Below are 57,671 nucleotides of genomic sequence, written 5' to 3' on the forward strand. Positions count from 1 at the left end.
GCCTTACGCCATGCCAGCCTTTGAACTGCTACTGCCAATGGGCATCTCCTTCTATACTTTCCAGACGATGAGTTATAGTATAGATGTCTACAATGGCCGCATTAAGCCGGAACGGCACCTAGGGGTTTTCGCGCTTTTCGTTTCCTTTTTTCCGCAACTGGTGGCTGGCCCCATAGAGCGCGCCGGCAACTTGCTCGGGCAACTGCACCAAAGCCATGAGTTCAAGTATGAGCGCGTGGTGGCAGGTTTACGACGAATGGCTTGGGGTTTCTTTAAGAAGATAGTGATTGCCGATAACCTGGCCATGATGGTCAACTCCGTTTACAACAACCCTACGGAATATGAAGGCATCTCCCATATCATTGCCACAGTCTTCTTCGCCTTCCAGATCTACTGCGATTTTTCAGGCTATTCTGACATTGCCATTGGTGCTGCACAGGTTATGGGCTTTAACTTAATGGAGAACTTTCGGAGTCCATACTTCTCTAAAAGCATTTCTGAGTTCTGGAACCGCTGGCACATTTCTCTGTCAACCTGGTTCCGCGATTACCTTTACATTCCGCTAGGCGGGAACCGGGTGGTTAAGTGGCGATGGTATTATAATCTGTTTATTACCTTTTTAGTAAGTGGCCTATGGCATGGTGCCAACTGGACTTTTATTGTTTGGGGTGCCCTACACGGGTTTTACTTGGTGTTTGCCATACTTACGGCTGAGCAGCGCAACGCGCTTGCACAACGCGCCGGACTAGCACAACGCCCGCTCCTTTATAAGTGGGTTCAAGTTTTAACAGTGTTTTTCCTGGTATGCTTTTCTTGGATATTCTTTAGGGCTAACAATATCACAGATGCGTTTTATATAATAGCCCAAAGCGCGTCTGTAATCACAAATCCTGGCCAGCTAACGGCCCTCGACTGGAGCCACGCCATATTCATGGATCAAGGTTTTAAAATATTTGCCGTTTCTATTTTAGCCATTGCCATCATGGAAACCGTACATCTAATACAACGCAATGGTAGTGTATCACAACTGATCATGCAACGGCCGGCCTGGGTGCGATGGGGCGTATACTATGCGGCGATTATCGCTGTGCTGCTGTTTGGGCAATTTGGGCACCAGGAGTTTATCTATTTTCAGTTTTAAGAAAGTATGACAAAATCAATACAAAACAAAGGTGTAAAACGGTTGCTTGCAAAGCTCGCCCTTCTGGCGCTGCCGTTTATACTTTGGCCTCTGATTGAGGTGTTTGTACTGCCCATGAACTACTTCACCTTCCGCATTTGGGAGACAATTTCGGTGAACAGCATGCGTATTATGTCGGGCCCGTTTTACCCCAACATACACATGCAGATGGTGGAAGAAGGCGAACTGGCACCCCGAACACCGTATGCCCAGAAGCGCAAGGTAGAATGGTATACCGATGCTTATGGCTATCGCAACCGCGATACAAAGAATGATGTGCTGCTGATAGGGGACTCTAATATAACGGGCGCCAAGCTCTCTCAGGACGAAACGCTGGCCGCTGTGCTGGAGCAACACTTGCACCGCGATGTGTACTCTTTTGCACCCGCAACCGTGAACCGCTTTTTGGCAACAGATCGTTTTGAAGAGACTCCGCCTAAACTTGTAATTGTATCAAGCATTGAGCGCCGCATTCCCGAGCTGCCTGCCATAGGCGAAAACGGGATTAACTCTGAGTTGCGCGACTTCACCGGGAATCTCATCAGTTCCTCTTCTTTTCTTACCTCACTGGCTGTAACTGCCGACCGTATTTCCAAGCTTGGCCTTTACCACCGCACCTTGGCTGACCTGGAACGGAGCCTGGGAAAAAGAGAATACATCAGCTATAACAACGAATTCTTTATGGAGGGTGAGTATGCTAACCGTGAGTTCAGTGATGAAGAGATAACAAGAATCGCCGATGTGCTTGAAGGATACCGCAATGTGCTTCAGGAGCGCGGGATAGAATTCGTTTTCTTACCAATCCCTAACAAAGAGAATATTTATTACCAACTGCTACCCTCGCAAAAACAAGCCACGTTTTTACCTCGTTTGTTAGCGCAACTAGAGCGGCGCGGAGTAGCGTACGTAGACCTGCAGCCCACTTTCAGGGCCTTGTACCAGCAAAAAAGAGTACCACTTTACCCTGTAGATGATGCCCATTGGAACGAGGTGGCCGTAAAAGTTGCGGCTAGTTTGGTAGCCAGGCACACCACCGTGGCACAACTGCAGGCTACACCCGAAAAAAAAGAGGAAAAACTCCTCGTTAATTTTAAAGAAACCAATTAGCAGCTAGAGCTGCCATACACGCTAAATAACCTAAAACCCATCATAATGAAGGCTTACTATACAAAGGGGACAAAAAGGTTGAAGAAGATTTTAGGAAGAATCGTGCCCTATAACACGCAATATAGGCCTGGAGATGTCTGTCGCATAAACCTTGATCTGCCAACTGCCAATAATGAGCGCGAAGTTAAAATTCACCCGATCTATCCGTCCCATATCACAGATTTAAATATCTCAGACGACTTGTATGAGGCTTGCTCTGAGTATTGGAAACCTAAAAAGAAAGTACAGACAGACTACATGGTGGTAGAAGTGCCGAACGGGCGCATATTCACCGACAATGAGAGCAGTGTAGCTGTGGTATCGCAGTATAACCGGCTGGTTGAAAACGTGTCGCTGAGCCTGACTAGAGGCAAGGTGGCCGAACCAAACCTTAATAATATTTTTGAGCAGCGCTACTTTACAACACCTACTAAGTTGAGTGGAACGGTTTTTTCGATGCTTACAGGTGGTGCTGGCATCAATAACATTGGCCACTGGTTTATCGATGTGCTCCCTCGCCTGCATTTGCTGCGCAAAAGTGGCCTTTACGATAAAGTAGATTGGTTTTACGTGCCTAGCCTGCGCTATAGTTTCCAGACCGAAACGTTGGAGTTAATGGGTATTCCGGCGGCGAAAATCATTACGGGCGATACACACGCACACATTGCTGCCGATTGCATAATAGCTTCTACGGCTCCGCGCGGAAATCATACGTTAATCCCTAAATGGCTCTGCGACTTTATCCAGGAGTCGTTCTTGCCTTATGCTGAAGAAGAATCCGAACTGATTACTCCGGAATCGCCATACTTGTACATCAGCCGTTCCGATTCTAAAATCCGCAATGTACTAAACGAAAAAGAGCTGCTCGAGAAACTGAAGCCGTATGGCTTTAAAACTATCGTATCGAGCCATCTAAGTATAAAAGAAAAAATAAAGCTTTTCTCAAAAGCCAAAGTTGTGCTTGGTGCTACTGGTGCAGGCCTGATAAGTATGTTTTTCTGCAAGCCAGGCACAAAAATGGTGGAGATTTTTAATGAAGGTTTCGTAATTGAGCCATTCTATGACATTGCTACCAAAATAGACCTGGACTACGAATATATTATCTGCAAGGGCAACAAGCGTGTACGCGATGCCGGACAAGGACAGCGCGAGCATCTGCTGGTCGAAACCGAAAAGGTGGTGGCTATACTTGAAGATATGAAAAAAAGCACAGCGGCTAAACGTGCAGAAGTAGCCTGATTTAACCGCTGTTGCCACTAACGCATCTTATAAACCTGCTTCTGCAATGCTTTTTGCGGGAGCAGGTTCTTCTTTTATGCGCATCGCTTGTTTATATATTTGAATCAGCTGCTTGTAATTAACCTCCGGCGTATAAAGCTGCTCATAAGAAGCGCGCGCACTTTGCCCCATTTTCCTGATCAAAGCAGGTTGATTTTGCAGCATTTTCACGCATTCTGCCAGCTGCTGGCTGTCACCGGGGGCATAATGCATGCCATTTACCTGGTGCTGCACCAAGTGTGCCCCGCCCCCTATTTTGGCAGCAATTACGGGAGTGCCTGTAGCAAAAGCTTCTACAGCCGTCATGCCAAAGGTTTCCAGCCACTCCGACGGAAAAATGAGCGCGCTTGCGCTTTTTAGCCACTGCATGGCCTCTTCCCTTTTTCTAAAACCAAGAAACTCGACTGCTGCGTTGTGAGCTGCGTATTCCTGTACTTCTTTTTCTAAAGGGCCGGTTCCAATAATTTTGAGCGGAAAAGCATGTTGCGTATGCGCCTTTAACAATGTCCTGATGCCTTTTTCCTCTGTCAGTCTGCCTAGATAGATAAAGTAGCCCTCACGCTCTACAAGCCCTAACCCTGGGTCGGCTGTAAAGTTAGGCTTTATGGCTAATTGCCCCTTTTTTGGGCTAAGCGATGAATTGTAAAACAACTCGGCTGCCCCCGGAGTAAGCACAATAAAGCGGCTGACCTTGTTGCGCCACGTGCCCAGCAACTTGTGGATACCAGTGCTGAGTACTACAGAGGCTGTTTCTATTTTTGATCCACGGTATATCCCCTGCGCAATGGCTTTGATGGGAAACACCTTATGCATATTGTGCAGTTGCACCTTGCCATGGTAGTGCATCACGGCACTTGGGCAAATCAGCCTGTAATTATGCAGAGTCATCATTACAGGTACTTTATACTTGTGGCATACCTCAAATACTGCCGGAGACACTAAGGGGAAAAAGTTATGCACGTGTACAACATCTGGCTGAAAAGACTCAATTTTCCTGCTGATAAGGTTTGCGCTGCGCCAGTTATACACTACACCAAGTGCCGCCTCCAGCTTTTGAGTTATACTTACCACATCGTTGTTCGAGAATGTGAACAGTTCAACAGTATGGCCATGGGCCTGAAGCAGCTTTGCTTCCTGATGGAATACGGTATCCTCGCCGCCGGCCTGTTTGTAGTAGTTATGTATGAGAAGTATGCGCATAGGGGTTTTGAGGTCAGGATAAAATTTTAATAGCTTTCCGAAAGTCTTTAGGAGTCCCAACATCAAGACAGTTGCCGTTAGCAAAGCATACGCTTTGCACCAACAAACCGCTGTTCAGGGCTGCCTGCACCACCTCCCCTATACTTAGCTCTGCACCGGAGGACTGTAGGCGTACCTCTTGTTGTTGCAGGTACGTGTGCATGAAGTCGGTAAAGCGTGGCCCCCAGCAGGCAATGGCCCAGGCATAGGCTAGATCGGAATGCTCGGGTTTATGGTGTATGCTTTTAACGATGCCTCCAGCCTGTAATTTAACCATATCCCATTTGTGAGGAGATGATACTTTAAAGCAGCCTAGCACCACGTCAGCTGCTGTGGTTTTCTGCTTATGCAGCAGCTGCTCGAAAGCATTTCCGGGTTCAAAAAGGATATTCGGGAAGCCAAACAGTACCCGGCTTTGTTTTACAAAAGCATAGGCCTGATCTATAGAGTAGGGGCAACCATGAGGGCGTTGCATAAGCAAGTATGCCAAGTGGAGGTTAAGTTGGCTGCCATCTCCAAAATAGTCGGGGATATCCCATTTACCCTTTCGAAGTATAACGTAAACCTGGCTAGCCCCGCCACGGCGCATGTGCTCCAGTAAGTACTGCGACACTACCTTTGGATGATCCTCGCCATGCTCCGGATGCACCTGAAACCCAATTGGTAGCAACTCTTTGCTGCACGGAATCGGTGAAAGCCGCGAACCAAGCCCTGCCGCAGGTATAAGCCCCACAATATTTTCTGATGCTTTCATTTAAAAAAGCCGCGCATCGCTTTCCGGTGGAATACAATGCGCGGACTAAATGTATTTTATAAGTATGACAACCCTCAACGTTAGAATTGCAACCCTTTCTGATGGCTACTTGCTATTGAATTACAGGCGGCACTACAGGGAGCGGCACTCTAAGCATACTTTAAAGGCTTAATAATCGTTGGTTACAGTGAAGCTTCTGCTTTAGATAGATCTTGTAAAACCCTATCACGCTCAGCGCTTTCGGTGGCAGCAAAGTATGCAGCCTGTTGCTCCAGCAATTTGTCTACCAATCGTCCTTCCGGCAGAACCACATCATCATACGTTAATACTTGGTCTTTAGGGATGTCGCGCTTCAAGACACAACCCTCTGCAATGCCTATTGGCAACAGTCTCTGTGCAGCGGTAATGTCTGCATTTTCGCAAAGGCCGTAGGTCATGTAGTGGCCAATGCCATCCAGTACCTCGCCAGCTTTCAGATCAATTTTAGCAGCAGAAACTACCGATACCTGTGGTGCACCCATTGGCGTGAGTGCAGCATCGTTAAACAATACGGCACGGGCCACGGTGTTTGGCACTTCAAAATGGCACAGGTGGTACGGTGTATAGAATAAGTATAGCGGCCCCTCTCCTAGCTTATAAAGGTTGAGGTAATGCTGCTGCAGCGGGTTATCGTGCGTGCCAAGTACAAAAACGCCTGGCCCTGGCTCTGCGCCTACAACGTAATCCACGATGCCCGGTCCTTCCATCAAGTCCTCGAGTGGGTATAAATCCTGTACGCATTCCTTCAAGGTTGTTCCGCCCAAAACTGTAGGGCCATGCATGCCGCGCTTAGCTACGCGCATGCCTGTGCCGTTGGCAATAATGGCTTGCTCAAAAGATATCTTGCTACCATCGGCAAACGATGTCACCATAGATGGCTGCTGGCCCCATTTCTTTGCAAAGCCCTCTTGCGTGGTCGGGTTACGGTATGGGTCGTGTAAGCCCTTGATGTTTCCGCAAAGCACTGGCTTCACGCCAAGGCCCTTTACAAAACGGAACAGGTTCATGGTCACGCCCGGCTGGTCGCCATCGGCGTTGGTAAACACAACGCCCGCCTTGTCTGCGTATACTTTAAGGATCGGGCCAACGGTGCCATCTACCTCCGCGTTCATCATAATGATGTGCTTGCCATTTTGAATGGCGCGCATAGCCACGTTTGTGCCAAACTCTACTGCTCCGGTCACCTCAATGATGGCATCAATGCCTTCGGCTTCGCAAAGCAACATGGCATCTTCGGTGATGCTATACTTGCCCTGGCGGATATTCTCCTCTAGCTCGGGAAGTGAGCTAACTTCAGCAATGGTATTTATCTCGGCCTCTGTATAGGCTTGTCTGGCTTTATCGAGGGTACGGTTAGCGATGGCTACCAGCTCCATCCCTTGGGTGTATTTACTAATTTGCAGGGCAATGCCTCGGCCCATAAATCCGGCTCCAACCATGGCCACACGAATCGGGTTGCCTTCGGCATGGCGTTTTGCCAGAGCGGTATCTACTATTATCATCTTGAAGTATAAATTTAAGTTTTAACAGGCAAAAGCTGCCGGTACTAGACCAGCAGCTTTCCTTTTGCTTGTTCCTGCGTCTCCTCAAAGTCAGGGTGCGCCTGGTCTTTTTCTGAGATCACAACCGGCTCAATTGGCCATTCAATGTTAAAGGCTGGGTCGTTCCAGCGGATGCCGCGTTCTGCACCCGGAGTGTAAAACTCTGTTACTTGGTAAGTTACATCGGTATTATCCTCCAGCGTGATGAATCCGTGCGCAAACCCTTCCGGCACAAACAGCATGCGGTAGTTATCGGCGGTCAGCTCTACGCCAATCCATTGCTTATACGTCTCGGAATCCGGGCGCATGTCAATGATCACATCGTAGATGGCACCTCGCGTACAGCGCACCAATTTCGACTCCTCGTTTGGGGCCAACTGCATGTGCATGCCGCGCAGGGTACCTTTCTTCTTGTTATATGATACGTTCGTTTGCCTTACATCTTTGCTCAGGCCATGCGCCTCGAACTCGTTCTGGCAAAAAGAGCGGCCAAAAAAGCCTCGCTCATCCTCCAGGCGCTTCACATCAATGATAAAGGCTCCCTTAAGTTTTGTTTCTGTGAATATCATGTGGTAGTTATACTTAAGCGGTTTCTAGTTCTGCTTCGGATACAGCGGATTTATTGCGTTGCCATTGCAGTTGCTCGTTCAGTTTACCGTTTTCTTGCAGGCTGTTTAACACCATTAGGCGCATCAGCAATGAGTTACGGAAGTCACCGTCTTTAAACTCCATGGCAGCCAGGCCGTCGTGCAGCTCTTGTATTGCCTGGAATAAGGTATATTGTGGCACGTGGTTAGGAGCCAACTGCGCAAAAAGATCAAAGTTTACTCTGTAGGAGCGCTTGTCAGGGGCTGCATCCTGGTTTACGGTTACATCTACGCCCGGCATAACTTCTGCCACAGCATTGGCAAGTTGGTATACCTGGTAGTTCCACTCGTTAGATCCCGTATTCACGGCAAGGTACTCGCCCCCATTTAACGGATGACGCGTTACAGCCCACTCAATGGCGCGTGCCATGTCCTTTACGTGGATAAGCGGCCGCCAGGGCGTGCCATCGCTCAGGATGTTGATCTTACCGGTAGCTACGGCACCAGCAACAAAGTCATTCAGTACTAAATCTAGGCGCAGGCGGTCGCTCATGCCACAGGCTGTTGCAAAGCGCAGGCAGGTTACGGTAAATCCATTGCCAGCAAGCGGCTTCAGCTCTTTTTCAGTAGCCACTTTAGAGCGTGCATACGCTGTTAGCGGGTTCAGTTCAGAATCCTCGGTTTTAGCTTGCTCTGAGGCTGCACCATACATGCTACAGCTGGAAGCAAACACAAAGTTCTTTACGCCGGCTGCCTTGGCCATCTCAGCAATGCGGATACTGGACTTATAATTAACCTCCATGGTTACGTCCTCATACTTCTTGCCCATCGGGTCGTTAGAAACGGCTGCTAAATGCACCACGGCATCTACACCCTGCAGCACTTCGGCAGGCATGGTGCGCACGTCGCCGTAAAGTTGCATATCTAACTGGCTTTCTGGAAGAATGGGCGCATTTGTAAGGCACGAAGCAAAGTATGCCATATCGTACCCTACAAGGGTTGCCTCTGGGTATGCTGCACGGAGACGCTCCACAACGCTAGGGCCTACATAACCCATGTTTCCGGTTATCAGTATTTTCATATAATGGTATCTATATATAAAGTAGGGTTTGGGTAATCCAGAATCTAGTGGCGCAGCTATACTTAATTTACCGCGCCTGACAGCATTTTATGCCATACATTCCAAGGGGCTTTGCCGCTTTGCCACATATCCTCCAGCACATGCTTGTCGCGGAGGGTATCCATTGGCTGCCAGAAACCACTATGGCGGTAGGCTGATAGCTCTCCTTCTTCAGCAAGGCTCTCCAGTGGGCCGCGCTCCCAGATAGTTTCATCGCCTTCGATGTAATCAAACACACTTGGCTCCAACACAAAGAACCCGCCGTTGATCCATGGCATATCGCCACCGGTTGGCTTCTCTTTAAATTGCGGAACTTTGGTAGCTTCGGAAGAAAGGGTAAATGCACCAAAACGGCCAGGCTGCTGCACCGCAGTTAAAGTAGCTTTGGTACCCTGCGCTTTGTGATACGCAATGGCTTCGGCTATGTTCACATCGCTCACACCGTCACCGTAAGTTAGGCAGAAAGTCTCATTGCCTATATAATCCTGCACACGTTTCAGGCGGCCGCCCGTAAGCGTGCCTTCTCCGGTATCTACCAGCGTTACTTTCCACGATTCTGTGTGATTTTTGTGCACCTCCATCGAGTTTTTACGCATATCGAAGGTAACGTCAGAATTGTACAGAAAGTAATTGGCAAAATACTCTTTAATGATATGCCCTTTGTAGCCGCAGCAGATCACGAACTCGTTAATGTTGTAATGGGAGTAGATTTTCATGATGTGCCATAGGATCGGCTTCCCACCGATTTCAACCATTGGCTTCGGCCGAACGCCACTTTCTTCACTTATTCTTGTTCCGTATCCGCCGGCAAGTATAACTGCTTTCATCTATCGTAAAGGGTTAAAGGGTTATAACGTTTGGTAAGTATGGTTTTCAGAGATTGTACTCTTCTAAAACCTTGTTTTCTGATAAATACGGAGATTTCTATATTTTGATGTTTGAAACAAGATTTTTTCCGTCAGAAAGTATACAACTGCTTTGAACCGCTATTTATGCGCTGCGCCTTGGTGCGCAGATTTAACATACGCAGATCGCGTAGAGGTGTCTAATTGAGATGGGCTGATAACGCTAAAGGACCGCTTTTGGGCGTACTTAACCTTATTATAGAATTGTAGAACTGCCTGCCGGTAGCGGCTATAAGGCTGCCGCTGGCGATAATAATGCTCTGTAAATGTTCTCCATCTCATATCATCTTCACTCCAGAGCTTTATTTGATATAAATTACTGGGCTGCCAGCTGTGGTCTTCGGTTTCGCCTTGTCAGCATTAACTTAACCACTTCCAGCACAAACATGGTATTGGTAACAAGATAGCGCTTCCATAGGCGGCGCGGCTCCTGCCACAAACGATAGGTCCACTCTAGGCTGAGGTCGCGGGCCCACTTCGGCAAGCGCTTTTCGAGCCCAGCGTACGTCATATAGGCTTGCCCTACACCCAGCATACAGGCTTTAACCTGGCCTTTATGGTCAGCCATCCAGCGTTCTTGCTTTGGGCACCCTAGAGCCACAAAAACTAAGTCAGCGCCAGAATCATTTATCATTTTTGTAATAGCCATGTCTTCGATGTGCGTAAGCTTACGAAATGGAGGCGAATAATGCCCGGCAATGCGTAACGCAGGCAAATCTTCTTTGGCACGGGCTACAACTGCTTCCAGCACATTGTCTGTAGATCCGTAAAAATACACAGACTTTCCTCTGTCGGCGGCTTCCTGAAGCAAACGCGGCATCAGGTCCATGCCTGGCACACGGTCCTGGTGCTCGCCGTAGAGCAGTTTCATAAGCTTGGAAAGCGGCCCCCCGTCCGGAGAAGCAATATCTGCGTTGTTAAGCAGTTGCTGAAACTCCTGATCTTTACGAGCCTCCATCAACATGTGCACGTTAGCAAAACACACATACGACGACTCTTTATGGTCTGTTAGCCAGAAAACATGATTTACAAAATCGTTAAATGAACCAGCCGAGATAAGGGAGCTCAGCAGCTGTCGCTTCTGTTTAATTGGTGGCTCGGTGGTAAGTGTATTCTCTTGCACGGTATTAGTAAGCATTCTTTTCTCCTTTAATCATGTTCCAAACAGTCAGGAAGATAATCTTCATGTCCATCATAAAACTCCATTTAGCCATATACATTACATCGTATTCTACGCGCTTCTCCATAAGGTGAACTTCCTTGGTTTCGCCGCGGTAGCCACTCACCTGCGCATATCCCGTAATACCAGGAGTTACGAAGTGGCGCACTTTATACTTTGAGATGACCTTAGAGTACTGGTCTAACTGGGAAACCAGGTTTGGGCGCGGTCCTACAACCGACATGTCTCCGAGCAGCACGTTAAAGAACTGAGGCAGCTCATCCAGGTTAGTCTTACGCATAAAGGCACCTACTTTGGTAATACGCGGGTCATTTTTAGTAGCCTGCAATTCGGTGTTATTATTTACGCGCATCGTACGGAATTTATAGCATACAAACAGCCTGTTCTTTTTGCCTGGGCGCAGTTGCTTAAAGAATACTGGCCCTTTAGACTCCAGCTTGATGGCAAGTGCTATGATCGGGAACAGGATCGGGAACACCAGCAGGATAACAGTAAGGGAGAAAACCACATCAAAGATGCGTTTAACCACTCTGTTAGAAGCAAGTTCCAACGGCTCGTTGCGTACACTGATCATTGGGATGTTGTGATAGAAGTACATGTTTACATCCTTCTGCACGATGGCACTGAAATCCGGAACGATACGCAGGTACACAAAGTTGTCCTCAGCAAACTGAGTTAGTTCATCAATCTGGCTTTTATCGTTCAGCGGCTTTGTATAATATATCTCGTCTATGCTATGTTGCAGGCAGTATTCTTTTAGGTCTTCGATGTTACCGCGCACCTGGCTGTTGTATGGGCTGTTCACGTCAACGTCATCATCAAAGAAACCCATGAACTTGCTGCCAATCTCATCATTGTTAGTCATGGTTTGGTGCAATGCCCTTGCAGCCGTACCTGTGCCCACAATAACGTAGCGGGTATGAGCCATGCCTGAATTCGTGAAATAGCGGTAAACCATTTGGGTTATCATACGGCTTACTCCTATCAGCAAGGCAGTAGAGAGGTATGTGTAAAGCAGCAACAAGCGCGAAAGCTGCTCCAGGTTAAACACCACAATACAGGTTGCCAAGATCAGGGCATGCAGTATAAAGACATTCAGCAGGTTGGCTACCTTTTTATCAATGGAAAACAAGCCGTCAACCCGGATCACGAAATTAGAGAAGCCCGAAACGATCCACCATACCAAGGCAAACATGACAAAGAACACATTATACTGGTGGTCTAGGTCCAAGCTGCCATAGCGGATGAGGTTTGAAATCTTGAAGGCGAATGCTATAAGTGTGACGTCAAGAATTAACAGAAGAACCCTGTTAAAGCTGTAATAGTGTCTATATTTGTTCATCGTAGTCTAGTACTTATTTAATCATAAATTACTCCTTAATGTCATTTACTTGCTTTCTCACATTACTACTTCACGTGTTGCCACTCCGGCAAACTCAGCGCAATTAGACATTCCCATCAGTTGTTAAGCTTTACAATGATTATTGCTTAAGTCCCTGAATCCGCTGCTCCCTGTAGTGCCAGAAACTCCGTTGTAAAGTACCGGCGAGAAAAACATTTGGATGTTTAGGAAAAAATACGGCTGTGCCCCAGTAAGGTTTATGATTTTAAGAAGTTCCATTGAAAAAAAGTGATAAAATAATATATAAAAAAATCTATGTTATTATATTCAAAAATTACTTTATTTGAATAAAAGGCCTTAAATACGAGTGCAATTCATCAAATCCTGCATAAATATAGGCCAATTACTATTTATATAACTTTACCGATACAAACACTTACCCAACAGGTTTTACGCTTATTAAAATAATAGAACCTATACAACACTATAGCTACATAACGCAGTATAAATACAGTATAAATTTTAAGCAAATTACAAATTTATACAATTTTATAAGGGATAGTTTAAAATTTTAATTCGAAATGAATAAACTTACTATATTGAACTTTAAAAAATTCAATCCTTTTCAGTCCTAAATGTTAACCAACGTTTCAAGTCAATTCTGATTAAGAATTAAAACACAGCTTACATTTGCGAAAATTCCTCAAATAAATCGCGCTAGCCCATACTTTTGCAAATCTTACCAACAGAAGTATTTTTTCTGTACCAAAGGATCCTCGCCAAAACCGTTTTTGCTATACCGATTTCTTACTATTTAAAAAAGTGCAAAATTATTTCTGCCTTTTGAACTTTAGTGCCCCGAATTTCAATTTACACTGTAACCAACTGCAGCCGACAGCTTAAGTCAATCGCGTAAAGCTGTTGCTGTAAGGCATGTATTATAGTTATAAATGAGAAAGCTGGAGGCTGCAATAAAAACTTGCATTATGACCGAAAGCACAGCTACTGGCTGAGCACTGCAACCAGAGTTTATACTTTAAATCTGTACTATAAAGAACATCTACAGCCAAAGGATATGCGCCAACTTTTACCGGGCCTTGTTTGCCTGCTTTTTCTGCAGCTCTGGAGCACCTTCTCAAGCTATGTTTTTGCACAAACTTGCCCCCCAACAGTTTCAATTGCCGGCGCAATTTGCACAACAGGGCAGGTTACTTTAACCGCTAGCCAAGCCGAAACGTACTTGTGGTCTACTGGCCAAACCACCCAATCTATCGAGGTAAAAGAGGCTGGCACATATAGTGTTACCACTACACGAGCAGATGGCTGCAAGGGTACCTCGGAAGTGGTTACCCTGAACGCCGGCCCGGATGCTACGGTAGCAGATCCTATCACATATTTCACTTCCTGTAGCTATTCAGGCAACTCATCCACTTTCGAGCTGACCATCGAAAACGCATCCACTACAAAGGAAACAAACACCCTTTACGAAATAAACTGGGGCGATGGTGCCACCACAAGCCTTGGCAATGATTTTGAAACGGCAACCCACATATATAAGTCGGCAGGATCTTTCAGACTGACAGTAACCGCCTACGATAACGATGGCTGCAGCAGCACACACGAAGAGCGCGTGTTTATAGGCAGTAACCCAAGCCTTGGTTTGGCCAGCCGCGGAAACACCAACGACTGCGCCCCGGCTACCTTTACCTTCGACATCCTCAACACCGAGGGCAACTCTGTGCAAACAGTTTATACTTTCCAGTTTGATGATGGCTCGGCGCCCATAACCTTTACGCATGCCAACCTGCCTAAAACCATCGAGCATACGTTTACGGAGTCGTCCAGGAGCAACCCGGGCAGTTCGTTTACCCTAAGCGCCACGGCTGTAAACCCCTGCGGCACCACGCCGGCTACCGTGGGCGGTATTAAAATATCCAAAGGGCCTATTGCTGATTTTGATATGAGCAAAACCCTGGGTTGCGTGAACGTCCCCATCAAACTGACCGATAAAACGATCAGCGGTTTCAATGCCAACGCAGGTAACACCAACGCTGCCTCTACTTATATGGTAAACTGGGAAATATCGCCGGCTGACGGATGGGAGTATACTTCCGGCACGTTTAAGACCAACAGCCCGATGGTGAAGTTTACCAAGCCAGGCACCTATACTATCCAGATGACCTCTACCCCGACTGGGGTTAACACCAAGTGCAGCTCCAGCGCAACGACTAAGATCATCCAGATAAACGACGACCCAAAGGCCGATTTCAGGCTTAGCAGCAACGGCAACTGCGCCCCTGCGGTGTTTACGGCAGCAAACCTTTCTACCGGCGAGGATCTGAAGTATGTATGGCAGGTGACCCCGGCTGAGGGATGGCAGTATGCCAACGGCACAAAAGCCAGCACAAAGGATGCGGCTTTCCAGTTCACCAAAGCCGGCTCGTACGTTATCTCCCTGTCGGCCATAAATAACTGTAATACCTCCCTGATGGATACCACTATTGTTATCAAGGAGAAACCACAGGTACAGCTGCCTGCTGCCCAGGTATACTGCGGCCCGCAGTCTATTAGGTTTACCCAAGCTAATGCAAGCCACAAACCTGAGTATGATGCCAAATCCGGCACGATTACCAAGTATAAATGGACAGTAAACGGCCCAGGCAGCACGCAATTTACGGAAGGCACAGATGCTACCTCTGCTAACCCTGTCGTTAGTTTTACAGATGCTGGCAAGTATACGATACAAGTGATTGCTACAAACGAGTGCGGCGACTCTGAAGCTGCCATACAGGAAATAACCATCAATGCGCTGCCTCAGCTGCAGGCTTCCTCGCCAAAACCAACAATATGTATCGGCGAAAGCACTACTATAAGTATAACCGGTGCTGATATCTATACTTGGGCTCCGGCTCCGGGGCTAACTGCCGCCACTGGTAGCACAGTTACCGTACAGCCCGAAACAACCACAACGTATACTGTAACAGGCACCAACAGCCAGACAGGATGTAAAAGCACGACCAACTTCACAGTGGTAGTAAACCCGCTGCCAGAGGTTAAAGTAAGTACAAATGCTGCGGCTATCTGCGCCGGTCAGGGTACCGCCATCCTTACAGCTGTAGGCGCCGACACCTACACATGGGCTCCGGCTGAAGGCTTAAGTGCCACAACAGGTAGCGAGGTTTCAGCATCTCCTGCCAAAACTACAACCTATACTGTAACAGGCACTAACACCGAAACTGGTTGTTCCAGCACAGCCACTGTTACAGTGGTTGTAAACCCATTGCCTGCTGTTGATGCCGGTAAAGACCTGACTTTGTGCAACTCGCCGGTTCCGACAAAACTGAATGCAAGCCCTGCCGGAGGAACCTGGAGTGGCGCAAACGTAACCGCTGACGGAACCTTTACACCACCTACGGCAACCGGGGTTTATGAGCTTGTTTATACTTATACTGATGCCTTGGGATGTTCTGCGTCTGATAAACTCAACATCACTGTAACCGAAACACCGGTAGCCGATGCTGGCCAAGACATGGTGGTGTGCCTAAACAGCGGTGCCTTTGCTTTAACAGCAAGCCCAACCGGTGGTATTTGGTCAGGTTCGGCACTTGTAACTGCAGAAGGCACCTTTACCCCATCAGCCACTGGCACGCATACGCTAACCTATACCTATGGCAACGGCAGCTGCGAAAGCACCGACCAGATACAAATTACTGTTAACGCCTTGCCAGAAGCACCAACTGTTTCGGCAGCTACTCTTTGCCCTGGGTTTGGAACAACACTTTCTGTTGAGAACCCGCAGGGAAGTATAGCTTGGTATAATGCTGCCACCGGCGGCACGCTGCTCGGCGAAGGAGCAACTTTTGATACCCCAACTCTACAAGAAACTACGACTTACTATGTGCAAACTACCATTGCTGGTGGCTGCACCAGTCCGCGCCGTGCTGTAACCGTAACGGTGCGCCCTGCAACGCCGGCCCCCATAGTGACTCCGGTTATACTTTGCGGCCCTGGCCAGTCTGCCACATTGGTTGCAGAAGGCAATGCCACCACGTATGTTTGGTACGATACCGAATCCAGGGGAACAGCCTTATTTACAGGCAAAGCCTACAAAACCGAAACGCTTAGCAGCAGCAAAACCTACTATGTGCAGGCTATCACCGAAGGCTGCCTTAGCCCGCGCACCGCTGTTACCGTAACGGTTAACCCACTGATCACCCAAAACACGATACAGGCCGTGGCAGCTATATGCGCCGGTCAGGCTCCAGCCTTGCTTACAGGCTCTTCGCCAGTTGGTGGCGATGGCAAGTATACTTATATGTGGGAAAGCAGCATTATAGGCCCAGATGCAGGCTTCGCACCGATAGCAACTGCCACTGGCAAAGACCTCCAGCCAAGCACCCTGAACAGAACGACCTGGTTCCGCCGCACGGTAAACTCTGCCACTTGTTCCGATGTATCGGCAGCCATTGAGGTTAAGGTTACGCCTGTTATCAGCAACAATACCATTTCCGGCGAGGTTATAATCTGCGAGAACACGGCCCCAGACGAACTCATCGGTTCACAGCCAACAGGCGGCAACGAGAGCTATACTTTTATTTGGGAGATGAGCACGACTGGCGAAAGCAACAGCTTTACTGAAGTCCCTGTGTCTAACAACGGCCAAAACTATCAGCCCGGCAAGCTTAGCCAGACAACCTGGTTCAGAAGGAAGGTAAAGTCTGGCACATGTGCCGAGCATGTTAGTCAGCCTGTCAAGATCACGGTTTATAAGCCAATCAGCGGCAATAGCATTACGAATGCACAAACAGTTTGCGCAGGCACGCTACCTGCCGTGCTGGAAGGCTCGCAGCCGAAGGGCGGAAACGGAGATTATACCTTTACGTGGGAGATGAGCGCTAACGGCACCGATTTCGAGCGTGCCACGGGCCAGAACAATGGCATTAACTATGCGCCTGCGGCCCTCAACACTTCTACCTGGTTCCGCCGTGTAGTAAAAGGCGGCCCGTGCGGCCCGAATACCAGCAATGCCGTTGAGATAAAGGTAAACCCTGTTATCGCAAACAACACCATTTCAGCAGACCAACTGATCTGTAGCGGACAAACGCCTGCGGCCCTGAAAGGCTCTGTGCCAAGCGGAGGCGATGAACGCTATACTTTCCGCTGGCTGGTAAGCACTACCGGTGCCAACGGAAACTATACTTTAGCTGCTGGCAACAACAATTCAGAAGACTATACGCCTGCTGCGCTTACAGCCACCGCCTGGTACAAGCGTGAAGTACTATCAGGCACATGTACCAGTACCTCAAATATCGTTGAAGTAACTGTAGTGCCATTGCCAACGGCCCCAACGGTTGCGCCGCTAACAGTGTGTGAGAACACTGCGGCTACACTTACGGTAACGGATGCTAAAGGAGATTTCGCCTGGTTTACGCAGGCACAGGGTGGCACTGCCGTTGCCACGGGCCGCAGCTTCGAGACACCGGCTTTGGCGCAAACCACGACATACTATGTAGAAAGTATAAACAGCAACGGTTGTGGTAGTCCGGTACGCGCCTCGGTTACGGTAACAGTAGAAAAGAACATCACCGAAAATACACTTGAAGCGGTACAAGGTATACTTTGCGCCGGCCAAACCCCTGCCCTGCTTATGGGCACTACCCCTAAGGGAGGAAGCGGCACCTATACCTATGCCTGGGAAAGAAGCACAGAAAGCGCAACTACCGGTTTTGCTCCGATAGCTGGCGCTACCAAAGCCACCTATCAGCCTGGGGCTTTATCAGAAACAACCTGGTTCAAGCGTGTGGTGCGCTCAGGGTCTTGTGCGCAAAGTATGAGTGAGGCCATCGAAGTATCGGTGGTACCGGTAATCAGCGCCAACACGATCAGCGCGGCACAAACGCTATGCGAAGGCGACACGCCTGAAAACCTGGAGGGCTCTACTCCGGCTGGCGGTGATGGCAAGTATATTTACCTCTGGGAAAGCAGCACCGACGGAAATATGTTTGCAGCAGCAGCCGGGGATAACACGAAGCCGAATTACCAGGCACCTGCACCGCTTTCGCAAAACATCTGGTACCGCCGCGTGGTGCGATCCGGGCCGTGTGCGCAGGATATCAGCAAACCTGTGAAAGTAACGGTGCAACCTGCCATCCGAAACAATAAACTGGCAAGTACCGCGCAAACTATCTGTGCCGGCGAAGCACCCAAAACCATAATAGCAACGCAGCCAACCGGAGGCAATGGAACCTATACTTATATTTGGGAGCAGAGCGCCGATGGCGTAAACTTCAGCGAGGCACCCGGCACGCACACCAACAGCAGCTATGCGCCGCAAACTCTTGAGAAAGACGCATGGTTCCGTCGCAAAGTAATCTCAGGGCAGTGTTACAGCTTCTCGGATGCAGTGAAGGTAACGGTAAACCCGGGTATCACAGCAAATAGCATCAGCGAGAGCCAGACCATCTGCGTGGATACAACCCCTGCCCTGCTTAGCGGTTCACAGCCACAGGGCGGCACCGGCAGCTATACCTATGCTTGGGAATACTCTAATACGGGAGCCAACGGAAACTTTAAGCCGGTAGCGCAAAACGGAAAAGGCAAAGACCTGCAACCTGGGGTGCTTGGCACAACAACCTGGTTCCGCCGTGTGGTTACGTCCGGTGAGTGCACGCATGTTTCTAACCTGGTTGAGATCACGGTGAGCCCTGCCATCCAGAAGAATACGGTTATGGCTCCGCAGACCATTTATGCTGGCCAAATTCCGGCACCGCTCACAGGCTCAACCCCGGTAGGCGGCAACGATACCTATTCGTATACCTGGGAGCAGAGCGCGGACGGGGTAAACTTTACGGCTGCCCCGGCACCGAACAATGGTAAGAGCTACTCGCCGAAAGCACTCACCAAGGACACTTGGTTCCGTCGCATTGTTTACTCGGGTGGCTGCGAGAGCATCTCTAACATCATCAAAATCACTGTAACGCCAGCCATCGGGAATAACAACATACAGGCCGATCAGGTGATCTGCTTTAACAATGTACCGGCCACGCTGACTGGCTCGGCTCCGAAAGGCGGCGAAGGAGACTACACCTTCCTGTGGCAGCAAAGCACCTCAGGCCCGGGCAAAGGCTGGACAACGGCTGACGGCAAGAGCAACGAGCTATACTATACACCGCAGGCGCTTACCCAGGACACTTGGTTCCGTCGCATCGTGATCTCGGACATCAATACGGATACGAGTAACGCTGTAATGATTCAGGTGAAGCCGGCGATGAGCAACAACAAGATCAGCACGAGCCAGACGATCTGCTACGGCACCGCACCATCAGCGCTGCAGGGCACTTTGCCGAATGGCGGCAGCGGAACCTATACTTACCTCTGGGAAATGAGCACTAGCAGCGCAACATCTGGCTGGACCACTGCCCCCGGCGATAACCAGCGCCAAGACTACGTGTCCGGTCCGCTGACCAAGACAACCTGGTTCCGCCGTGTGGTTACCTCCGAGTCTTGCACCGGCCTGGTAAGCGAGGCGATAAAAGTTACGGTAACGCCACTGCCCGAGAAGCCGCAAGTAACAGGCGCCAGCATTTGCGCCGGCAACAGCACCACACTCACGGCAACCGGCAACGGCGGCAAACTGGAGTGGTTCACAAGTGCATCGGGTGGTACGCCTGTAGCCACGGGCAGCAGCTTTAAAACGCCTGTGCTGCAATTTACCACCACATACTATGTGCAGCAGGTATCGCAAAGCTGCGCTAGCGAGCGCCATCCGGTTACGGTTAAGGTAACGGAGCCACAGCTGAATGCCGGCCCTGATGTAACCATCGTGAAAGGAAGAAGCACACAACTGAGCGCAAGCGGTGGGGTAACCTATACTTGGTCGCCGGCAGAGGGTATGGACAACCCGAACATTGCCAACCCAACGGTTACACCCGAGAAAACAACAGTGTATAAGGTAACGGCAACAACAGAGGGTGGCTGTACTTTCTCTGATGAAGTAGTAGTGACCGTGCTGCCTTTTGTGGACATACCGAATACGTTTACCCCGAACCAGGACGGAATCAACGACACTTGGGAGATAGCGGATATTGACAAGTATACTTCCTGCAAAGTTCAGGTCTTCAACCAGTGGGGAAATCTGGTCTTCAGTTCGGAAGGGTACAAGCAACCTTGGGATGGCCGCCAGAACGGAAAGCCTTTGCCAATGGCAACCTATTATTACATCATCAAACTAGATACTTCTGAAAAACCTCTAACCGGCAGTGTTACCATTGTTAAATAGAATTGCTATGAACAAACTTTTAGCCTTTAGCATCCTTTTGTTGACTGTAACGGGCAGCGCACCGGCACAGCAGCGGCCACAGTACACACAGTATACGCTTAACAATTACCTGGCAAACCCTGCTATTACCGGCATCGAGGATTACGGCGATTTGAAACTTGGCACACGGCAGCAATGGTCTGGCCTGGAGGGCGCTCCAGAGTCATACTATGTTACCTTACACATGCCTATCAACAAAAGCGGCAGCACTTCATACCGCGGCAGCCGCACCGGCAATGTGCCTAAAGAGGCAAGCTCTAAGCAGAACGTGTATCGCCGCGTGCGCCCGCATCACGGACTGGGGCTGATGGCCATGTCTACGGAAACCGGCCCGTTGAAGCGCGGAAGCCTCTCAGCCAGTTACGCGTACCATCAGCCGCTGTCGCGCACGCTGCGTGTGGCGGCAGGCGTGCAGCCCGGCCTGATACAGTATAGCCTTGACCCCGCGCAGGTGAAACTGGCAAAAAACAGCGTAGACGACCCTGCAATTTACGATGGCCGCGTGAACGAGATTAAGTTTGACCTGAGCCTGGGGCTGTGGCTTTACTCCAGAAATTTTTACGCTGGCGTATCTGGGGCGCAGCTAGTGCCGAGCAAAAGAAAGTTTGTGGAAGCCAACACCCCCGAGGATAACGATGGGGCCTTGCAGCAGCATTATTACCTGACAGGAGGTTACCGCATGGATGTTTCGCCATACTTATCTGTGATACCGTCGGTTATGGTGAAGATGGCCCAGCCAAGCCCAGCCTCCGTCGATGCGACTGTAAAGGTGATGTATGCCAATAGGCTATGGGGTGCCGTAACGTATCGCCATCAGGAGTCTGTGGCCGCTATGGCTGGCATCAACATTAACCACCTGCTTGACCTGGCTTATTCTTACGATGCAAGCACCTCGCCGCTAGAGCAGGCAAACGCAGGCAGCCACGAGGTAGTGCTTGGCTTTAAACTGAGAAACTCCCGAAAAATTATATGCCCGGAATGGGCCTGGTAATATTGAATAATGGTTTAGTTTGAGAGTAGACAAGGGGCAGCTATTTTAGCTGTCCTTTTCTTTGTAGCGTGCTCGGAACAGGCACAACTTTTATCCCGTTTTTCCAGTACGGCAATAGACAAATCATTTACTTATGATACTTAAAAAAACTGTTTCTACGCTGTTCGGGTTAGCTTTTGTAGCCTTCATAGTTGTGCAGTACAACGACCCGGACCCTATGCTGTGGATGATAATTTACGGCATAGCCGCTCTGATAAGCTTTGCAGCCGCTTTCAATAAAACCCCGCATATGCTGTTGTGGGTTACCGCTGCAATATTTATACTTGGAGGTATCTATATGTGGCCTGACCGTTTTGAAGGCGTTAGCATTGGCGGCGGCCAAATAAAGAATATAGAGGAAGCGCGTGAGTCGTTGGGTCTCTTTTTATGTGCTGTTGCATTTTGCTCCTATCCGCTACTGGATAAATTTGCCATGCGCCGCACGGTGCGTTTACAGCAGCTACAGAAAGCAAGATGGGCTAACCTATAAAAGGCAGCCCATTCTATCATCATACTTTAAACTTGCCCTAAAGCTGCTCAGCTTTAAAACCAGCTTTCTCAACTGTATTTTGGATTGTAGCCGCATCCAATGCATCGGCTTTAACCGCCAGTATCTTATCCGGGTTATCGGTATCGACGTTCCATTCTTTCACGCCTTCCAATTTATTTAAGTGCGGCGTTACTGCCCGAACACAGCTCCCACAGTTTATCGTAGTTTTAAATTTATAGGTTTCCATATTTACTTACTTTTATTTAACATATTAATCACACTTTATACTTTTTCAGCTCGTAACCGCAAGCTATTGCTCACTACAGACACAGAGCTCAATGCCATGGCCGCACCGGCAATCATGGGGCTAAGCAGGAAGCCTGTAAATGGAAATAACACCCCCGCCGCCACCGGAATACAAATTACATTGTAAAAAAACGCCCAAAACAGATTCTGATGAATTGTCTGCACCGTGGCTCTGGAAAGCTTAACTGCTCTGGCCACCTGCATGAGGTCAGAACGCATGAGGGTAATTCCGGCAACATCCATGGCAACATCCGTACCCTGCCCCATGGCTATACTTACATCGGCAGTGGCGAGGGCTTGCGCATCATTTATGCCATCACCTACCATGGCCACCACTTTTCCTTCGGTCTGTAAGTGCTTAACAAATTCTGATTTATCAGTTGGCAAAAGTGCTGCCTCAAAATGCCTTATGCCTACCTGCTTGGCTACTGCCGCTGCCGTTTGCTGGTTATCACCGGTCAGCATGTATACTTCTAGCCCAGCTGCCTGCATAGCTTTTATACCTTCTGCGGCACTCGGCTTTACAGGGTCGCTTACGGCAAAAACAGCTAGCGCCTGCACGGCATCCGAGAAGAAAATAGCTGATTTAGCTTGCTCCTGTAATTGCTGGGCACTTTTTAACAGCGTGTCTGAAACAGCTATACTTTGTTGAGCAAGCAGTGCTTCGTTTCCAGCATAATAACGCTTACCGTTAAAATCAGCCTCCACGCCTAACCCCGTTAAGCTCGTAAAGTGCTCCGGTTGCAAAAAGCTACGGCCTTTCTCTCTATAGAATGTATAAATGGCTTGCGCTATTGGGTGCTCAGACTGTGCTTCCAGGGAGAAAAACAGCTGCTCTAAATGCTCCTTATTAACCCCGTTTTCATCCCACACAACATCGGTTACTGATGGTTTACCCAGCGTAATAGTGCCGGTTTTATCAAGTATAACTGCATTTACTTTATGGGCATGCTCCAGGCTCTCGGCATCTTTAATGAGTATACCGTTTTCAGCCCCTTTGCCCACACCCACCATTATCGCCGTAGGAGTGGCCAAACCCAGTGCGCATGGGCAGGCAATTACCAGCACTGAGATTGTAGAGATCAAGGCCTCAGATAAGTATGCTTCTCCGCCAATCAATATCCAGGTAGCGAAAGTAAGTATGGCTATGGCAAGCACGACTGGGACAAAGATTCCAGCGATTTTATCTACCAGCTTTTGAACGGGTGCCTTACTACCCTGCGCCTCCTGAACCTTTTGGATGATTTGAGCCAGCATGGTTTCGGCTCCTGTATTCTTAGCCAGCAGTTGTAGACTTCCTTTCTGGTTGATCGTTCCGGCGTACACCATGTCGCCTGCTTTTTTAGGTACCGGCAGCGGCTCACCGCTCAACATACTTTCATCAACATAGGTTTGGCCGCTTACAACCTCTCCATCCACCGGGACACGGTCCCCGGGCAGCAGCACAACATGATCACCTAGCTTTACTTCTTCTATCTTAATTGCCATTTCGGCACCATCGCGCAGTACACGAACCGTTTTGGGCTGGAGCCCCATAAGTTTTTTAATGGCAGAGGAGCTTCTGTCTTTTGCATTTTCCTCCAGATATTTCCCCAAAAGTATGAAGGCAATAATAACGGCTACAGCCTCATAGTACACATGCGGCATTAAGCCCCGGCTAAGGAAAAACTCAGGGTAAACCGTATTGAAGACACTAAATATAAATGCTATACCCGTGCTGAGTGCTACAAGTGTGTCCATGTTTGCCCGGAAATGCTTTGCCTGCGCCCATGCCCCTATAAAGAAGCGCTGCCCTGCCCAAAACAGTACCGGCGCGGTCAATAGCAGCATCAACCAATTACCCCAGGCAAAAGCATCGTGGAAAAACATGCTAAGTATAAAAACTGGCGTGGCCAACACAGCTGCCACCATCATTTTCCGTTTTAGTGAAGCTAGCGCTTTAGCCTGGCGCTCCTCCAGTTCATCCTGAGTTTGTTTTTCAATAAGTATATCAAAGCCTATCTCCTGAACAGTTTGGCGCAGCTGCGTTGGGCTTACCAAGTCCTTATCATAAGCAACCTGCACTGTTTTTCCTGCAAAGTTTACACTCGCCTCAGTTACGCCATCACGTGATCGCAGCATACTTTCTATACTATTGGCACATGAAGCGCACGTCATACCCTCTACTGGAAAGGTAGCTTTGGTTGCATTGATTTTTGTTAGTGTTGCCATATTAATCTATGCATTGATAGGCTACAAAAATACTCTTGGTTAACCTGTATTATATTATACAATTCGCGAATTGATTTACATAGTTTTAGCAGAAACTCAAAAAGCCATTTTTTATTAGCTCAAAAAATTATACTTATCAAATATAAAATATTCACATTAAGCTCATCATCTTCTGTACTTATTTACCGCTAAAGCCATTTTAAATTCCGTTCACTAAGTTTTCATTGTGTAAGTATTTACTTATACGTATTTTTCCCATTCTTACAAATCATTGATACAAATTGTATTTTTTACACAATTAACATAAACACCACACCTATAAAAAGCACCCAACTTCTTATAGGTTTTATACTATGAAACAAGCGCCTCCTCTTAAGAAAGAGTATAACTATAAACAGACTAAAGTATTTATCAGACTAGCTTTCGTTATTCTGGCTTTTGTATCGGTATCGGTTACGCTTTTTTCTTACCTGCAAGCAAGGCAGATTCAAAATGAATATGGCCATGATATTTTTCAGGCCTACAATAGCCAAGCACTCATAAACGACCTTTTTAGCAATAAGGAGCTTTCTCAGAATATCTTAAGAGCACATGCCACAGCCAAAACCCAGGAAGCAAGAGATAGCTTAAGGCAACAGTTCCGATTAACACATAATGCGCACACAGTTACGCTCTTAACCCTAGACACGCTCATAAGCCAACCGCTTCAGCGCAAGATACTCAACGAGTTAATCCGGGACATGAAGCGATACTATGTTCATGCCGACAGCTTGGTTAAACTTAATGAACTCGGCCACACCACTGAGGCAAGAACGTATTCCAGCAATTTTATTGGCCCCTTCTATGCACGGCATCAAGAGCTCTTAATACAGCTTAGTAATGCCGTAACCATTGCCTCCAAAAAAAACGCAGACAATGCCATAAGCAGCTTAGCACATGTTGTGGATGAATATGTCATCCTGTTGCTAGTTACGTTAGCTGCTGTAACGATAGTGGCATTTATATTAAGATGGATCTTTAAGAGCCTGCACCTTGAAAACGACACGCTTAATGCTGAGGTACAGGAACGAAAACACCTAGAACAAGCCCTCAAGGCTAGCCAAAAAGAATTTAAAAGCCTCTTCGACAGAAACCCCATCCCGATGTGGGTTTATAACCAGCACTCTTTAGAGTTTCTGGAGGTAAACGAAGCTGCCATAAAGGAGTATGGCTACTCCCGCGATGAATTTTTAACCATGACTCTGAAGCAGATTCGCCCGGAAACGGAGCTACCTAAGTTTCTGGAGCGCATAAATGAGCTTGGTAAAAACGAGGATGCCACAGGCCGCCAATATTTACATAAACGTAAGGGCGGATCTATTTTTAAAGTTGAGCTACGATCTCATGATTTACCGCTACGAAAAGAGATACGCACAAGGCTAGTAGTAGCTGTTAATATACAGGAGCGTGAAGAAACCTTGGCACGCCTTAAAAAGAGCGAGCACTTGCTGCGTGAGGTAAGCTCAAGCATTCCAGGAGCAGTATACCAATTATTAGTAAGCCCTGAACTGGAAATGAAGTTTCTTTTCCTCAACGATGGCTTCCGCGCACTTTATGGGCTGGAGATAGAAGATGTGTACAGAGACATATCGTCTCTAACGAGCGTTATACATGAAAAAGACATAGATGATGTATTTAAGACAACCGAAATAGCCAGGCGCACACTCACTCCCTGGCTTCATGAATTCAGGATATGGCATAAATCTGAAGGGAGAATTAAGTGGATCCGCGGGCATGGCCTGCCAACCATGAAAGATGACGGCAATGTGCTGTTTAACGGCACGCTAATCGACATCACCGATCAGAAAGAAGCACAAGCGCAGCTAGTGTCTATTGAGGCAAACTTACGCGCTTTGCTTAACAGCTCGCCACAATCGATATACCTGTTAAACAAGGACCGGAAAATCATTGCGTTTAACAAGGTGGCGGAAGAAGAAGTTAAATGTAACCGTTTGATCCCGTTGGTTGCAGGCCACGACATTCTTACATACATTAAACCTTCTCAGCATCAGGAATTCCTGGAGCACCACGGCAATGCCCTGCAAGGGCAGGCTACGCTATACGAAGAAGGTAACAGCGAATATTGGCACGAGGTAGCATTTAAACCCGTGTTCGATAAGAAGAACGAGGTAATAGGCGTAACCCTAAGCATACTTGACCGCTCTGAGCAGAAAAAGGCAATAGAACTCATAAAAACCAATGAAGCACAGCTGGCCAAGGCTCAGCAAATAGCAAAAATCGGAAGCTGGGAACTGGATCTGAAGCACGATCTGATGACAATGTCACGGACATTGTATGCCATTTACGAAGTGCCTTATGAGAGCTTTAGACCTACCTTTACAAGCATACTTCAGCGAATATACCATGAAGATCGGACACGCGTGCTTCGTGAATATGAATATGCCCTGGCCAATGGGGTCGAGCTGGTTTGTGAGCACAGAATTGTAACAGACAACGGAACTATAAAGTATCTCTCACAAATTGCTGAAATAGAACGGGATGAACACGGTGTTCCGATTAAGGTTTCTGGCACTGCTCAAGACATAACAGATAGAAAGCACGCCGAGCAGGAAATAACAAATGCCAAAAATCTGCTTCAATCCACAATTGAGAATATACCGGAAGTAATTTTCTCTGCTGACGAAAACTTGAATGTAACATATGTAAGCCCAAAATGCCGTGAAATTACAGGGTATTCTGAACAAGAGTTCCTTGAAAATGCTAATTTATGGTTAAGCACTATTCATCAGGAAGATAAGGAGCATTTCCTGCTGGAAACCATCCCAAACCTTCGCACGGGTTTAAAAACAAACCATGAAGTGCGCATGAGAACTCGCGATGGAAAAACGAAATGGCTGCTTTTGCGCATATCGCCGATGATGGACAAAAACGGCCGCATGGTACGCCTTGATGGTTCTGCTTCTGACATGACAGAGTACAAAAAGGCTGAACAGAGACAGCAGAAGTTAACCGAGCAACTCTTAAAGCAAAACCAAAACCTGCAGCAATTTGCCTATATCGTATCCCATAACCTGCGTTCACCGATAGCCAATATGCTGGGCCTTGCCTCTATTTACGATAAGGAAAACGTAACCGCACCAGTTAACCAAAAGGTTATGCAAAGCATGGTAGAATCTGCCTATTTATTGGATACAACCATACGAGACCTGAACGAATTACTAACCATTAGAAGCCAAGCCGGCATAGTGCGCGAGGAGGTGTACTTTCAGGAACTTCTGGCAGATGCGTGCGTAAACCTGAAAAACGAAATTGAACAATGCGGGGTAAGCTTCCGGTTTGATTTTGCGCAGGCTCCTTGTATTAAAACGGTTAGAAGTTATGCATACAGCATCTTATATAACCTTGTATCTAACGCAATTAAATACAGCGCTCCCAGCCGAAAACCTTGTGTGAGCTTAACAACTTTTGAGGTAAACGGCTATATTTGTCTGAGTATTCGTGATAATGGCCTTGGCATAGACCTGGATAAGCAACGCGATAAAATTTTTGGACTCTACAAACGATTCCATCCGAAAATACAAGGCAAAGGAATTGGACTACATTTAGTAAAAACGCAAGCAGAACTACTCGGGGGAAAGGTGGAAGTAGAAAGCCAACCTGATCAAGGCACTATTTTCAATGTATACTTCACACAGTTACAGTACCATGAAGACGATCAAAAAAGTAATGTTAATTGATGATGACCAGATCAATAACTTTGTCTGTGAGAACATCATTAAAAATGAAAATTTTGCAGAGCAGGTTGTTAGCTTTGAGTGGGCCGAGGATGCGCTTAGCTATCTGCAGGATCAGGCTCAAAAGCCAGATCAGGCTTTTCCTGAATTGATCTTCCTCGACATTAACATGCCGGGCATGGACGGATGGCAATTTATAAAGGAGTATAAGAAGTTGCCTGAGCATTTAACAAGCCACTGCTGCCTCTTCATGCTGTCTTCTGCTGTAGACCGAAAAGATATTATCACAGCTAAAAACATGCTTGAGGTAAAGGAGTTTTTCTCTAAGCCCTTATCTAGTGAGATCTTAAACATCATAAAAGAAGAGTATATTTAATAACAAGTACGCGCATCATATTTTGACTTCTATTACTAGCCATTGCTCATGCATTGGCTTTTTTTTATCTATACAAGCCGTTTAAATGTAATAATCAAGTATATAAATATATAATTTAGTACATGTGCAACCATTCCAATCTTATTGTTTTGCCGCACATTCTGCATGATTAATTTATAACATTATTAATACCACACGCGTACTCTAAATGGGTTTCAAATAAATGATTATTCCTATATATTATATATATAAATTGTTTTTAACGCCGGCTACAATAGTTGAAGTATATTATTAAGAAGTTATGGCCAAAATTTAGGAAAAACAGCTATTCAGCTTCAATAAAAAATTTGTCTACGCTTTAAAACAAACTAAACAACACGGACCAAGATGATGAAGGCCTACTAACCCTTGGCCTTCATCGAACGGTTAAACATAAAAAAAACAGGCAGCTACATATAACTGCCTGTTTTTTTTATACTTGGGTTAATCGGGGTTACCTGCGGCTATAATCCGCATCGTCTGGTCTCTGTTTATCTTCGCCTAAAGGTTGATCGCCACGTCGAATGCCAGCAACATCATCATCCATACCTGTATCGCTGCCTTCTACTTCAAAACCTGGCCCCTGCGAAAACGATTCCTTGCTTTTAGGATCGTTGGCACCATAACCTGTTGTTTCGTTACCGCCAATATGCATGTTCTTAAGCTTATCTTTTTGGCCGGCTCGCTCTGTGGTGCCATCTGGCCCAATGTTACGTTTTGCTGATGGGTCAGGCTTGTTACCCATCGTCATACGTTTATTGAAGTCGCTATTTACGTTCTTCTCCTCGTCAGGCGTTTGTTTTTTATCTTCAGGGTTACTCATGGTTCACGTTATTAGTTATGCAGTTGTATACGCTTAGGCAGCCCACTTGTTTATAAGCCTTTACTACACTTAACATAATAATCAAACCGAATCAAATTAATCAGCATTATTCAACTGCCAGTTATACGTGTAATAGCTAAGGCTATACTTTGCTGGCAAAGGCGTGCTACGGAATTTATTAATGTAAGCAGTTATACTTTCTGCCTCATTTAGGAAGTCATCCTTGTACCATTTAAAAATTTCAGAGATTTGTACTTGCTTGCCGTTTACCTGAATTTTTACAAACTCTGGATTATTGAGTGCGCGTTTTGCCTGGTCCTGCAATTGTTGCTCTACCGATTGCGGCATGAAAGCTTGGCTACGCAACGGCGGACATGACTTTGCCGCACATACCAGCGCAAAATGAACCCGTGCATCTTTGTAAGGTTGCAGCAGTTTTTGCTTTTCCAGCTCGTTCAGGGTAAGTTGCTCGCCAGCCACTTTATACTGAGTGCGGTCAAAAAAGCCTTCGACATCCATAACTGATTTTAAAGGATAATGCGCCAGTACCTGATCTAGTACTAACAGGTTATAAGCATTCAGGTAGAATGCTTTTTTTTCGGCAACGGAGGCTTCCTTTAGGTTGTAACCGGCAACCTGATTTACCAGTTGCCGCAGCAAGGTTCGGTCTTTTTGCAGGGTGGTATAGTTTACTTCGCCCTGATGCACATGGCGTTGCAGCAAAGCAGTGTAAGTCGTGTAAAAATCAGGGGCCGCAGTGGCATGTATAGCAGGCAGCGCAAGTATAATTGCTACTAGTGCCAAGCACAGAATTTTGTTCTTCATCTTAGGTTTTTTGAAAGTATGGCTACGATGGCATAAGAGAACCAACAACCGCACCAATGTGTTATCTTTGCTACGAATTTACATCATGGCATCTCTCTTGCTTTAACATCGTTAACAAAAGAGCTGTATCAAACTGAATTGCATGAAGCTATCTAAAATTTACGACCCGCGCGAGATGAACTCCTACCAGTTTGTAGCTGCAACTGGCCTGGTGATGACGGTTGTAGCTAACCTGATCCTGTTGTTCCTGGCCAAAAGCGTTGACAACTTTAACGCACTATACATCTGCTGGGCCGTATTTTTTACGCTGGGCACTGTGGCTAACTTTAACAGCAAACCCGACGATCATGATCATCACCACCATCATTAACTAGTGTTCGCTAAGGCCTAATCAGAGGCTATTTCAGAAATTTAACAAGAGCCTCATTAAATTTATTAACTGCCTCCAGGTGTGGAATATGACCCACGTTTGGTATTTCTATCAGCTTGGCGTTCGGAATAGCCGTAGCGGTGCGCTTGCCTAGTTCTGGATATTGGCCATGCTCCTGCAGCTTTTGCTTATCCTTGATGTATCCTTTGCCAACGATCGTTCTGTCTTCCTGGCCGACTACAACCAGCGCAGGCATCTTTAGCTTTTCAAACTCATACACCACGGGTTGCTGATAAATCATAGCATACGTCAGCGCTGATGCTTTAGCCACTATCGGATAATCCGGGTGGCCAATTTGAGCTGCCGGCACTTGCACCCATTCATCATAAGCTTGATTCCAAGCGGTGTAGTAGCTTTGGTGATATGTTCGGATAGATTCTGCGGTGCGTTTCAACTCCGACTGGTACAGTTCGTCCATTGTCTTGAAAGGCACAAACAAACGATAATCCTCCAAGCCAATAGGGTTCTCGAGCACTAATTTTTCGGTAGCCTGCGGATAAAGCAGCGCAAAGCGCGTGGCAAGCATCCCTCCCATGGAATGCCCAACCACATGCACTTTCTTAATACCCAGTTGCTGCAGCAGTTCGTGCGTGTTTTGGGCCAGCTGGTGGAAATTATAGTATATCTCTGGCTTTTCGGATTTTCCGAAGCCTACTTGATCAGGCACAATAACCCGGAATCCATTCTCGCTCAGTGCCTTAATAGTTTGGCCCCAATATGCGCCAAAGAAGTTTTTGCCATGCAACAGCATCACCACCTGTGGGTTACTCACCTTTTTGCTGGGCGCCACATCCATGTAAGCCATTTTATAAGTTTTACCTTCCACGGAAGCATCAAAATACTCTACAGGATAAGGGTACTCATATCCGTCTAAGGTTGCATTTAAGCTTTTGGGTATATTTTGTGCTTGGGCATATACTGCCAATAATAGACAAGCAACCAACAGTCTTAACTTCATATAATTTACTTTTTAGGTAAGCTTTAGTGGAATTAACTGCAAAAGTATAGGTATTGTTTTGCCCCAAGCATTTTGAATAAGTAAGTATAAACCTTTCCAAATACAAAAACCCACCGCAGTTGCAGTGGGCCTTGTGTAAATCACTAAACTTTAATCACTAAAACGTAAACCCGACGGAGGCTTTCACCACGCGGTTATATGTATCAAAGCTGCCGTTATCATCAATAGAGTTCAGGCCGTAATCATAACCTGCACTGATGTTAATACCACTTGCAAATTTGTAGCCTAGGCCGCCTGTAACTGCAAAGTCAAACTCACGGAAACCGCTTTTCATATCCCATTCCTGGTTAAGCGCCTTAAACCCGAGAGCACCAGCCTCTGCCGATACTTTATTAGACACCAGGTAAGACACCTGCGGGCCAGCAAACACATGGAACCCCTCGCCAACGTATACTTTTGCCAAAACCGGCAAATCAATGTATTCAGCTTTATTTGTGAGCGTTACCTGGGCGTTCAAAAAGTCAACTTCTTCCACCGGAATTTTCCCTTTAAGCACAGTACCTTTCTGAGAGTACATTAGAGCAGGCTCAATCTCGAAGCCTGGTGCCACAGGTATGTTTACAAAGGCACCCGCATGAAAACCGGTGCGCATTTGCTGGCTCACAGAACCATTTGTCATCTCCACAAGGTCTTGCACACTTTGCATCGTCTCCCCTTCCCAGTCGGCCAGGTTTACACCTGCTTTAATACCAAATTTTACCTGCGAAGGACTGCTGTAGCTATTTTGATTGCCATAACGCACAGTGCGCTGTTGGGCTTGTACACTGGCTGCCGCCAAACCGATGGCCACAGCTATAAGTAAAAATATCTTTTTCATGGTAGTAGTATAAATATGATAACCCCGTGATTCTTTTCTTAAGTAAGCTGCGCTGCTTGATTGTGCTCATTGGAAAAACCATGCCAGAAACGGGATCAGAAGAAGACGCCTTCATACATTTTTATTGCAAAATATTGATTATCAATGAAATAAAATTTCAATTTACCTTGTTAAGATTTTCTAGAAAGTATAAACCTGTGCATGCTCGTTAATTTGGAGCTATACAAAGCGGGTAAATTAGTAGCTTTGTTTCTTCAAACAGAAGCTACTACAGATGAAAGATAAAACACAGGTACGCCTAAAGAGGCTCGCCGTGCACCGGGTTGGAAATAAGTCGAAGGAGGAGGGTGTAATTGCCTCTAAGGAGCTGGTGGACCTGCATGATGAGCAACTGTATGATTTGCTGGTAAACTATTTCCTGTCGCCTTTTAAACAGGAGGAGTTTTTCAGGTTTACCCATACTTCGGACCTGGCCCTGAACGAGATGTTCGCCTACGCGGCACTTATCTTCAGAGAGCCGCATAATTTTCAGGAGTATTCCGTGCATATACTTAACCATTTGTATGAGCAATCGGATCACCCGAAGGTGAAAAGCGGTGAGCTGTATGTAGTGCACCTGGATGGCTGCGTGATGGAAGACGAAGTAGTGGAAGCCGTTGGCATTTTTAAATCTGAGAACAAGGATACCTTCCTTACCTTTCAGGATGAGGCAGAGGACTTAAGTGTAAACTACCATTTTGGTGTAAACCTAAAAAGCGTAGACAAAGGCTGTATTATCTTTAACACGCAGGCCGAGGATGGATTCCGGGTAAAGTTGGTGGACGCTAACAGCCACGATGCGGTTTTCTGGAAAGAGCACTTCCTGAACGTAACCGAGCTGCAAGACACGAACTATAGCACTAAAACCGTTCTGAACCTGTGTAAGGATTTCTCGGAGGAAGTGTTTGCCCGCACCGAAAGCAAAAAAGCGCAGGTAGAGTTTATTAGCCGGTCCGTTGACTATTTTTCGAAGAGTGACACTTTTGATCTGGAGGAGTTCACTAGCAGCGTAATTGATGAGCCTGAGACCAAAGAGCGCTTTATGAGCTATAGCCAAACCTTTGCTGAGGAGCGGGATATTGAGGGCTTCACAGATTTTGCTATCAATAAGAATACAGTAAGAAACATGAAGCGCAAGTTCCGGAACTTTATAAAGCTGGATACTCAGATCGAGATCAAGTTTAGCGGATATAACCCGGAGCAGAGCGAGCAGTACGTGGAGCGTGGCTTCGATAAAGAGCGGAACATGCACTTTTACAAAGTATATTTTTACAACGAAAGCTAAACGAACGATAGCCAGAAACAAGTTGTTTTAAGAGCTGCTATAAACAGGAACAGTATTTGCCTTTAGTTTACAGTAGTAATTACAGTTATATGAAAAAATTAGCACTAGCCATACTTTTAACATCCGGCACGCTGGCCGCTGCGGCACAGCAAAAATCCGCCACAACGCAGCAACATGCCCAAACGGCTAAAGCTGAGCCCACTTTAGAGCAGCGTGCCGAAGCAATTACGGCCTCTTTCACCAAAAACCTGCGCCTGAGCGCACAGCAGACTCAGAAAGTATACGCTATAAATCTAAGTAGCCTGCAGCATGCCGACGCGGCGCAGCAGAAGCATAAAAACAATCCTAAGAAGCTTGTTCAGCAGATGGAGGTAATTAGCCAGACGCGCCTGTCGCAATTGAAGGATGTCCTTACGCCACTGCAGTTTCAGCAGTATCAGCAACGGCGTGAGGAGAAAATGGGTGTGCCCCGCGAGGCACAGAGTAACCCGGCAGCACGGCAACAAAGCCCGCTGTATCAAGAAAATTATTAGCATTTGAAAGCATGGTTTAGGCTATGCTTTTTTGTTGCAACATCTTTTATTGAGTCATTCTGCCAAGGAGCCGTTCACTAATCATTTCAGTACATTTAACATGTAAACTTGTTGATCTCGTGTTTGTACATCACTTTTAAAAAACTGATTCTGGGGTTTTAAGCTATAAATATATAGTCGTCCCTCTTTCGGATCAGTCTACTAAAAAGCAATCAAAACACATAGAACCTTATTGCTATGAAGACGACACAGGAAAATATGATTATTGCTGAAGAGGATCAGTTATATACTGTGCAGGTTGACTTGGAGCAATCGCTGCTTCAGGTCAGGTTTAAACAACACCTAGAGGGCAGTGCCTTGCGCGAGCGCCTGCTTACTATTAAAAACCTCATAAATACCTACAAATTAAGGCACTTGCTGAAAGATGTGCGTGAAATCTATTTCATAAAGCTGGAAGACGCCAACTGGCTGGCAGAAAACTTTATTCCGGATCTGAAAAAATCTAAGTTGTTACGGTATGCCCGGATTGAAAAAGAAGGATCGTTGCTTCAATTAAACTCAATACAGCTACAGAGTAAAATTAGAGATGAAAGTTTGATGTACAGCCCGCTCCAGTTTGAAACATTTGTGGAGGCTGAAAGCGCCCTACACTGGCTAATCCCGAGGTAGTTGCAACGCTAAGCCTCTTCTAGGCTAAACCAGCAGCATCGGCTGTCGGGCAGTACCCTGCTTGTGGCTGCTGCTGCTTTACCTGCTCTGCTTCCGGCTGCAATTGGCTTTGCCGCTGATGTTCTGTAACAATAGCGCCGGGTGGCTTAAACAAGATCAGAAAAATCTCTTTGGCAGAAGCTGCATGTTTGATGTCTTTCCATATATCCATCCATTCATGGAAAACAAGGTAAACCGGGTTAAATGAAGTAACTGGTTTGGTTAAGCCATACTTTACCTGCTCTCTTTCGGGCTCAAACGTACCGAACATCCTATCCCAAATAATAAAGGTGGAGCCGTAGTTTTTATCGATATAACCCGGATTAGATCCATGGTGCACACGGTGATGCGAAGGCGTCACGAAAACGTATTCGATGGCTTTGGGCATTTTCCGGACCAGCTCTGTGTGCACAAAAAATTGATACAGCACCGCTACCTGGTGGCACAGGAAAAAAGTAAACGGGTCGATGCCCAGCATAGGCACGGGCAGGAAAAACACGAACTTGATGTGCTGCGTCCAGCCTGTGCGGAAAGACACTGAGAAGTTCATGCGCTCCGACGAGTGATGCGTAACATGCGTAGCCCACCAGAAACGTTGCTCATGTGCCACACGATGCGCCCAATAACGGCAAAAGTCAATGGCGATGAAGCAGATCACAAAAGTCCACCAGCCCCGTGGTATGGCCCAAGGCACTTTGTTATAAATAATGAGTGCTATCCCGAAAAGCCAGATTTTGAGCGCCCCGCTGATTAGCGTGTTTACAGCCCCAATTGTAAGAGCTGATATAAACTCTATCTTATGGTAATAATTCCGCTGTTTATAGATGCCATAAACCCACTCACCTATCACCGATAGCACAATTACAGGAATGGCATACTGTATGATGGTCAGGTCGTCAAGCTTCTTCAACTCATCAAACGTGAATAACTCTTTTTCCATATTGCACCCCTGTTTAACTAGTGAGACTGTAGCCTCTTTCAACGTCCAAAGCAATAAAGAGTTAAGCTTGAGCTTTATGAAAAGAATAATTGGGCATTAAGTGATGTTAGAAGGTTCCTGCATACAGCTAGGCCTCAATCAAATAAAAGTTTGATGCATACTTCTTAACTTTGCAGAAAAGATTAATATGCGCATCAGAAAGAAAGTAAAGCTCAGTATTCCGGTAAGCGCCACCCGCTTCACCGCCCTAGACATGTTTGTGAAAGCAGCCGAAAAGGACAACTGGACCGAGCAGGAAATCCAATTCGTGATTGATGAAGTTGTAGAGGCACGCGATGATCAGGATGCCTTTGACATACTAGGCGATTACATACAGTAACCATGAACCAGGCAAAGCAAATGTATACTTAGGCTTTGCCTGGCGTTTTGTTATACTTGTTGCTGTTGCGGTGCCAGCTGTAGTTCCTGTGTGTGCGCCTGCAAAACCTCGATTATAAAGCCAATGTGCTCACTTAAATCCACTCCGAAGAGCTCTGCCCCAATCTTAACCTCGTCGCGGTCAACGGAGGCGGCAAAGCTTTTCTGACCGAGCTTTTTTAGGACCGACTTTACCTCCAGCCCCTGCAGCCGCATCGGCCTGATTTGTGCACAGGCTACTATAAAACCTGTTATTTCGTCGCAGGCCAGCAAGGCTTTATCAAGCAGCGAGTTGTAAGGCACGCCCCACTTGGTGTAATGCGCAGAGATGGCATGGGCAACCTCCTCTTCCCCGCGCTCGCGCAATATGTTTACTATGATGTGAGGGTGCTGCTCAGGGTAGGCTTCGTAATCTGCATCGTGCAGCAAGCCTGCTATACCCCATTGCAGTTCGTTCTGGGCTAATTCATCGGCATAGGCACGCATAACCAGTTCTACCGTGCGTGCATGGCGCAACAGGCTTTCGCTTGTGGTCATGCTGTTAAGTATGGCTATTGCCTCTTCATAAGTTATCATGGCTGACTCAGTTTAACTTTTATCACCTAAAATAACGAAAATTCGGCTTTAGCCAAAGCCCAATTGCCTGCTTAGTCCAGCTTCGCGATATGCACGTTTTTCCAATAGCCCATTATTGGGTCTCGCCTTCCCACTAAGATATCGATTTGCTTCCGAATGCGTTTGTTCATCACATCCCTGACGATGTATAAGCCATCCAGCTCATCAGAGATTCCTGTAACCCACAGGGAATCGCCAAACTCGATATTGCCTCCCCACTTGCTATGCAAGTCGCGGGAGATGGCAATCCAGCGGTGCTTTTTGGGGTTTCTTTTGTTGATCCGAGAGCCGTCGGCGGTAATGTATGGCGTGGCATCGGTCTGTTCTGGTTCCGGATGGTACACAGAGGCTGAAACAGTAAGGGTTGGGGTTGTTGCTGAAGCTGTGTTGGTGCGGTCGGCGGTTTCTTCGGGTGGCCAACCGATTGCAGATTTATCTTCGACTTTCGGAGCAGGGGATTCAGCCTTCAAAAAGGAAAATTCTTCAGCTAGCGCTACGATTACCGATAGCACTGCTGCAAGCAGTTTAATCCTAAACATAAGCAATCCATTTCGTGAAACATCGATTTTAGAATAATAACCCGCTTAAACGACAGTTCTTTTGAATGGTTTTAGTATGTTGCAATTCAGCTTATTTAAGCATGTTTATCAGGCCATTAACCCACATTAATAAAAAAATCATATTTTTAATCAATTTAACCATAAAATATGCATATTTTAACGAAATTCGCGGTCTTTTTTGTGCTGATACTAGTATTTGCTCTGCCGGGGTATGGGCAACAGAAAATTGCACCGGTTATTGTAGATTTCGGGGCTATAAACCCAGTGCCTCAGGCCGTTAAGAAGCCGGACCCCAGCCTAACGTATAAAATTTTGGTGGATGCCACAAAGGCTTCAGATAAGCCGGAAGAAATTGTACCAGCACTTACCAATACTGCACGCATGCTTAACCTGCATGCATATGGTGGTGTGCCTTCCAATAAGATGCAGGTTGTGCTCGTAGTCCACAGCGCCGCGCTCCCGATGGTGCTCACAAATGAGGCATATAAATCGAAATTTGGCGTCGACAACCCAAACCTCGCTATCATTGCAGCCCTTAAGAAAGCAGGCGTGCAGCTCTTCGTTTGCGGCCAATCGATGATTGCCCGTAACTACGAAATAAGCAGCCTAAACCCGGATATTACCTTGTCCGTCTCTGCCCTGACTGTTCTTACTGAGTACCAACTGAAAGGGTATGCTTTAATAAGTCTTTAAAATACTTCCCAACAGAAAAGCCTGCTTTTTACAGCAGGCTTTTCTGTTGGGAAGTATAATTTACCTGCTTCTTTTCATTTTATCATAAATGATATAGCCGATAAATATAGCCAGAGACACGGCAGAAACCCAAATTAGGCCGGTTTTAAGGCGCTCGTTATCTTCTCCGAGCCAGGCAAGCAAGATTGTGAGCGGTACAATGCCGGCCAACGTAGCACCTAAAAAGCGCAGATACCCCATTTTGGCCAGGCCTGCTACAAAGCTTACTGCATCGTTAGATAAAAAAGGCGATATACGCGCAATGATAACTGCCCAGATTCCATATTTATCTACAAACTGTGTTACCTTCCGTTCTGATTTGTGCCCAATAAGCTTGCTTACGCCTGCCTGCCCTATACTCTTCCCGATCCAGTAGCCGATTGTGGAAGCCACTGCAACAGCCGTGATTGCTAATAAAGAGCCCCAAAAGGACCCGTAGGCTATTATAGCGACTAACATCAAAGCAACTACGTTTATAACCAGCAGGAACATTTGAGCCACCATGGCCAGCACAATGAAGAATGGCCCCCAGAAGCCAAACTGGTCCACCCACTGCGTAATCCGGTTCTTGTCTCCGCTGGTAAGCACATCCCAGCCTTTGTTAACCTCTTCCTGAAAGCCCGGAAAAACAAAGTATGCACCTACCAGGGCTACTATAAGTATGGCTGTAATTATTAAAGGGGCCTTGCTCTGCTTCTGCTCTTCGGCGTTGCCCCGATCGTTTTCTTTAGCATCCTTAAAAGCGGCGGGTTCTATGTGTATCTGCGCCTCATTTACACGCTCATGATGACGCTTTATATCTTTCTGTTTTTCGTTCATCTAAATCTGAAGTTGCACTATCTCTCCTCATTAGACGAATGCTATCCTGGCTTTGTTGACTTTTTGGGCAAAGTATGGTTGGAGCTTAAAGTATAGGTATAGTTTACTGTTGGTTGGTTTGGATGAACACTGTATGTTATGTGCATATGCTGATAATGAGGCCCAACAGTACTGCTCATATGCCGTTGCACTACGCTCGGCTCCAAAGGCTGATTAGTAGGCTTCGGGTTTCCCTCACCATATACAATAGCCGCCACCAAGCCAGCAGCCAAACCTGCTAAATGCCCCTCCCAAGACACGCGCTCTTCGTTCGGGAACAGGCCGTAGAATAAACCACTGTATAGAAACAGCACGGCCAGCGAAACAGCCATTGCACCGCGGTTCTGCCGCAGGAACCCATTAAAAAGCAGAAAACCAGCAAAGCCATACACCAGCCCACTTGCCCCAATATGGTAGGCTTGCCTTCCTACGAGCCACGTCAGCAGCCCGCTCAGTAAGTAGATCAACACTGAAACCTTTAGAGCCACTTTACGATGCATATAAAGTATGAACCCCGATAGCAGCACCACCGGGAATGTGTTCGAAAGCAAGTGCAGCAAATCGCCATGTATCAGCGGGCCAAAGAACACACCGATCAGCCCTAGGAAATTGCGCGGCATAATCCCCAGAAAAGTAAGGTTTGCACCCGTTAGGTAACTCAAAAAGCTAATTAGCCACAGCAACGCCACAAATAACAAGCTGGGCAGGAAACTATAACCAAAGTGAGGGCCTTCGTCCGGCAAGGATTGTTTATGATCTTGGTAAGCAAAAACGGGCATATCGGAATTGGCGATTTTTTTAAATATAACTCAAATGAACAAAAACTAGGGCAGGATACTTTACCTAATCAGTACTTTTTAACGTAATGTTTGAGCTGGCCCTGAAGGCCAAAGATTTCAGCAGCCCGGCTACAAGCCACACACGTAAGAAAGAATAGAATGTGGCGTTTACTTAAAACTATGAAAAGCTTTCACCCAAGCTCATACTTCTCACTCCCGAAATGGGTACTGCCCTTGCTGGCAGTATGCTTGTGCGCCTGCGATGGCACGAATGTACAACAACAAGCACATGCCCATGTTACAGAGGAGTATCACCCAAAGGAGCGCATTCCTTACGAGCGGCCAGCCACTATTATTAAGGCACTGGAAGACAGCTCGTCCTTTTGGGTAGACTCTGTTTTTAAAACGCTGTCGCCGGAGGAGCGAATAGCCCAACTTATTATTGTGGAAGCCTTTTCTGATAAAGGACCAGCCTACGAGGCTGACGTGATGCGGCTAATTGAAAAGTATAAAGTGGGAGGCATTATTTTCTTCCAGGGGGGGCCGGTTAGGCAGGCAAAACTTACTAACAAGTATCAGGCAGCCTCTAAAGTGCCTCTTTGGATTTCGATGGATGCGGAAACGGGCGTAGGCATGCGCCTGGACTCTGCAGTGCATTACCCTTCGCAGCAGATGCTTGGCGCTGTGGCAGACAATGGCCTGATCTACCAAATGGGATCAGAGGTGGCCCGGGAGTTCAAGCGCTTGGGAATGCACGTTAACTTTGCGCCTGTCGCCGACATCAACAATAACCTGAGGAACCCCATCATCAGCTACAGGTCTTTTGGCGAAGACAGACTTGATGTTACAGCTAAAAGCCTTGCCTACATGCGCGGCATGCAGGATGGCGGAATTATAGCTGTTGCCAAACATTTTCCGGGCCACGGCGATACCGACGTAGACTCGCACCACGACCTGCCTGTAATCCCCTATGGCCGTCACCGCCTCGACTCGCTGGAACTTTACCCTTTTAAAGAACTGATAGAGCAAGGCATTGGCGGCGTGATGGTTGCGCATATGCACATTCCAAAACTGGACTCCAGCCGAAACCTTCCCTCTACGTTGTCGGAGCCAATCGTTACTGGTTTGCTAAAGAATCAACTGAACTATAAAGGCTTGATTTTCACGGATGCCATGGTAATGAAAGGCGTGACCAAGTACTTCCCGCCCGGGGAGGCAGAAGCACGCGCCCTGATAGCCGGCAATGATGTGCTGGAGCGGCTAAACAGTGTACCTAAAGCAATACGGGCAGTGCAGGAGGCCATAAAAGCAGGCTACCTGACGCAGCAGGAAATAGACAGGAGGTGTAAGCGCGTGCTTGCTGCGAAGCAATGGCTGGGGCTGGACAAGTATAAACCTGTTGCGCTGCAAAACCTGGTCGAGAATCTGAACCCGGCACTTGCCGATAGCACCAACAAGGCGTTGGCAGAGGCCGCGCTTACGCTACTCAACAATACTAAGAGAATGGTGCCCCTACGTCCTCAGAAACGCTTAGCCATTGCAACGGTATCGGTTGGGGCTAAGCGCGTCACGGCATTTCAGCGGGAGGCAAAGCAGCTTGCACATACTTCTGAGTTCTACATTTCCAGGAAGGCTAACGCCAAGGAAACCGCCAGGCTCCTGAAAAAGCTTAGGAAGTATGATGTTGTGCTAATTGCGCTTTATGGGCCCAGTATACGGCCAAGCAACAACTTAGGCTACTCGCCGGCAGCCACCAAACTGGTGCAGCAACTGGCTGTTTCCAATAAAGCGGCTATCGTGCTGTTTGATAATGCCTATGCCCTCAATCAGTTCCCAGACATCCAGAAGAGCAGGGCTTTACTTTTGGCTTATCAGCCCCATTACCATGCACAAGCGGCTGCGGCAAGGCTGCTTTTTGGCCAAATTCCGGCGCGCGGTATACTTCCAGTCACCGTAAACCGTTTCTACGCTTATGGCGATGGCATCAATCAGGATAAACCTTTTTTGGCGGGCCCGTAAAAGCATCCCGAACGAAGTAGCTGCGTAACAAAAGCAGAAGCTTATTACATGACATAACATCAAGAAATATGAAAAGGCTGAACAGCATTGTAAAGTATAGCCTCCTGCTCTGCCTGGCTGCAGCAACCATTAGCTGCGATAATACCAGAAGAGTAGAGGGAGATGAAGAGTTGACAGCAAACTCGCCGAACGACCAGGACACTGCCGTTGTGGTAAGGTCTGGGGAGAGCGCCGAACAGGAATTAAATGAGTTTAGGGAGTGGCTGAACAGGCAAGCCGATAAAGGGGACACTGCCATCCGGAAAGAATGGCCACAAATGAAAGAGGATCTCCGCCAGAAAAACGCTGAGCTGGAACGCAGCTTCGATAGCCTTTCCGCTAAATCGAAGCAAGAATACCGTGAGCTGCAGCAGCGCTATAAAAACTGGGAAGCACGCCAGGAACGCCGCCAGCAACAACCACTCGACCGTGACAAAGTTACGCTGTGGCAGGAACAGCTGCTTCGGGAGTATAGCAACATCAATGAGATTAGCGCTGCCCAGATGCGCGAAGCCTACTTAACTTTTATGGGCACTGTGCGCACCAAACGCCGCTCCTGGACGCAGGACGACTGGGATTACGTAGACTACGTTTACAGCGAATTAAATCAACGCCGCCGCCAGCTAGAGGGTAATCTGCGTGTGGCAGACAACCTCAAAATAAGGAGCCTGCAGGCAGAGTACCTTGCCCTGGAAGGCAGCGCTGATACCAAAGACATGCTGCAGACCAAATAACTGCTTATTAAACTAAAAAGGCTGCTTACTGCAGCCTTTTTAGTTTAGCCCATTGCTGAGCGATGATGGTTTTGGCATCGTAAAACTCCAACGAATCAAGCTCCTCAGCACTTAAGCGCACCAGTTCTATGTGTTCATGCTCGTGGCTGTTGCCGCCGCCTTCGTGCCGCTGATGCGATACCTCGGCATAGTATAGTTCTACATGCTCTGTAGAGCCACCTGGCGAAGAATAGAACGTATGCAAGAGCTCCAGCTTATCTACTTCATAGCCAATCTCTTCCTCAATCTCGCGTTTTATACTTTGCTCCGGTTGCTCGCCCTCGTCAATCATGCCGGCTACAACCTCCACCAACTCAGATTCTGAGCCTACCCGAAACTGCCGTGTTAAAACATACTTTTCATTTACAGTATCAAAAACCAGCGCAGCCACGGCACGCCCACGGTCAAACTGCTCTCTTGTAAATGTGTGCCCCTCCTGCTCTACGTGCAGTTTATATATTTTAAAGTAACCATCGTAGGCGGTTTCTCTGTTTTTGATGTTCATAATTTAAGTAGTTCGCGGTATGTATAAGCCTGTTCTTTTTATAGTGCGGCCATGCGTCAGCAAGTATAAGGATTTATTCGTTGTTTCGCTGTGCTGCTTTATCCGTTCGTTCGGTTAAAGCAGACTGAGATAGCGGGGATTCACTGGCATGGCCGCTGGCTCTTTCTTTTCCTATGCCACCCTCGTTGGGCAATGCGCGGTTAATCAACCCAAGCATATTATTTGTAAGTGAGGGGGCAATACCGTGCAGCAATGCCCCAAGTTTAGCAGGAACAGTAGTGGTAACGTGCGCATCGCCGTGGCGCAAGGCATCTAGAATCTTGGCGGCTGTTGCTTCGGCACTCATAGAGGACAGCGGGCTGGAATCCATGATCTTAAACAGCGCATACTCCTTTTTATGTTGACCCTTTACAATAGCGTGCCCTGGGCTGCCTGTCCGGATCAGGCCTGGCGTGGCTGTGGTAACTGTTATATTATACTTTGCAAGCTCTTCTCTCAGCCCTTCTGATAAACCAACCAGAGCAAACTTGCTGGCACTGTAAGGTACCAGGTGCGGTACACTAATTTTTCCGCCAATAGAGGCGATATTAAGGATGCGGCCTTCGCCACGGGCTTTCATTACGGGCAATACCGCCAGCGTGGTATACACCGGCCCCCAGTAATGTGTTTGTATTGCTTCGTCAAACTCCTGCACCGTCATTTCCGTTACTGGCCCGGCATGTATAATTCCAGCGTTGTTTATCAGCACATCAATCGGCCCGAACTCATTTTGTACGTTTGTAATCGTGTCGTTTACCTGCTGCTGGTTGGTTACGTCGCATTTTATAACGAGCACCTCCGCTCCTTTTCCGGCTAGTTCCATGCGTGCGTCTTCCAGTTCGTTGGCATCACGGGCACAGAGCACCAGCCGCGCCCCCTCCTTTGCCAGCTGCCTGGCCATCACCAAGCCTAGCCCCCTGGAGCCACCGGTTATTAGCACTGTTTTCCCACTGAAATTATAGGCTGTCAGGTTCCTGTAAACGGCTCTTGCTGCCAGTAATGCTCCTGCGCCCAGCGTTAGCCACCATACATTGCTCTTGTCTGTCTTCATCTTGCTTTGGTTTAAAAAATAAAGGCAGGAGCTTCCAAAGCACCTGCCTTTACCTCTACGTCAGTAAAAATATGCGGTTAGTGAACAGTTCCTAACGGCTCTGCGGTTTTTTAGAGAATATCTTGTTTTTAAGAACAGGTGTGTACTGCAGCTTTACCACAGCTATGCCATAGTGATCTGTATTGCCGGGATTGCCAAGCCTTGGGCCAATATTATCCAAAAAATCTGTTGTAGTGATCTGGTACATGAGCTCTGGGGCAATGCTAAACTCGTTGTTGATACGGAAACGTATGCCGCCTCCAAAAGGAATAACCGCCGCGATGGCCGGATACTCTCGCTCCGGGTCATAGGTTGTCTGAGAGTCATCGAGGTTGCCCTCGCCTGGGTAGGAGGTTGGGGTGTAATAAATGGCGCCTACACCTCCCCTGATGTATGGCACTGCAAAACGCTTCCGGCTAGAACGGTAATTGCCTGAGCCGGCATAACTGTCCCAAAGGTTTAGCACCGCTGTGGCGCTAAAAGCCAGCACCTCCGACTCAAAGGAGATATTGCTGGTTTGGCGGGGGTCTTTCTCGTTTGCCCCAAGCTTTACATAATCAATGGTGCCGCTTATGCCGAAGTTTGGGGTAAGCTTATAAAGCGCGCCTACGCTAACCACTGGACCAAACTCATTGCAACCCAGGCTCCCACAGATATCGCTTTTAACGCCGGCCACACCTGCGCCAACCAGCACCACTATATTTCCGCTCTCAGGTATTTGCGTACCGTTTCTTCTGCTGCGGTTGTTGTATTGCGCACTTGCATCCCATGGGAAGAGCATAAGTATAAAAAGCAGCGCTAAAAAGTAGTAAGGGTTCCTGTTCATTGCCAAGACAGGTTTAAGGAAGTACACGTTCGGGAATTCAATGTTTTTTAGGCTTTATTGATAAAAACAACCCTTTTGCACGGAGGCAGTGGGTAAACAAAGCTAGCAGTTGGCAATGTATGAAGTATACGTACAGCTGCCAGACTCTTTACCCTCTACGTGATTTTCAAAAGAAAGATGATGCTTTATTTATAAGTACATCAGAATATTAAAATAGCATAATAAAAGCTGCCCTGTAAAGTATACGGAGCAGCTTTTAGCGTTTAAATGAATGCACTTTCCCAGGCTCAACAGCCTCATATATCAGTTAAGTGGCGTCTGGCCCAGCTTTGCATCTACCACCTTCAGAAAATCCAGCACCAGGCCTGCCGCATCGGCGTAGAACTGCTGGTTAATCTGCTTAAACTCATCCGTACCTTTGTGATAATATGGATGGTCCTCAACCCCAAAGTATACATACGGGATTTTATACTTATGAAAAACGGCGTGATCCGATTGGCCTGTCCAGTCATCATGGCCCTGCTCCGGGCGGTCGTGGCCGAGCATCAGCTTTGCCCCAGCACGTGGTTTTACTTGATTTAGGTATGGCAGTAACTTAGGGTAATGGTAAGCCCCGCTGGCATATAGCTCGCCCTTCTTGTTGATGCTGAGCATATCCATGTTTACGTTTAGCAGGATATCGTTTTGCGGCACAGGCGGCCGCCCTAGAAAAGCCTTTGCACCTTGCAACCCTAGTTCCTCGCCATCTAGGGCAGCAAAAATAATAGTATGTTTGGGCGGATGCTTTGCAAAATAGGTAGCCGCAGCCAACAAAGCTCCAACACCGGAGGCATTGTCATCGGCACCATTAAAGACTTCTTCACCGTCAAAGCCTACATGGTCATAATGCGCGGTAACGACGATTGCCTTACCGGATTTGCCGGCAATGTACCCTACCAGGTTAGTCGCCTGCTCTACCTGCACGCGCTGGGTGTTTATCTTAAAATACTGTTTATAATCATCTCCAAAGGCTTTCAGTCCTGCTTGCTTAAAGCGTGTCTGTATATACTCCTGGGCCATTTTGCTTCCTTCGGAGCCGCTCAGCCTACCGCCCATGGAGTCAGCGGATAGCACTTTCACGTCCTGTAGCAACTGAGAGGCATCAAGTAATACGCGTTGCGCTGAAGCCACAAAAGGCAGGCTCAACAGAGCGGCAAGTATGATTGTTTTCTTCATAGATCAATTTATACTCTAAGTTAGGATGCCGGCAAGGATATACAAATATCTCCTTCTTAATTCTTTTGCCACGGAATCCAGCTTTTCTGGCGTAGCGCCTTTTGCTTCTGCTGGTTTGTGTTGAGCGGGTGGCGCTGCATCTCCTGCATGTAGTTACCTTTTTGCTCTAGTAATTCGCCTTTGGGTACCCAGCCGTGGCGCATGTATGTTTTAACCGTGCTGGCTACTACCTGTAAGTCTCTGTTGTTTATTACGTCGTAATCCATCTTGTTTATTCAGCTTATATTTCTTTACATATCAACTGCTTATGTTTAAACAAGGAACGTGCCACTACGAGCGTAATTAACAAAAGTTACAAAAGAATTAGAGACCAGATAAACAAACATAAAAAAAGCCAGGTAGTGTGCCTGGCTTCTGTGGTTATTCCTTAATGCTGATGTAGGTTGGCAACTCAAACTGCCCGACTGAGGTATCTATGGTCGGTTTTATCTGTAGCGTTACTTTAGGCCTGTTAGCATCGTTTTGGTTTAGCAGCGTGGCTAGGCGTAGGAGCTTATTCAGGTCTGGGCGGCCATTGCCATCGTCGGCCAGGGCCAGCGGAGAGCTTACCGTAATGCTGTTAAGGCCATTCCGGAGTTCTACCGGCTCGCTTACCAGACCGCTCAGCGTGTGCTGGTCGCCTACAAGCAGCTGCCACTTCAGTTGGGTAACCTTCATGGTGCGGTCCTGGCTGTTTTCAGGCAACTCCACGCTGAGGCCGATAGTAGAAACTGCATTCAGCTTATTTTCTGAGAAGGCAGTATAAAGCACGGCGGCATCATTAAAGGAGAAGTCCTGTGCTCCTTTTTTCTTTAGCAGGTCAATGCCGTTCAGCTCCATCTTATCAATGCTCTTCAGGCTATACTCGGCTTCTTTAAAAGCCTCCAGGTCATCTTTTGTTTTGCACGCAAAGCCCAGCACTAGCAAGGCAAACAGTAGCGCGGCATTTCCAATTTTTCTAATCATATGGTTAGGTTACTTCTTAATCACTTTTCCAGAACCTGATATGCTGGTGTTAACGGCAGGGCTACCCTGATAGTATACTTTTCCGCTTCCACTTATATCAACATCCAATTGCGCATCAACTTTCAGCCCTGCCTCTCCCGAACCGGATATGCTCACTTTTGCCTCCCGTGAGTCCACATCAAAAGCCATGTAGTTTCCGGAGCCTGAGATTGATACATCCTGGTTCGTCGCCACTCCCGCTGCACGAATTGTGCCAGAGCCACTGATGCGCGCCTCCAGATCCTGTGCCGCCACACGCAGCATTATACTCCCAGAGCCTGAAACACTTGCATCAAACGAAGAAGTTTCAAATACATTTTCTACTACCAGGTTTCCGTTGCCCCCCACCGATACGCGCTCCAACTCCGGCAGCGTGATGTATACTTCCACTTGCTTGTGATTACGCAGGCAGCGGTCAAATTCAATATCCCAAACTCCATTCTCAACACCCTGTTCCAGTTCGTCTAGTACGTTGGCCTGACCGCTCACTTCCACGCGCTGCCTGCTGCCTTTGCTGATGTATACCTTATGGTTTCCGCTTACCGCTACCCCATTGAAATCTCGGAGTTCGAGTTCCCGCGTTTCCAGCCCTCCTTCTCCTTCCAGGCAAAAGCCATCCTCATCGCAGGAGGTTAGCAGCGCGGCTACCGATACAAACAAAAGCGCCAATGGTAATTTTGGGATTTTCATAGTTTTATAGCTTAGATGTACGAGTTTTCCGCAAGATATTAAATAAAAGACAAGAGCCACACTGCTTGTTAGTGTGGCTCTTGTTTGCCTTAGGAGAGATGGCCTACGCGCTGGCCCTGCCGGTTTACAAGTATACCCTTATTGTTCACAAAAACCGTTTTCAGGTAATCACTCTCGAAATAGTAAGGGAAATCCGGGTTGCCTGTTTTAGCAAGTTTGCCAATTACCTTGGGGCCATCATCAGTTAAATGAACCAGGTTGAGGCGCGTAGTCACAAAAAACTGCTCTTGCGGCGCCTTGGCAAAAACCACCCGTGAGAGCACCATGCGGCTATCTAGGCTGGCGCTGCTGCGGTTTACAGTGGCGGCGCGCTGAGGCTGCTGCGTTGGCCGGGTTACAATGGCGCGCTGGTCTGGCTGCGGAGACTTGGCACTTGCCAGCAACTGCTCATCAGCGCTACGCCAGCCTTTGCTGATCGAGGCTAACCTGTAGTTGCGGCCAGGGTGCGTGGAGGAGGTTCTTTCTTCTGAAAGCAAGTTTATGGCAGCTTGCGCCTCTGCCAGGCTTGCGCCCATTTTGCGCAGCACAAAACCCGAAAACTCATCTGCCTCCAACTCATCTCCCGGGTTGCTGCCGCTTCTGCTTAATGTATGGCCGTTGAGGTGGTGCCCTATTTCGTGGGCAAGTATACTTACACCCGCCCAGTCGGTATGCACGGCATTGTTGATGGCAGCCAGAAAGCGTTCATTGTACAAGATATAGCGCTTGCCGTTATAAACCACAGCCGCCGCATTGTCGATGTCGGCAGCGCGCAGTTCGAAGCGTGGCTTCAGGCCCACCACATTAATTATCTCCTGCACAATGTCGCGCGCGCCAACGGTTGGCGCCAAGGTAACCGGTGAGGAGGGAGCGGCTTGGGTGGCGGCCATGGCCACCTGCCCGCACATTGGAGCCAAAAGAAGCCCCATCACTACGGAAAGTCTCTTAAAGTATAGCATAGTATAAAATCTTGTGGGTAATGCAGCTATACCTTAAACGCAGGTGCTGCAGCGGCTAGTATAGAAGCAAGTACTTTGCCAAAAACCGCTCATTTAGTACTTGCAGTTTAGCACAGCTCGCTTTGTGTGCCTGCCTGTCAGCAGCAGAAAAACAATTGGCTTCCAATTCCAGGCCTCACTCATTATAACGAAGCAAGTATACAGTTGCTTAGCAATTGAGTCTGAGAGCATGATTTATAAGTAATCTATAAATTTTAGGTCGACACACTAGTTAACCCACTGGATAATGTACTATATTTACCCTCATTTAATGATCTGATCTTTACTTCAATTTGTTATAGATTTAATCATATTTAAGACTCTAATGAAAGGTTTTTTTTCCGCTTTAATCATATTATTTAGCATAACTGGAAGTGTTGCGCAAACACAGCTTCCAGAAGCGAAATGTTCAAAAAAACCTATATATACTACCTCACATAAACAACGCACGCAAACCTCAAAAACTGGCATGGCCGAAATGAGCGGCAAGATAGCAGTATACTATGTATTGCCAACGGATGCTACGTATGATGCTGCTGAGTTTGCAGCCGTGAAGAAAATCAGCAGAGAGTTGCAGGCATGGTACAGGGCCAATACAGGAGGTGTTACCTATACCTTTGCCGAGGCCGATACAGTAATTGTGTACAATGCCTTACAAGCCAGCAGCTACTATGCTTCTGACTGGTGGAACCTCTTGCTTGCTGAGATGCAGGACCAAGGCGCCCCTATCTTCCAAAACGGGACTGTTGCCAGCCTTTGGGTAAAGAGTTTTAACAAGGATGGCCTGATTATGGGTGCCCAGGGCTGCGAAGGCGCTTGTGGAGCAGCCATGGCCGCCATCGAGAATATTCCTGATTTTAATGCCGAATGCCCCAGCGGCACTGGCGAAGCTGCTTTCCCCTGCGTGCCCCATGGCGTGATGGGCCACAGTTTGGGACATGCTTTCGGCCTGGTGCATCCTTTTGATATTACGGACACTAAGGAGGTAGCCAACCATAGCATCATGCAAACCTATTGGAATTACCCTGACCTAGCACCAGAGACTAACCAGCCCTGGGGACTATTAACTGTAGAGCGCTCGCAGCTTCGTGCTAACATGTTCTTTGGGCAGGAAATACCAGCCAAGCCAACCTATGAGCCAAGTATCGTGAACCTGCCGGTGCAGGGCAATGCGCCAGCCATTGCTTTAGACGTAGCTACTGAAGCGCGTACTGCCAACTTTGCTAACACCACCGAAGGCGCCAACCTGTTTTACTGGACCTTTGGCGATGGAACAACCAGCAACGAGAAAGCACCAAGCCACACATACGTTAAAAGCGGCACCTATACTGCCACCCTGTATGCCAGCAGCAGCACATCCATGATGGCAAAGCAAAGTATAGAGGTTCAGGTGTCCAATCCGCTTGCCGTGGATTCAGAAGTTGATACTAAGCATTATATCCTTTACCCTAACCCCAGCCATGATGGGTTGTTCCGGTTGCAATTACCAGCTCAGACATCTGCCAGCGAGTTAACGGTTAGCAATGTATTGGGCAAGCATGTTCTTACAACCACTGCTAAGGCCCTGCAGGAGAATATAACTTTAGACCTGCGCCATTTTGCACAAGGCACGTATTACCTTCGCCTGAAACTCAAGGATAAAACCCATACTTTGAAACTAATCAGGTTATAATATTAGTGTGACTACCACGTATAAAAAATGCCCGGCCAGATAAACTGCCCGGGCATTTTTAGTTCATATATTTGCAAAGCCTACTTAAACATGCCTTTCAGTTTGGCGAGCTTTGCTTGGAAGTCGTCCATTGGCTCTTCTTCGCTCTCTTTGCGGTTGCCTTTGTTTCCGCCACGGTTGCCACCGCCGGCGGGTTTGGCAGCAGCAGGGTCGCCTTTCATACTTAGGGAGATGCGCTTGCGGGCCTCATCCACTTCCAGCACGGTAACTTCTACTTTCTGGCCCACTTTTACAACCTCGTGCGGGTTGCTTACAAAGCGGTCTGATAAATGGCTCACGTGTACCAGGCCATCCTGGTGTACCCCAATGTCCACGAAGGCACCAAAGGCGGTGATGTTGGTGATAATGCCCGGCAGTTTCATACCTGCGCGCAGGTCTTTTATCTCGTTCACACCCTCGGTAAAGCTGAAGGCTTCAAAGGTCTCACGTGGGTCGCGGCCCGGTTTGGCAAGTTCGCTCACAATGTCCTGCAGGGTTGGCAAGCCCACGGTATCGGTAACGTAGTTTTTCAGGTTGATTTTCTGGCGCAGCTCGTTGCTCTTGATCAGGTCCTGCACGGTTACGCCCAGGTCTTTGGCCATTTGCTCTACGATCGGGTAGCTTTCTGGGTGCACCGCCGAGGCATCGAGCGGGTTCTTGGCATCGCGGATGCGCAGGAAGCCGGCCGCCTGCTCAAAGGCCTTGTCGCCCAGGCGGGCTACTTTCTTCAGCTCGGAGCGTGTTTTAAACGGCCCGTTTTGATTCCGGTATTCCACAATGTTCTGCGCCAAGGCCGGGCCTAAACCAGAAACATATGTCAGGAGTTGCTTGCTGGCCGTGTTCACCTCCACACCCACTGCATTCACGCAGCTCATTACTACGTCGTCCAAAGAGTGCTTTAATGCAGATTGGTCTACATCGTGCTGGTACTGGCCCACGCCTATGCTTTTCGGGTCTATCTTCACAAGCTCGGCCAGCGGGTCCATTAAACGGCGACCGATGGAAACAGCGCCGCGCACGGTTACGTCCTGGTCAGGAAATTCCTCGCGCGCCACATCCGAAGCCGAATAAATAGAAGCACCACTTTCGTTCACCATGACTACCTGCACGGTTTTGGGCAGGTTCAGGCCATTCACAAATGCCTCCGTTTCGCGGCTGGCGGTACCATTACCAATGGCAAGGGCTTCCACCTCAAACCTATCTACCAGGTATTTTACATTTTGTGCGGCTTCCATGGCCTTGCCCTGGCCGGTGTGCGGGTAAATGGTTTCGTTGTGCAGCAGTTTGCCCTGCTTATCCAGCACCACCAGTTTGCAGCCTGTTCTAAACCCTGGGTCCAGGGCCAATACGGTTTTCTGGCCAAGCGGCGATGAAAGCAGGAGCTGGCGTAGGTTGTCGGCAAACACGCGGATGGCCTCTTCGTCGGCGCGCTTCTTAGAGCTCAGGCGTACTTCCGTTTCCATACTTAGCTTTAGCAGGCGCTTGTAGCAATCTTTGGCAGCCAGCTTCACTTGCTCGGAGGCAGCGTTGTTGCCTTGCACAAACATATCTTCCAGCTTGGCCAGGGCGGCGTCCTCGTCTGGCTGCGCGGTCAGCATCAATACCATTTCGGTTTCGCCGCGGCGCATGGCCAGGATACGGTGCGAAGGCGCTTTCTCGATCGGCTCCTCCCACTCAAAGTAATCCTTAAATTTCTGGCCTTCCTCTTCCTTGCCTATCATCACGCGGCTCTTGAACACGCCTTGCTTCTCAAAGATCTTACGCATGGCGGCGCGTGCCTCAGCGTTCTCGTTCATCCACTCGGCCACAATATCGCGGGCACCGGCCAGAGCCTCGTTGGCATCTTTCACCTCTTTTTCTTCGGAGATGAAATTGGCAGCCTCAGCCTCTATATCGATATTTTCCTGGGCAAAAATACGCTCAGCCAAAGGTTCCAGGCCTTTTTCGCGGGCAATGGTAGCTTTTGTGCGGCGCTTCGGTTTGTAAGGCAGGTAAATATCCTCGAGGGCGGCCATGGTTTCGGCAGCCATCAGCTGGGCTTCTAGTTCCGGGGTAAGCTTTTCCTGGTCTTTAATAGACTTCAAGATGCTTTCGCGGCGCTTGTCCAGCTCCCGCAGCTGCTCCAGCCTGTCACGGATGCCGGCAATCTGAACCTCGTCTAGGGAGCCGGTGACTTCCTTGCGGTAACGGGAGATAAACGGTACGGTAGCGCCTTCGTCGAGGAGGGTGGCCGTGGCCTCCACCTGTTTAATCGTGATCGAAAGCTCTTTGGCAATCTTTAAGAGATGTTCTAAATTCGGTTCCATATATTGATGTAAGACAATAGTCAGATTTTTGGAGGGAAAGTATGGCGGGCGACTGTAAACTATGCAAAAGAGGCTTCTCCTCCTACCCTGCTGCCATGCTTGCCTCGTTGCGCCAAAGTATGACCCGGCGCTTTAGAAACATCAAATTTAAGCCTTATTGCTTAACCTGAAAACATTATCTGGTGAAAAGCCCGGAAAGTATGGCTGCCCCTTGGCAAGAAATTCAGCGTGTGGCTATCTCTTTAAGTATAAACCACTGCGCACACAGTGCAAGGCTACGGATTCCGGGGGGCGCGGTATTTTTGCTACCTTTGCAGCGCAATCCATCGCCAACCTTTAACCTGAACCATGGAAACTGCAACTAACTTTTCACGCATCAACCACTGGACCTATAACCACCTGCTGGAACTGGGCCTGCCCCAAAGCACAGCGCAATACCTGAACATGGGGCTGCTGCTTGTGCTGCTACTGGTGCTGGTTTACGCTACCGATAAAATCACCAAAACGCTTTTAGTAGGCACGCTGCATAAGTTTGCCGAAAAAACGGCCACGCATTTCGACGATTACCTGATCAAGAACAAAGTGGTGAAGTACCTGGCCCAGGTTATACCGCTGGTGCTGGTGGTGCAGGCCGTCCCGATTGTTTTCTCTGATTTTCAGGGTTTAATTAAGCCGCTGAAAACACTGACGGATGTATACATTGTGCTGCTCTCCGTCTGGACGATACAGGCTTTCCTGCGGACCTGCCGCGATTTCATGAAAACCACCGCCCTTTTCCGCGACAAGCCTGTGGAGAGTTTTGTGCAGGTTATCAGCATCTTTTTATACTTTATGGGCGGCCTGCTGATCTTCTCGCTGCTCACGGGCAAGTCGGTTTGGGCGTTTATCACGGCCATGGGTGCGGCCTCGGCCATACTTCTGTTGGTTTTCAAGGATACAATACTTGGCTTTGTGGCCAGCATTCAGGTTTCCACGAACGACATGGTGCGCATCGGCGACTGGATAACCATGGAAAAGTATGGCGCAGACGGCGACGTGATCGAGATTAACCTGACCACCGTGAAAGTGCAGAACTTCGACATGACCATCACCACCATCCCGACCTATTACCTCATCTCCGACTCTTTTAAGAACTGGCGGGGCATGCAGAACGCGGGTGGCCGCCGCATCAAGCGTTCTATCAACATTAAAATTTCAACTATAAAATACCTTTCTGATAATGAGATAGAGCAGCTCAGCAAGATAGGCCTGGTAAGCGAGTACCTGCGCGAGCGCCAGCACGAGATAAACGAGTTTAACCGGAACAAATCCGTGGATAAGAGCCTGCTCATCAATGGCCGCAGCCTAACGAACATTGGCGTTTTCAGGCGCTACATTGACGCTTATATCAGCCAGCACGAGTTCACGCACAAGCACATGACCATGATGGTGCGCCAGCTGGATCCTACCACTACGGGCATGCCGATCGAGCTTTATGTGTTCACCAACGAAGTGCAGTGGGAGAAGTATGAACTGATTATGGCCGATATCTTTGACCACCTGCTGGCCGCCGTCCGCTTCTTTGATTTACAGGTGTTTGAGCACCCCGCCGCAGACGACATTCGCCAGCTATACACCAAGCCCAGGACCGACAAGAATAGCCTCTCGGCGGCAGTAGAGCACATGAAAAACTAAGGCAGGGTATTTGCGCAACTAGCCACAGCTTTTGCAGCAGCCTCCAGCGAAACAAATCCGGCACTTTCTGCTTTAGCTTTTAACCACATGAATACCCGAAAAAAGAAATCTGCGCGCAGGTATGTGTATGTATACATTCTGGCGTTCCTGCTGCTAATTACGGCCTGTGTGCTTCGCCCCGTAGATCGTACACCTTACCAGGAAACCGATTATTACCGGCAGACTATCAGCAACGTGCAGGAAAACGCTGCTACCATTACCCACGGCGACACACTGCAGGTGGGCTGGGCCAAGCGAAACATTACGCCGCCCGCAGGCACACCGCTGGCCGGCTACGGCAAGCGCCTTGGTATGGCCTACGACACCGTGCACGACTCGGCCTGGGTACGCACCTTTGCCTTCAGCAACGGAAAAACGGAAGCCTATTACGTAGCCCTGGATTTGCTGATCGTGCCGATGGAGGTATACGCTGAGCTGGAAAAGCAGTACCCTGCCCTGGGCCTGAAACCTGAGCAAGTATACCTCACTGCTACGCATAGCCACACGAGCTTTGGCGGCTGGGGCAAAAAGCTTGGCGTAAAGTTTATGTCCGGGAAGTATGATGCCGAACTTGTGAAACAACTTGCCCAGCAGATTCTGCAAAGTATGCGGGAGGCGCGCGGCAAGATGCAGCCAACCAAAATAGGCTACGGAAGCGTGGAGGTGCCAAGCCTGGTGCGCAACCGGCTCCTAAAAGACCCCGAAAACCCATACTACGAGGACCGCCTGCGTACCCGGGATACAGCCCTGCGTTTCCTGAAGTTTGAGCGGCCTGATGGCACCCTGGCTATACTTTCGGTGTTTGCAGCGCACCCCACCATACTTCCCTCCAAAGCCCCGGAGCTATCCCGGGATTACCCGGGCGTGCTAGTGGATGCCCTGGAGCAACGCGTGGCCTTTGCCTCTTTCTCGGCCGGAGCAGTTGCCAGCCACAGCGCCACCTACTTTCAGGGCGACACATACGAAAGCACCGAGGCCGTGGGGAACAAGTTAGCTAAACGCCTGCGCCAGCAGCTGGCCTCCGTCGAAACCGCCTATGTGTATACCTTGGGCTATGGCCGCACACCTATGCAGTTACCTGTGCCGCAGTGGCGCATTAGCAAGGACTGGAGACTGGCTCCAATCCTGTTCAACTCCGTTTTTGGTAAGCACCCGGCTTATGTAACCAGCCTGCAGTTAGGCAGCACGGTGTTCATGGGTGCACCCGCTGACTACTCCGGCGAGTACGTAGCCACCATTCGGGAGCAGGCCCAACTGCAGGGGCAGCAAGCCATTATAACAAGCTTTAACGGAGGGTATATCGGCTATATCACGCCAGAGAAATACTACGACCTAGATGAGTATGAAACACGAAGTATGAATTTCTTTGGGCCCTATAGTGGTAGCTACCTCACTGAGATCATACTTGACCAGCTTGCAAAACACAGCAACTAACTCTCCCAACTCACATAAAGTACAATATATAGCGCTGCAAAGCATCCAGAATCCTACACCATTCTTCTAAAAATCAAAAACATTGCAGCCTTTTTGGAGTTTAAAATATAGTAGGCTTTTATATGTGATGCCTGCTTAACAAGATAAACTTTAAAGCTATGGAACTAATGATGATTGATATAACAAACCTGCTCTTCCTTACTGTAATTGGGTTATACCTGGTGCTGTTAGGTATGATCTTATCTTACATTTATTATGATGCTGAATTGCGTGGCCAAAATGGCTGGCTGATTACTGGGATGGTCTTTTTATCCGGCACCCTGATTGGAACGGTGCTTTGGCTGGCCTTCAGACCGAAACTTAAACCACAGGCAATTCCTATCCGAAGCTAAAAGCCCGGATTTATACTTTCCGCAAAAGCCTTGCGCAGAAAAATGAGTATCTTGTAACTCATTTTTCCGCGCAAGGCTTTTTTTCTGAAACCCATACAGCACAATGGCAAAACAAACGGACATACTTGAAGAATCGATTTTTATACCTGTTACTCCAACCGATACCCTGCACCTGAAGCGTTTTAGCCAGCATGGGCAGGGTGCTCCGGTATTTTTAGTGCACGGCTCTATCGAGAATGGCAGGATATTCTACTCCAACTCCGGCAAAGGCCTCGCGCCATACTTTGCCCGCCAGGGTTACGATGTATTTGTGGCAGACCTTCGGGGGCGTGGCCAAAGCAAGCCAAGCATTTCTGCCGCATCAGATTTTGGCCTGAACCATACCTTAACAGAAGATTTCCCGGCATTCATCAGTAAAATAAAAGAACTGAAAGGCGATGTGCCGCAGTACTGGGCCGCACACTCCTGGGGCGGCGTACTTATGCTGGCCTACCTAGCCCGGCCCACGGTACCCGTTCAGGTGCAGGCCATGGCCTTTTTCGGCAGCAAGCGCCGCATCAGCATCCGTAGCTTTAAAAAGTTTTTTATGGTGGATGTGATGTGGAACTGGTTTGCCAAACTTACGGTGGCAGCAACCGGAGCACT

At 48.0% G+C, this 57,671-nt stretch carries 49 protein-coding genes (2 of these 49 running past the window's edge); 21 read left to right on the forward strand and 28 right to left on the reverse strand.

Annotated elements, in window-relative coordinates; translation table 11 throughout:
- The 3 genes from D1627_RS15765 to D1627_RS15775 all read left to right on the forward strand — a co-directional run.
- Nucleotides 1-1,141, forward strand: the 3' portion of a protein-coding gene (locus D1627_RS15765; protein WP_119433236.1) for an MBOAT family O-acyltransferase. 335 nt of this gene lie to the left of the window's left edge; 1,141 of the gene's 1,476 nt are visible here — the last part of the coding sequence; its start codon lies off the left edge, out of view; it ends in the stop codon at nt 1,139-1,141.
- A 6-nt stretch (nt 1,142-1,147) separates the two neighbouring features.
- Entirely contained in the window at nt 1,148-2,287 is a 1,140-nt protein-coding gene (locus D1627_RS15770) for an alginate O-acetyltransferase AlgX-related protein (RefSeq protein ID WP_119433237.1), read from the forward strand.
- A 78-nt stretch (nt 2,288-2,365) separates the two neighbouring features.
- Complete coding sequence (locus D1627_RS15775) at nt 2,366-3,565, forward strand: glycosyltransferase family 61 protein (RefSeq protein ID WP_158607201.1); 1,200 nt, start codon at nt 2,366-2,368, stop codon at nt 3,563-3,565.
- Nucleotides 3,566-3,592: 27 nt separating this feature from the next.
- Here D1627_RS15775 and D1627_RS15780 read toward each other — a convergent pair whose 3' ends face one another.
- The 8 genes from D1627_RS15780 to D1627_RS15815 all read right to left on the reverse strand — a co-directional run bounded on the left by D1627_RS15780 (nt 3,593) and on the right by D1627_RS15815 (nt 12,311).
- A complete protein-coding gene (locus tag D1627_RS15780; protein ID WP_119433239.1) occupies nt 3,593-4,804 on the reverse strand; it encodes a glycosyltransferase family 4 protein in 1,212 nt (403 codons plus the stop codon).
- Between the two features lie 13 nt (nt 4,805-4,817).
- Complete coding sequence (locus D1627_RS15785) at nt 4,818-5,597, reverse strand: nucleotidyltransferase family protein (RefSeq protein ID WP_119433240.1); 780 nt, start codon at nt 5,595-5,597, stop codon at nt 4,818-4,820.
- Between the two features lie 182 nt (nt 5,598-5,779).
- Nucleotides 5,780-7,138, reverse strand: coding sequence for an NAD(P)H-dependent oxidoreductase (locus D1627_RS15790; RefSeq protein ID WP_119433241.1), 1,359 nt, complete (start codon nt 7,136-7,138; stop codon nt 5,780-5,782).
- Between the two features lie 44 nt (nt 7,139-7,182).
- Entirely contained in the window at nt 7,183-7,746 is a 564-nt protein-coding gene (rfbC, locus tag D1627_RS15795) for a dTDP-4-dehydrorhamnose 3,5-epimerase (protein ID WP_119433242.1), read from the reverse strand.
- A 13-nt stretch (nt 7,747-7,759) separates the two neighbouring features.
- Nucleotides 7,760-8,845 carry an NAD-dependent epimerase/dehydratase family protein gene (locus D1627_RS15800; protein WP_119433243.1) on the reverse strand — a complete coding sequence of 362 codons (1,086 nt, stop codon included), beginning with the start codon at nt 8,843-8,845 and terminating at the stop codon, nt 7,760-7,762.
- A gap of 62 nt (nt 8,846-8,907) precedes the next feature.
- Complete coding sequence (rfbF, locus tag D1627_RS15805) at nt 8,908-9,711, reverse strand: glucose-1-phosphate cytidylyltransferase (protein ID WP_119433244.1); 804 nt, start codon at nt 9,709-9,711, stop codon at nt 8,908-8,910.
- 394 nt (nt 9,712-10,105) lie between these two features.
- On the reverse strand, nt 10,106-10,927 hold the full coding sequence (locus D1627_RS15810; protein WP_119433245.1) for a WecB/TagA/CpsF family glycosyltransferase: 822 nt from the start codon (nt 10,925-10,927) through the stop codon (nt 10,106-10,108).
- The gene (locus tag D1627_RS15815; RefSeq protein WP_119433246.1) at nt 10,917-12,311 is read right to left on the reverse strand and encodes an undecaprenyl-phosphate glucose phosphotransferase; all 1,395 of its coding nucleotides are present in this window, start codon (nt 12,309-12,311) and stop codon (nt 10,917-10,919) included. The genes D1627_RS15810 and D1627_RS15815 overlap by 11 nt, the downstream gene beginning before the upstream one ends.
- A 1,075-nt stretch (nt 12,312-13,386) precedes the next feature.
- Here D1627_RS15815 and D1627_RS15820 point away from each other — a divergent pair.
- The 3 genes from D1627_RS15820 (at nt 13,387) to D1627_RS15830 (ending at nt 22,148) form a co-directional block, all read left to right on the forward strand.
- Nucleotides 13,387-20,589, forward strand: coding sequence for an Ig-like domain-containing protein (locus tag D1627_RS15820; protein ID WP_147383342.1), 7,203 nt, complete (start codon nt 13,387-13,389; stop codon nt 20,587-20,589).
- A 7-nt stretch (nt 20,590-20,596) separates the two neighbouring features.
- Nucleotides 20,597-21,619 carry a PorP/SprF family type IX secretion system membrane protein gene (locus D1627_RS15825; RefSeq protein WP_119433248.1) on the forward strand — a complete coding sequence of 341 codons (1,023 nt, stop codon included), beginning with the start codon at nt 20,597-20,599 and terminating at the stop codon, nt 21,617-21,619.
- A 133-nt stretch (nt 21,620-21,752) separates the two neighbouring features.
- Nucleotides 21,753-22,148, forward strand: a complete 396-nt coding sequence (locus D1627_RS15830) for a transmembrane 220 family protein (protein WP_119433249.1) — start codon at nt 21,753-21,755, stop codon at nt 22,146-22,148.
- A 37-nt stretch (nt 22,149-22,185) separates the two neighbouring features.
- Here D1627_RS15830 and D1627_RS15835 read toward each other — a convergent pair whose 3' ends face one another.
- Both D1627_RS15835 and D1627_RS15840 read right to left on the reverse strand, forming a co-directional pair.
- Nucleotides 22,186-22,395 (reverse strand): heavy-metal-associated domain-containing protein, encoded by a 210-nt coding sequence (locus tag D1627_RS15835; protein WP_119433250.1) that lies wholly within the window; start codon nt 22,393-22,395, stop codon nt 22,186-22,188.
- Between the two features lie 35 nt (nt 22,396-22,430).
- On the reverse strand, nt 22,431-24,665 hold the full coding sequence (locus D1627_RS15840; protein WP_119433251.1) for a heavy metal translocating P-type ATPase: 2,235 nt from the start codon (nt 24,663-24,665) through the stop codon (nt 22,431-22,433).
- A 353-nt stretch (nt 24,666-25,018) separates the two neighbouring features.
- On the opposite strand from D1627_RS15840, the gene D1627_RS15845 reads away from it, so the two are divergent.
- Both D1627_RS15845 and D1627_RS15850 read left to right on the forward strand, forming a co-directional pair.
- On the forward strand, nt 25,019-28,402 hold the full coding sequence (locus tag D1627_RS15845; protein ID WP_119433252.1) for a PAS domain S-box protein: 3,384 nt from the start codon (nt 25,019-25,021) through the stop codon (nt 28,400-28,402).
- Entirely contained in the window at nt 28,371-28,775 is a 405-nt protein-coding gene (locus D1627_RS15850) for a response regulator (protein ID WP_119433253.1), read from the forward strand. The genes D1627_RS15845 and D1627_RS15850 overlap by 32 nt, the downstream gene beginning before the upstream one ends.
- A 493-nt stretch (nt 28,776-29,268) precedes the next feature.
- On the opposite strand, the gene D1627_RS15855 is transcribed toward D1627_RS15850, so the two are convergent.
- Entirely contained in the window at nt 29,269-29,637 is a 369-nt protein-coding gene (locus D1627_RS15855; protein WP_119433254.1) for a hypothetical protein, read from the reverse strand.
- Nucleotides 29,638-29,733: 96 nt separating this feature from the next.
- Entirely contained in the window at nt 29,734-30,462 is a 729-nt protein-coding gene (locus D1627_RS15860; RefSeq protein ID WP_119433255.1) for a DUF547 domain-containing protein, read from the reverse strand.
- Nucleotides 30,463-30,604: 142 nt separating this feature from the next.
- On the opposite strand from D1627_RS15860, the gene D1627_RS15865 reads away from it, so the two are divergent.
- The gene (locus D1627_RS15865; RefSeq protein WP_119433256.1) at nt 30,605-30,832 is read left to right on the forward strand and encodes a hypothetical protein; all 228 of its coding nucleotides are present in this window, start codon (nt 30,605-30,607) and stop codon (nt 30,830-30,832) included.
- A gap of 28 nt (nt 30,833-30,860) precedes the next feature.
- Here D1627_RS15865 and D1627_RS15870 read toward each other — a convergent pair whose 3' ends face one another.
- Both D1627_RS15870 and D1627_RS15875 read right to left on the reverse strand, forming a co-directional pair.
- Nucleotides 30,861-31,850, reverse strand: a complete 990-nt coding sequence (locus tag D1627_RS15870; RefSeq protein WP_119433257.1) for an alpha/beta fold hydrolase — start codon at nt 31,848-31,850, stop codon at nt 30,861-30,863.
- Nucleotides 31,851-32,007: 157 nt separating this feature from the next.
- Nucleotides 32,008-32,727 (reverse strand): porin family protein, encoded by a 720-nt coding sequence (locus tag D1627_RS15875; protein ID WP_119433258.1) that lies wholly within the window; start codon nt 32,725-32,727, stop codon nt 32,008-32,010.
- A gap of 274 nt (nt 32,728-33,001) precedes the next feature.
- Between D1627_RS15875 and D1627_RS15880 the strand changes: the two genes are divergently transcribed.
- The 3 genes from D1627_RS15880 (at nt 33,002) to D1627_RS15890 (ending at nt 35,253) form a co-directional block, all read left to right on the forward strand.
- The gene (locus D1627_RS15880) at nt 33,002-34,051 is read left to right on the forward strand and encodes a nucleoid-associated protein (protein ID WP_119433259.1); all 1,050 of its coding nucleotides are present in this window, start codon (nt 33,002-33,004) and stop codon (nt 34,049-34,051) included.
- 89 nt (nt 34,052-34,140) lie between these two features.
- Nucleotides 34,141-34,584, forward strand: a complete 444-nt coding sequence (locus tag D1627_RS15885; protein WP_119433260.1) for a hypothetical protein — start codon at nt 34,141-34,143, stop codon at nt 34,582-34,584.
- Between the two features lie 237 nt (nt 34,585-34,821).
- Nucleotides 34,822-35,253, forward strand: coding sequence for a hypothetical protein (locus D1627_RS15890; protein WP_147383344.1), 432 nt, complete (start codon nt 34,822-34,824; stop codon nt 35,251-35,253).
- Between the two features lie 19 nt (nt 35,254-35,272).
- Here D1627_RS15890 and D1627_RS15895 read toward each other — a convergent pair whose 3' ends face one another.
- Nucleotides 35,273-36,232 (reverse strand): sterol desaturase family protein, encoded by a 960-nt coding sequence (locus D1627_RS15895; RefSeq protein ID WP_119433262.1) that lies wholly within the window; start codon nt 36,230-36,232, stop codon nt 35,273-35,275.
- Nucleotides 36,233-36,419: 187 nt separating this feature from the next.
- Here D1627_RS15895 and D1627_RS15900 point away from each other — a divergent pair, with 187 nt between their 5' ends.
- Nucleotides 36,420-36,611 (forward strand): hypothetical protein, encoded by a 192-nt coding sequence (locus D1627_RS15900; RefSeq protein ID WP_119433263.1) that lies wholly within the window; start codon nt 36,420-36,422, stop codon nt 36,609-36,611.
- A 50-nt stretch (nt 36,612-36,661) separates the two neighbouring features.
- Here the strand turns inward: D1627_RS15900 and D1627_RS15905 are convergent, their stop codons facing one another.
- Together D1627_RS15905 and D1627_RS15910 are read right to left on the reverse strand one after the other, a co-directional pair.
- Complete coding sequence (locus D1627_RS15905; RefSeq protein WP_233555661.1) at nt 36,662-37,225, reverse strand: HD domain-containing protein; 564 nt, start codon at nt 37,223-37,225, stop codon at nt 36,662-36,664.
- A gap of 71 nt (nt 37,226-37,296) precedes the next feature.
- Entirely contained in the window at nt 37,297-37,803 is a 507-nt protein-coding gene (locus D1627_RS15910; RefSeq protein ID WP_119433264.1) for an RlpA-like double-psi beta-barrel domain-containing protein, read from the reverse strand.
- A 168-nt stretch (nt 37,804-37,971) separates the two neighbouring features.
- On the opposite strand from D1627_RS15910, the gene D1627_RS15915 reads away from it, so the two are divergent.
- Nucleotides 37,972-38,517, forward strand: coding sequence for a DsrE family protein (locus D1627_RS15915; protein ID WP_119433265.1), 546 nt, complete (start codon nt 37,972-37,974; stop codon nt 38,515-38,517).
- A gap of 60 nt (nt 38,518-38,577) precedes the next feature.
- On the opposite strand, the gene D1627_RS15920 is transcribed toward D1627_RS15915, so the two are convergent.
- Both D1627_RS15920 and D1627_RS15925 read right to left on the reverse strand, forming a co-directional pair.
- Nucleotides 38,578-39,375 (reverse strand): TVP38/TMEM64 family protein, encoded by a 798-nt coding sequence (locus D1627_RS15920; RefSeq protein ID WP_119433266.1) that lies wholly within the window; start codon nt 39,373-39,375, stop codon nt 38,578-38,580.
- 41 nt (nt 39,376-39,416) lie between these two features.
- Nucleotides 39,417-40,193, reverse strand: a complete 777-nt coding sequence (locus D1627_RS15925; protein ID WP_119433267.1) for a rhomboid family intramembrane serine protease — start codon at nt 40,191-40,193, stop codon at nt 39,417-39,419.
- A gap of 180 nt (nt 40,194-40,373) precedes the next feature.
- On the opposite strand from D1627_RS15925, the gene D1627_RS15930 reads away from it, so the two are divergent.
- Together D1627_RS15930 and D1627_RS15935 are read left to right on the forward strand one after the other, a co-directional pair.
- Nucleotides 40,374-42,212, forward strand: a complete 1,839-nt coding sequence (locus D1627_RS15930; RefSeq protein ID WP_119433268.1) for a glycoside hydrolase family 3 protein — start codon at nt 40,374-40,376, stop codon at nt 42,210-42,212.
- Between the two features lie 68 nt (nt 42,213-42,280).
- Nucleotides 42,281-42,985 (forward strand): hypothetical protein, encoded by a 705-nt coding sequence (locus D1627_RS15935; protein WP_119433269.1) that lies wholly within the window; start codon nt 42,281-42,283, stop codon nt 42,983-42,985.
- A 25-nt stretch (nt 42,986-43,010) separates the two neighbouring features.
- Here the strand turns inward: D1627_RS15935 and D1627_RS15940 are convergent, their stop codons facing one another.
- From D1627_RS15940 to D1627_RS15975, 8 genes are all read right to left on the reverse strand, one after another.
- Nucleotides 43,011-43,529, reverse strand: coding sequence for an NUDIX domain-containing protein (locus D1627_RS15940; protein ID WP_119433270.1), 519 nt, complete (start codon nt 43,527-43,529; stop codon nt 43,011-43,013).
- Between the two features lie 73 nt (nt 43,530-43,602).
- A complete protein-coding gene (locus tag D1627_RS15945; protein WP_119433271.1) occupies nt 43,603-44,619 on the reverse strand; it encodes an SDR family NAD(P)-dependent oxidoreductase in 1,017 nt (338 codons plus the stop codon).
- 91 nt (nt 44,620-44,710) lie between these two features.
- The gene (locus D1627_RS15950; RefSeq protein WP_233555662.1) at nt 44,711-45,484 is read right to left on the reverse strand and encodes a thrombospondin type 3 repeat-containing protein; all 774 of its coding nucleotides are present in this window, start codon (nt 45,482-45,484) and stop codon (nt 44,711-44,713) included.
- Between the two features lie 303 nt (nt 45,485-45,787).
- Entirely contained in the window at nt 45,788-46,699 is a 912-nt protein-coding gene (locus D1627_RS15955) for a M28 family peptidase (RefSeq protein WP_119433272.1), read from the reverse strand.
- A gap of 56 nt (nt 46,700-46,755) precedes the next feature.
- Nucleotides 46,756-46,965 carry a hypothetical protein gene (locus D1627_RS15960; protein ID WP_119433273.1) on the reverse strand — a complete coding sequence of 70 codons (210 nt, stop codon included), beginning with the start codon at nt 46,963-46,965 and terminating at the stop codon, nt 46,756-46,758.
- Nucleotides 46,966-47,119: 154 nt separating this feature from the next.
- Nucleotides 47,120-47,704 carry a hypothetical protein gene (locus D1627_RS15965; protein ID WP_119433274.1) on the reverse strand — a complete coding sequence of 195 codons (585 nt, stop codon included), beginning with the start codon at nt 47,702-47,704 and terminating at the stop codon, nt 47,120-47,122.
- Between the two features lie 9 nt (nt 47,705-47,713).
- Nucleotides 47,714-48,433 (reverse strand): head GIN domain-containing protein, encoded by a 720-nt coding sequence (locus D1627_RS15970; protein ID WP_119433275.1) that lies wholly within the window; start codon nt 48,431-48,433, stop codon nt 47,714-47,716.
- 89 nt (nt 48,434-48,522) lie between these two features.
- Entirely contained in the window at nt 48,523-49,431 is a 909-nt protein-coding gene (locus D1627_RS15975; RefSeq protein ID WP_199688447.1) for a M48 family metalloprotease, read from the reverse strand.
- A gap of 517 nt (nt 49,432-49,948) precedes the next feature.
- Between D1627_RS15975 and D1627_RS15980 the strand changes: the two genes are divergently transcribed.
- Entirely contained in the window at nt 49,949-51,142 is a 1,194-nt protein-coding gene (locus tag D1627_RS15980; RefSeq protein WP_199688448.1) for a T9SS type A sorting domain-containing protein, read from the forward strand.
- Between the two features lie 80 nt (nt 51,143-51,222).
- Here the strand turns inward: D1627_RS15980 and D1627_RS15985 are convergent, their stop codons facing one another.
- Entirely contained in the window at nt 51,223-53,487 is a 2,265-nt protein-coding gene (locus D1627_RS15985; protein ID WP_119433277.1) for a Tex family protein, read from the reverse strand.
- A 348-nt stretch (nt 53,488-53,835) separates the two neighbouring features.
- Between D1627_RS15985 and D1627_RS15990 the strand changes: the two genes are divergently transcribed.
- The 4 genes from D1627_RS15990 to D1627_RS16005 all read left to right on the forward strand — a co-directional run.
- A complete protein-coding gene (locus D1627_RS15990) occupies nt 53,836-55,161 on the forward strand; it encodes a mechanosensitive ion channel family protein (RefSeq protein WP_119433278.1) in 1,326 nt (441 codons plus the stop codon).
- An 87-nt stretch (nt 55,162-55,248) separates the two neighbouring features.
- Nucleotides 55,249-56,634, forward strand: coding sequence for a neutral/alkaline non-lysosomal ceramidase N-terminal domain-containing protein (locus D1627_RS15995; RefSeq protein ID WP_119433279.1), 1,386 nt, complete (start codon nt 55,249-55,251; stop codon nt 56,632-56,634).
- A 167-nt stretch (nt 56,635-56,801) separates the two neighbouring features.
- Nucleotides 56,802-57,026: a hypothetical protein gene (locus D1627_RS16000; RefSeq protein WP_119433280.1), complete on the forward strand. Its 225-nt coding sequence runs from the start codon at nt 56,802-56,804 to the stop codon at nt 57,024-57,026.
- A 103-nt stretch (nt 57,027-57,129) separates the two neighbouring features.
- Nucleotides 57,130-57,671, forward strand: the 5' portion of a protein-coding gene (locus D1627_RS16005) for an alpha/beta fold hydrolase (RefSeq protein WP_119433281.1). It continues 433 nt past the right edge of the window; only the first 542 of its 975 coding nucleotides appear in the window; its start codon is at nt 57,130-57,132; the stop codon falls past the right edge of the window.

The organism is Pontibacter oryzae, from assembly GCF_003576375.1.
GTDB classification, from domain to species: domain Bacteria; phylum Bacteroidota; class Bacteroidia; order Cytophagales; family Hymenobacteraceae; genus Pontibacter; species Pontibacter oryzae.

Excerpts from the sequence above, each read along its gene's own strand:
- D1627_RS15770 (WP_119433237.1), top strand. The coding sequence starts at position 1,148 with ATGACAAAATCAATACAAAACAAAGGTGTAAAACGGTTGCTTGCAAAG.
- D1627_RS15780 (WP_119433239.1), bottom strand. The coding sequence starts at position 4,804 with ATGCGCATACTTCTCATACATAACTACTACAAACAGGCCGGCGGCGAG.
- D1627_RS15785 (WP_119433240.1), bottom strand. The coding sequence starts at position 5,597 with ATGAAAGCATCAGAAAATATTGTGGGGCTTATACCTGCGGCAGGGCTT.
- D1627_RS15790 (WP_119433241.1), bottom strand. The coding sequence starts at position 7,138 with ATGATAATAGTAGATACCGCTCTGGCAAAACGCCATGCCGAAGGCAAC.
- rfbC (WP_119433242.1), bottom strand. The coding sequence starts at position 7,746 with ATGATATTCACAGAAACAAAACTTAAGGGAGCCTTTATCATTGATGTG.
- D1627_RS15800 (WP_119433243.1), bottom strand. The coding sequence starts at position 8,845 with ATGAAAATACTGATAACCGGAAACATGGGTTATGTAGGCCCTAGCGTT.
- rfbF (WP_119433244.1), bottom strand. The coding sequence starts at position 9,711 with ATGAAAGCAGTTATACTTGCCGGCGGATACGGAACAAGAATAAGTGAA.
- D1627_RS15810 (WP_119433245.1), bottom strand. The coding sequence starts at position 10,927 with ATGCTTACTAATACCGTGCAAGAGAATACACTTACCACCGAGCCACCA.
- D1627_RS15815 (WP_119433246.1), bottom strand. The coding sequence starts at position 12,311 with ATGAACAAATATAGACACTATTACAGCTTTAACAGGGTTCTTCTGTTA.
- D1627_RS15820 (WP_147383342.1), top strand. The coding sequence starts at position 13,387 with ATGCGCCAACTTTTACCGGGCCTTGTTTGCCTGCTTTTTCTGCAGCTC.
- D1627_RS15825 (WP_119433248.1), top strand. The coding sequence starts at position 20,597 with ATGAACAAACTTTTAGCCTTTAGCATCCTTTTGTTGACTGTAACGGGC.
- D1627_RS15830 (WP_119433249.1), top strand. The coding sequence starts at position 21,753 with ATGATACTTAAAAAAACTGTTTCTACGCTGTTCGGGTTAGCTTTTGTA.
- D1627_RS15835 (WP_119433250.1), bottom strand. The coding sequence starts at position 22,395 with ATGGAAACCTATAAATTTAAAACTACGATAAACTGTGGGAGCTGTGTT.
- D1627_RS15840 (WP_119433251.1), bottom strand. The coding sequence starts at position 24,665 with ATGGCAACACTAACAAAAATCAATGCAACCAAAGCTACCTTTCCAGTA.
- D1627_RS15845 (WP_119433252.1), top strand. The coding sequence starts at position 25,019 with ATGAAACAAGCGCCTCCTCTTAAGAAAGAGTATAACTATAAACAGACT.
- D1627_RS15850 (WP_119433253.1), top strand. The coding sequence starts at position 28,371 with ATGAAGACGATCAAAAAAGTAATGTTAATTGATGATGACCAGATCAAT.
- D1627_RS15855 (WP_119433254.1), bottom strand. The coding sequence starts at position 29,637 with ATGAGTAACCCTGAAGATAAAAAACAAACGCCTGACGAGGAGAAGAAC.
- D1627_RS15860 (WP_119433255.1), bottom strand. The coding sequence starts at position 30,462 with ATGAAGAACAAAATTCTGTGCTTGGCACTAGTAGCAATTATACTTGCG.
- D1627_RS15865 (WP_119433256.1), top strand. The coding sequence starts at position 30,605 with ATGAAGCTATCTAAAATTTACGACCCGCGCGAGATGAACTCCTACCAG.
- D1627_RS15870 (WP_119433257.1), bottom strand. The coding sequence starts at position 31,850 with ATGAAGTTAAGACTGTTGGTTGCTTGTCTATTATTGGCAGTATATGCC.
- D1627_RS15875 (WP_119433258.1), bottom strand. The coding sequence starts at position 32,727 with ATGAAAAAGATATTTTTACTTATAGCTGTGGCCATCGGTTTGGCGGCA.
- D1627_RS15880 (WP_119433259.1), top strand. The coding sequence starts at position 33,002 with ATGAAAGATAAAACACAGGTACGCCTAAAGAGGCTCGCCGTGCACCGG.
- D1627_RS15885 (WP_119433260.1), top strand. The coding sequence starts at position 34,141 with ATGAAAAAATTAGCACTAGCCATACTTTTAACATCCGGCACGCTGGCC.
- D1627_RS15890 (WP_147383344.1), top strand. The coding sequence starts at position 34,822 with ATGAAGACGACACAGGAAAATATGATTATTGCTGAAGAGGATCAGTTA.
- D1627_RS15895 (WP_119433262.1), bottom strand. The coding sequence starts at position 36,232 with ATGGAAAAAGAGTTATTCACGTTTGATGAGTTGAAGAAGCTTGACGAC.
- D1627_RS15900 (WP_119433263.1), top strand. The coding sequence starts at position 36,420 with ATGCGCATCAGAAAGAAAGTAAAGCTCAGTATTCCGGTAAGCGCCACC.
- D1627_RS15905 (WP_233555661.1), bottom strand. The coding sequence starts at position 37,225 with ATGATAACTTATGAAGAGGCAATAGCCATACTTAACAGCATGACCACA.
- D1627_RS15910 (WP_119433264.1), bottom strand. The coding sequence starts at position 37,803 with ATGTTTAGGATTAAACTGCTTGCAGCAGTGCTATCGGTAATCGTAGCG.
- D1627_RS15915 (WP_119433265.1), top strand. The coding sequence starts at position 37,972 with ATGCATATTTTAACGAAATTCGCGGTCTTTTTTGTGCTGATACTAGTA.
- D1627_RS15920 (WP_119433266.1), bottom strand. The coding sequence starts at position 39,375 with ATGAACGAAAAACAGAAAGATATAAAGCGTCATCATGAGCGTGTAAAT.
- D1627_RS15925 (WP_119433267.1), bottom strand. The coding sequence starts at position 40,193 with ATGCCCGTTTTTGCTTACCAAGATCATAAACAATCCTTGCCGGACGAA.
- D1627_RS15930 (WP_119433268.1), top strand. The coding sequence starts at position 40,374 with ATGAAAAGCTTTCACCCAAGCTCATACTTCTCACTCCCGAAATGGGTA.
- D1627_RS15935 (WP_119433269.1), top strand. The coding sequence starts at position 42,281 with ATGAAAAGGCTGAACAGCATTGTAAAGTATAGCCTCCTGCTCTGCCTG.
- D1627_RS15940 (WP_119433270.1), bottom strand. The coding sequence starts at position 43,529 with ATGAACATCAAAAACAGAGAAACCGCCTACGATGGTTACTTTAAAATA.
- D1627_RS15945 (WP_119433271.1), bottom strand. The coding sequence starts at position 44,619 with ATGAAGACAGACAAGAGCAATGTATGGTGGCTAACGCTGGGCGCAGGA.
- D1627_RS15950 (WP_233555662.1), bottom strand. The coding sequence starts at position 45,484 with ATGAACAGGAACCCTTACTACTTTTTAGCGCTGCTTTTTATACTTATG.
- D1627_RS15955 (WP_119433272.1), bottom strand. The coding sequence starts at position 46,699 with ATGAAGAAAACAATCATACTTGCCGCTCTGTTGAGCCTGCCTTTTGTG.
- D1627_RS15960 (WP_119433273.1), bottom strand. The coding sequence starts at position 46,965 with ATGGATTACGACGTAATAAACAACAGAGACTTACAGGTAGTAGCCAGC.
- D1627_RS15965 (WP_119433274.1), bottom strand. The coding sequence starts at position 47,704 with ATGATTAGAAAAATTGGAAATGCCGCGCTACTGTTTGCCTTGCTAGTG.
- D1627_RS15970 (WP_119433275.1), bottom strand. The coding sequence starts at position 48,433 with ATGAAAATCCCAAAATTACCATTGGCGCTTTTGTTTGTATCGGTAGCC.
- D1627_RS15975 (WP_199688447.1), bottom strand. The coding sequence starts at position 49,431 with ATGCTATACTTTAAGAGACTTTCCGTAGTGATGGGGCTTCTTTTGGCT.
- D1627_RS15980 (WP_199688448.1), top strand. The coding sequence starts at position 49,949 with ATGAGCGGCAAGATAGCAGTATACTATGTATTGCCAACGGATGCTACG.
- D1627_RS15985 (WP_119433277.1), bottom strand. The coding sequence starts at position 53,487 with ATGGAACCGAATTTAGAACATCTCTTAAAGATTGCCAAAGAGCTTTCG.
- D1627_RS15990 (WP_119433278.1), top strand. The coding sequence starts at position 53,836 with ATGGAAACTGCAACTAACTTTTCACGCATCAACCACTGGACCTATAAC.
- D1627_RS15995 (WP_119433279.1), top strand. The coding sequence starts at position 55,249 with ATGAATACCCGAAAAAAGAAATCTGCGCGCAGGTATGTGTATGTATAC.
- D1627_RS16000 (WP_119433280.1), top strand. The coding sequence starts at position 56,802 with ATGATGATTGATATAACAAACCTGCTCTTCCTTACTGTAATTGGGTTA.